Below are 56,799 nucleotides of genomic sequence, written 5' to 3'. Positions count from 1 at the left end.
ATCATCAGTGACTTCTCAATGAGTTCTTGGCCAGTGTGTATGCAGATCATCAATCACGAACGCATGGACGGGTTCGCCGGACCGATGTCCGTCCTGTAAGTGCGGGTGGTCTGGAGAAAGCTCAGGATGATCATGCAGCAAAACAGAAACATCATGCCTCGGCCAGATTATGATTGCTGTCGCCATTCCCAGGGCTGACAACAGGCCCAGTCCCTGAAATGCCGCCGCCATACCGAACACGGATCCGATCCAGCCAGCCACCGGATAGGCAATCAGCCAGCACGCATGACTGAGGGCAAACTGTGCAGAGAAGAGTTCCGCCCTGTTGTCGGAGTGCGACGATCTTTTGAGCAATCTGCCTGCGGGTGTGACACATAAGGCATACCCCGCCCCAAGCAGAAACCATGCGATCAGGATCATCCGCCATGAGATTGTCGACGTCCATTCCATCACACCGAGGCTGCAGAGCAGAACCGTCAGGCAGCACGATGCTGCCAGCAGGATTGTGCGATCATTGAAACGTTTCAACAGAGTGGGGAGACCGAATGCGACCAGCATGGAGCCGAAACCATAGGCGGCCAGAGTGATCGCGTACTCGGTCTGCGAAAGACCGAAGTTCTCACGAACTACCACGACCGTGTTGACAATCACCATCGCCCCGGCTGCCGATGCCGACACAGTGATCGCCAGCAACCCAACCAACCTCGGGGTTTTCAGATACATGATTGTTCCCCTGCTGATCCTGCGGAGGATTCCGCGTCCACCGGAAAGGCCTGACCGGGCGATGGAAAGACCGGATGACGTGACAAGGAGGGCAGACACCAGAAACCCCAGCGCGGTACCTGCAAACAGGGCAGTGAAAGACACGACCGACAACAGTGCCGCAGCGATTGCCGGGCTGGCCAGGCTTTCCATGTCATACGCCAGGCGGGACAGCGCCAAGGCGTTCGTGTAGTCCTCATCATCTGGCAGGATTTCGGGAATTGACGCCTGAAAGACCGGCGTGAACGCAGCGGAAGCCGACTGCAGGAGGAAGATCAGGACATAGATCTGCCAAATCTCCGAAACAAACGGAAGGCAAAGCGCTACCCCGCCTCGTGCCAGGTCCATGAGCACGAGAAATGCCTTGCGGGGAAAGCGAGTTGCGTAAGCCCCGACGATTGGCGCGACCGTTATATAGGCGACCATTTTGATGGCCAGGGCCATGCCGAGCACTCTTCCCGCATCGCGCCCTGCCAGGTCGAATGCCAAAAGGCCGAGCGCCACAGTTAGCAGACCCGTGCCGACGAGCGCCACGAGCTGTGCGACGAACAGGTGGCGATAGACACGGTTGAACAGAATGCTCAGCATGGGGTAACGCTTCTCCGTCAGACTTCACTCAGCGGGAACAGAATTCGCGCCAACCGGAGCCACCCCCTTCTTTCGCTCGCCGGCATGTACAATCCGATAGAGCGCCGGCAACACCAGCAATGTCAGAAGGGTTGAGGAGAATATCCCTCCGATCACAACCGTGGCCAGGGGTCGTTGCACTTCACTTCCCAATCCAACATTGAAGGCCATGGGGATGAAGCCGAGGCTGGCAACAAGTGCTGTCATCAGCACGGGTCGCAGTCGCTGCAACGCACCTTGGAAAATGGCCTCATCGAGCGACTCCCCTCGCTCCCGGCGCTGGCGGATGAAGCTCAGCATCACCACGCCGTTCAGGACCGCGACCCCAGACAGGGCGATGAATCCCACGCCAGCCGAGATCGAGAAAGGCATCCCCCTAAGGGCCAGAGCTGCTATCCCGCCTGTCAAGGCCAACGGCACTCCCGAAAACACGATGGCAGAATCCTTCACTGTCCCGAAAAGCATCAGCAACAGCCCAAAGATCATCAACAGCGCGATCGGAACGACAACGGACAATCTCTGACTGGCTGACACCAATTGCTCATAGGTTCCGCCATACTCGATCCAGTATCCTGAAGGCAATTCAGCTCCCCTTGACACACTGGCCTGCAAGTCGACGATGAAGGACCCTAGGTCCCGCCCCCTGACATTGGACGTCACAACCAGTTTGCGCTTGCCGTTTTCCCGGCTCACCTGATTTGGCCCAGGTGCAATCTCGACACTTGCGAGTTCAGACAGGGGAATGAACATGACGCCGTCCTCGGATCGCCGTCCCTCCGGCAACGGAATGGGCAACCGTTCGATTGCTGTTACGTCCGTGCGCAGATGCTCCGGGAATCTCACGACGATATCGAAACGACGGTCTCCTTCGAAAAACCGCCCGGCTACATCTCCGCCCAAGGCTGTTGCGGCGACACTCTGGATATCTCCGACGTTCAGACCATATCGTGCCAGGGCATTGCGATCCGGATGGATGGAGAGAATGGGCAAGCCCGTGACCTGTTCACGTTGGACATCGGCCGCTCCCGCCGTGTTCGCCACAATCTCCTGGATCCGGTCTGCCGTCTCTTCCAGAACTTCCAGATCATCTCCATAAATCTTGATTGCAACGTCAGCCCGCACACCGGAGATAAGTTCATTGAATCTCATCTCAATCGGTTGGGTGAGCTCGTACTTGCTTCCCGGAATCTGTTCGACCAGCTCCTGGAGTTCGGCAACGATTTGCGCCTTGGGCTTGCGCGGATCGGGCCAGGCCTTTCGTGGTTTCATGATCACGAACGTATCCGCTACGCTTGGCGGGACCGGGTCCGTCGCAATTTCCGGGGTGCCAATTTTGGCAAAAACACGTTCTACCTCCGGGACCTCCACGATACGCGCCTCAAGCGCTTCCTGCATTTCGATCGCTTGGGACAGGCTGGTCCCGGGAATGCGAAGGGCATGCAGCGCAATATCGCCTTCATCGAGATTGGGTATGAATTCTGACCCAAGACGGGTTGCCCCCCAACCCGCGACCAGAACCAGCCCGATCGCCGCAAACACAGCGGCATATCGCTGTTTCAGGGCCAGACTGAGCGCAGGTCTGTACAGCCACTTTGCACCCTTCATCACAAAGCTTTCCTTTTCCGTTACACGTCCGCGTACAATCAACGCGACCGCTGCCGGGACGAAGGTCAATGAAAGGATCAGAGCTGATGTCAGGGCAAGAACCACTGTAAACGCCATCGGATGGAACATCTTCCCTTCGATGCCTGTAAGCGCAAATATCGGGAAGTAGACAACCGTAATGATTATGACGCCGAAAATGGAGGGACGAATGACCTCGCTCGAGGCCTGCGCAGCGAGAGAAAACCGTTCGTCACGCGTCAACAGACGACCCAGTTTCCCCTGCTCTTCGGCGAAACGCCTCAGGCAGTTTTCCACAATGATCACGGCGCCATCGACAATCAGGCCGAAGTCCAGAGCACCGAGGCTCATCAAATTGCCGGATACGCCATTCTCCACCATGCCCGTAATGGTCATGAGCATGGCAAGTGGAATTACGGCGGCTGTAATCAGCGCCGCACGAATGTTCCCAAGCAGAAGGAACAGTACCACAATGACCAGCAACGCACCTTCCGCGAGGTTTTTCTCGACGGTCTTGATCGTGGCGTCGACAAGATTGGTCCGATTGTAAACCGGTGTAATCTCGATTCCGTCAGGCAGGCCCGGCCGAATTTCATTTACCCGGGAATCGACCGCGACCGACACGGTTCGGCTGTTCTCACCAACCAGCATGAAGGCAGTTCCCAGAACAACCTCGTTCCCATTCTGGGTGGCAGCCCCCGTACGCAACTCTTCGCCAACCGTGACTGTTGCGACGTCCGAAAGCTTCACGCCATAGGCACCCGTATCCTTGACAGTGATATCCCGAAGGTCGTCCAGGGTACTGGCCTGGCCGGGAACTCGGATCAGATTCTGTTCCCCGTGTCGCTCAATATAGCCCGCGCCGGTATTGGCATTGTTTGCCTCAACCGCCTCGATAATATCAGCCAATGTCAGATCGAAGCCAGACAATGAGGCTGGGTCAGGAAGAATGTGAATTTCCTTCTTGAAGCCACCAATTGTATTGACCTCGGTGACACCTTCCACGGTCCGCAATTGGGGGAGGACAACCCAATCATTGAAGGTCCGCAGATCCATTGGAGTATATGGCTCACCGGCGTCATTTCGGGCATCTGGCCGAGCCGAAACGATATACATGTAGATTTCGCCTAGACCGGTGGCGATAGGTCCCAATTCGGGCGACACCCCTTCCGGCAGTGTAGCACGGACAGCCTGGATCCTTTCGGACACCAGCTGCCGGGCCCGGTATATGTCCGTACCATCGTCGAAGACAACCGTGACCTGACTAAGTCCGTAGCGGGATACCGACCTTGTATAGTCCAGATCCGGAAGACCGGAAATGGCTGTTTCAATCGGGTAAGTGATCCGCTGTTCGGTTTCAAGCGGGGAATAGCCTGGGGCTTCCGTGTTGATCTGAACCTGGACATTGGTGATGTCCGGAACCGCATCAATCGACAAGCGATTGAAATTGTAGATTCCTAGCGAGGCCAACCCGAACACCAGGGCCAGCACCAACCACCGCTGACTGATCGAGAAACGAATTATACTCTCAAGCATGATGGGCTCCTAGTGATCGTGACTTGCGCCGGACTTTTCGATGTCGGCTTTTATGAGAAACGAATTTTCGGAGACATATTCCGTCCCCGCTGCCAGGCCGCCCAACACTTCCACATATGTTCCGTCGCTGGCGCCGAGGTCGAGCATCCGGACCTCATAGGTCTCTCCAACCTTTGCGTAGACAACGGTAAAGTCCCGGAAACTCTGCAGGCCGGATTCCCGCACGGCGAGCGGGACGACGGTTTCGCCCGTAACGACTTCCCCCATCACCCTCATGCCAGGCACCATACCCGCATCAACAGGTACCGGAGCCACGGCGATCCTCGTCTGCGTCGCCCCCCCTGTGACCGGGAGGAACCGGGTAATTTTGGTCTCGTACACCTCTTCAGCGCCGGCTATGCCAACGCGTACTTTCTGGCCAACCTTCACTTTTCCGGCATCGCGCGGAAAGACGTGAAGCCGTGCTTCCAGCTGGCTGAGATCTGCAAGTGTAAAGAGGGACTGATCCCCTGCTACATCGCCGACATTCGTATTGCGTTCGAGCACGGTTCCCGACACGGGCGCCGTCACCGAGTAGGTCTGCAGGCTGGATGAACTCTCGACGCGCGCAAGCGTTTGTCCTTCCCGGACGACGTCATTCACTCCAACGCTGACGGACTGGACTGGACCGGGATAGCGCGCCCGCACTTCAGCGAAAGCTGACGGGGACAATTCTGTGATTCCCGACAGCGCCAACACGTTCTGAATGGTCGCCGAACCTGCAACTTCTGTCTCAACTCCCATTTCAGCGGCAGTATCGTCGGGAATCGATGTCCGCCCCTCGAATGATTCGAAACTCCAGGAATAAGGTTTCCCTTCAAATGTCGCATCCACAAAAACCTCAAACGAGTGAGGCTCCGTCACAACACCATCCCCTCGCAAGAAGTCCTGTGACGGACTAAATGTGAAAACATCATCCTTGTCTCCAAGACGATCCAGTCGAACAGAAAGATCCACTTCAGAGGGGGGTATCGGCTGCCCATTCAGAAACGGGTAAATGCGATACTCAGGAGGGATGCCTGTTTCGAAAATGGTGACTTCAAGAGACAGGCCGCCAGCTTCAAGAAGACGGCCTCCATGCGGACCTTCCGGCGCTTCGAGCTCCATCTGCGCTTCCGCCATTGCCTCCTCTCTATCCGTTTCCGGCACAGCGTTGCTGCCGCCGCATGATGACACGGCCAGCAGGCCTGCGACCCCTGCGGCCTGCAATGGAAGGTAAATTTTAGGACTCATTGGTTCGTCTCCACCAGGGATTGCCAGTCTTCCCGTCCTGTAACCCGGGCAAGAGCGGCTTCGTTGAGAATGAACGTCTCGACATGGCCGAGCCGTTGTTCGCGCAACTCGGCAAGCGTTCGTTGCGCATCGATGATTTCAAGATAGGAGAATGCGCCGCGGCCGTATCCATCCTGGGCCAATTCCAGCGCGCGTATGGCTTCCGGCAACAGGCGCTCATCAATATCAGACATGCTTTCCAGGGCATTTTGAGCCGCGCGTTGATAACCAACCGCCTCGCGCAATAACTGCTGACGCAGGACCCGCTCCTGCGCAGCGATCAGTCCTTGTTGAGCTTGTGCCTTCGCGGCCCGGGCCGTCGCATGCGTGCGGGTGCCAAGCGGGATAGAGATCCCGCCAACAACCCCCATGTCTTCCTGATAGCCAAACTTGCGGACTCCGGCGCTCCAGGTAAGATCAGGCACGCTTTCTGCTTTTTTCAACTCGATTTCCGCCGTCAGCCGCCGGTCTTCTGCTTGCAGCTTCTCGAATTGAGGGGAATAGACCTCATTGATTTCCAGGCGTGCCGTTTCGAGTCGGCGTTTCACAAAATCTGGTTCAATTGCGAAATCTTCCGTACTCCGCCACATACCAGAAATCGCCAGGCGACGTTCTTGTGCAAGGCGTCGATAGGCGGCCGCTTCACTCTGAGCACGGGCGAGATCAGTAAGTGACCGGGCCTGCGCAAGAACCGGATCCCGAGCGGCGTCGACCCGGCGATCTACGGTTTCCTTCATTGAAGACGAAATCTCGACACGATCACATGCGAGCTGTGCCCGCTGTTCGAGCAGGGCGGCCTCTATGTAAAGCGTTTCGATGACGTGCACGATATCATGACGGATGATGTCATGCTCGGTCTCGGCCAAGGCAACTCCCGCGCGCGCCAGCGCCTGCCTGGCCTCTCGCTTTCCTCCCCGTTCCCAGACACGGGAGAAACGACCGGTTATTTCAAGATTGTCAATATTGCCTGCAAGACCAATCCCTGGAAAGTTCTCGATCTCGAGACTGAGCGAGTCCAATGGGCGAAGATCCGCGATCGCTTTGTCAGTGCGAGCGACGGCGACGGCCTGATCCGCAAGAGCCGGGCGCAGATCCGCTTCAAGCGCGGACTGAACGACCTCCTTGAACGTTCGTATCTCGCCTTGCTTACCTGCATTGCAGGCGGATTCCTGTGCACTGACAGGGAGGAGAGGCAACGCCACCGCAAGGGCGCAGCCGAAATATTTGATTGCCATGAAAACCTACTCCAGGCTGAACAAAAAAGCTCCGGCATCACAATCGATGCCAGTGCACGACAGAATGTTCAGGCTGGAAGCCGGTCAGGATCGGGCTCTTTAGCGCGAATGGGCCCCTGATAAATCGAAGAATTGGCTGATAGTCTCACGAACGCAGGAACGATTGCTTTCACGCCGTCGACTGGTTGCAACGCCAGAGCAACGAAATGGAGCTCTGCCGGATGGTCTGTATAGTCCAGATCCGAAGGCTCACTCTCCGAGTGTGACCGGTCAAATTCTTCCAGGTCATGGTCGTCAATATGATGATCAACGGTCTGATAATGGACCAGTTCATCAACATGCGCGTGCGAATGCGCCGCCCCCGACAGAAATGTCGAAGTCGCCAGAATCGCGCACAGAAAGACCGCCAGTAAACGCATGCACTCTCTACAAAGCCCGTCCCGATACAAATGTAAAGCAAAAAAACCGATCAATGATCGGCGATCCTTGGTCGCTGGTCTGCCCCCACAAGGCTGGTCCATTATTTGAGTTGGTTCCGGCTTCAGATATGCAACTGAGACATGGGCAAGAAATCTACGCCTGAAGAGATTATTGCGAAGCTGCGGGAGGTGGAGGTTCGCCTCGCGCGGAGAGAGACGGCGGGTCAGGCTGTGCGTTGGATCAGGGTGACGGAGCAGACATACTATTGGTGGCGCATGGAGTATGGCGGGCTGTAGGTTGGCAAGGCCAAACGGATGAAGGAGATCGAGAAGGAGAATGAACGGCTTCACCGGGCGATCTCTGATCTGACTCTCGACACCCAGATCCTGCCGGAAGTCATCAAGGGAAAGTTCTGAGCCCTTCATGCAAGCGCGAAGCGGTCGATCATGTGGTGGAGACACTCGGCGCAACCGAGTGTCGGGCCGTTTCGCGGGAAATCGCGATGCGATTTCTGATCCGCTTCACCGTGATCGGCCAGCATCGTTCCTCTCAGCGCAAGCCGCGTGTGCCACGCCAGGACGAGGATGTGCTGACAGCAGCCATCATTCACCTGGCTGAACGGTTCGGCCGGTATGGCTACCGCCGGACTAACTATTCCGATGGACCACTTCAATGGGGCAGAGCACCGCCCGCAGAACGTTCCCGGCGCACCGTGCGCTGACCTTTCAGATCACCCTGAGATCGTCCACCAGCTCTCGACGTCGCGCAGGCCTTGAAGCTATCGGTGAATGACGTCCTGGAGCCTCTCCTTGTCCAGCATCAAATCGGAGACTTGTCGCCTTCACTTCCAGATCCCGGACCTGGATCATCGGGGCGTACCCGGTCTCGGCCTATTCCCGGCGTGATACGAGTTGCTGCTCGACCGGGGGCAGTGTTGCGTTCACTTTCTCCAGTTGGGTTTCCGCCTGCCTTCGCGCAAAATCGACCCCAATGATCTTCTCCCTCAAACTGGCGATTGCAACAGTAAGAGAAAACGGTCCTACTCCGTTGACCGATCTTCACCGACCTGGGACAGAATGATCCGGCCAGCCTCGTGACGTGTTTCTGCCTCCAGATAGAGAGCAAGGGCATTTGCGAACGCTTCGGGCTTGCCTGTTTCAAAGACGCCGCTTATGCGCTCGGCGGCGAGATCCGTGTCTTCGATGAGGATTTGCGTGGTGGAGTAGCGGTTCATTTCCGCAATCGCCTTAGCCAAGGGGACATTGTCGAAGTAGAGCTTTCCGGTCTGCCATTGGCTGATCGCATCAAGATCGGCCTTTGAGACAGTGAGTGGTGTGTCCGGCGCGACGAGGGCCTGCTGGCCGGGAGAGAGGTCGACCGGGTCTGTGTTTTCTGAGCTTATGGTGACGCGCCCTTCAATCAGGGCGATGCGGACCTCATCCTCATCGAGCCTTATGTCAAATGCGGTACCATGGGCGCGTGTGCCGGTCGGGCCGGCTCTCACCTCGAATGGGCGCGGTTCCGGCGCCACATCGAACCTTGCCTGGCCGCGCAGGAGGTGGAGCTGTCTTGCATCTTTTGTGAAGCGGAGCTCGAGCGCGCTGTTCGTGTTCAGATGAATTTCGCTGCCATCGGCGAGCCGGATCTCGCGCCGTTCCCCGATCTCGGTAACATATGTCTCCTCAAATGGCGGGACGCCGGGCTGCGCCATGCCGGACACGAACAGGGTGAGCAGGAGCGCGGCGGCGAGCGCGGCCCCTGCGAGAAGGAGAATGGAGGTGCGCCCCCGCGCAGGCCTCTCGCCTGCCCCGGCCAGTGAGGTCTGGTCCAGCAGCTCTACCGCCCGCTCGATTTCGGCATAGGCGGCTGCATTGGCCGGATCTGCCGCCTCCCAGGCCAGGAAGGCGTCCCAGATGTCCTTGTCGACATCCGGGGCCTGCAATTCGGCATGCCATCTGGCTGCCGCAAGCCGGCGCGCGCTGTCGCTTCCTGGATCCTCTGTCATCGGCCCGGCCCCGTTCAGCGGGAGACGCCGCCTGCCCGCTCCGTGCGGGCGAGTGCTTCGGCCATCTCCGCCACCGCCATGGCAATATCAGATTTGACCGTGCTTGGGGAGACGCCGAGCCGGGCGGCAATCTGCTTGTGGGAGAGATGTTCGAACCGGTGCAGGCGGAGCGCTTCACGCCGGCGCGCCGGCAGGCTGGCCAGCGCCGCCTCGACCAAAGCGAGTTGCTGGCGGGAGGACAGGATTTGTTCCGGCGCCTGGGTCGCCTCGCAGGCTAGCCGGCCGGCCACATCCTCGACCGTCTCGGAAGCCTTGCGGCGTTTGGTGTCCCCGGATTTGAGATAATTGATCGAGAGATTGCGCACCATGGTGAAGAGAAGCGGTTTGAGCTCCCTTGCCTCCCGGTCCGGATAGGCGCGGGCGGCAGCCAGGAAGGCCTCCTGGACGATGTCCTCAGCATCGCTGGCATGGCGGATGCGGATCCGGGCGAACCGGATCAGTTCGGCGCGATGCGTGCGATAGAGCTCCGTCAGTGCGGCGCTGGGCACGGGAGATTGCGGGCGCAAGGGCGCGCGGATCTCGAGGCTGGCATGCGGCGACGGCCCAGCCTGACGGAGGAGCGGGGTGAGGTTCGAGGTCAGGGCGCGGTGGGTCATGGGCGTCTCTGCCCCGCAGACACCGCCAACTGCTTAAATGTCGGCATCAGGCAGAAACTAATGCGCTCATACAATGTGTGTGCACCTAGGGTAGACAAAACGCACCCTCGTCCAATGATTGCGAATGATTCCGAGTATACTCCGTGGCTGTATACTCTGCAATCGATTCATGTCGCAAAATGCGACTACGCCAAATCTTTGCTGCCAACCTAAGGGCGATACGCAACGCAAGAGGCCTCTCCCAAGAAGACTTGGCCGATCTCGCGGAAATTGATCGAACTTATGTCAGTCTGCTGGAGCGGTGCGAGTACAGCGCTTCGCTGGATGTAGTTGAACGAATAGCAATCGCTCTCAATGTCGAAGCGAGCGCATTGCTTGATTCCAAAGAAGATTAGACCTGTGAGTTGGTAGCTGGAGATAACGTCTCCAATGCTCCAAGACTGACATCGTATCTACTTAAACAATAACCACACGAACAGACACTCGGCCAGATCCGATGGAATGGTCGCCTTCTAGGTCGGACATGAGCCCACCAACGTTTTTTATAAGGCAGTCCGGATCGTAGACAACGCACCAAAGATATTTGCAATCGGGATGGGCTGCGTAGTGAGCTATATCAATAATCAACTCGTCTCCTATCCTCTTGGCGTGTGCACCGTTTCGAACGAATTTCGTTTCGATCACGGTGCTATGACCCGGGAGCAGGAAATCCATCCGAGTACTGGCCCCGGCATAGCTAGGCGTGAACTCTTCGGCACGTACATCGGCAACCCACGGTCTTAACATCGCGTGCAGAAGGTCTTGCACATCGTACTCGTTGCTAAAAGTAAGTGATTCCGCGCCCTTTCTACGGTGCGACAACGGATACATTGCACGCGGTAAACCGCGCACCAGAATTGCCAGCAAATCCTCCACCGAATTTGGCCCAATACTGCAATCCGTACTCATCGGTGTGCTGGACTTGTTCTCGCTAGTCTGTGGCTGGATCGCTCCGCCGTTCGGAATAACCCGCCCCCCCTGATAGTATTCTAACCCATTGTCGGAGAGCGCCTTTTCTACGCGTTCGCGGTTCTGCTTCCATTGTTCAAGCGAGTCCTCGTCAACTGGCTCAACATCCATGAACTCTTCCAGAATATTGCCTAGCACTCGCAGGCTATCCACGTCAGGATCTTGCCCTGCTCGAAATAGCCACTCTTTCCATTTCGAATGGTGAGCCAGGTCCGGCGGATCGCCCGGCGCACCGCTAGATATAAAGAGTGCGTCCAGAGTGGCGTGCGAGCCTGAAAGACTATCGCCTACAATGGCACAGAGACCGCGAGATAACCTGAATTCCGTCATGGAGAACATGATGAAGCACATCCCAGACGCTACACAATACCGAAAATCTTTTCGTGCACTTTAGCGTCCACTGCGCTCGCCAGAAGCTTCCGGAAGCCGTCAGAGGTGAACTACATCTCATTTTACACGACTAGATTCAGTTGCTTCGTTTCCGAGCTGGTAGGAATGGAGTGATCCGAGCAAAGAAAAAGGAATAAAGCGAATCTGTCGCCCAAACTTTGGATAAGACCTCGCCGTTGTCGGCAAACTTAATGTCCGATTGATCATCATAGCGGCTGATTGAGGCGATCATTCGGCGCAGTGCCAGACTACGTCGTTGACAGAGACGAAACGGGCCAGGCGGTCGAGTTCGGCCTGGAGCTTTGTCATTCTCTTGGGGGTCCATGTGATACCGGGTTCGGGCCAGATATTCTGGACTGTCAGTGTACCGGCCTTGCGATCTGCCTTGAGGTCTATGCGTCCGACGAACCTGTCACCTTCCAGCAGGGGGTAGACATAATAGCCCCATATGCGCTTTGCGGCCGGGACGAACATCTCGACGCGATAGTCGAAGCCGAAAAGGCGCGCGAGCCTGGTCCGGTCGCGGATGACAGGATCGAACGGGTTGAGAATGCGCAAGCGGCTGGTCGGGGCGGGTGCCGTATCGAGACGGCATTCGATATCACTGGGCGCGATGGCCGGGCGGAGGGTCCCGTCGGCGCCCTCGATCTCGACCGGGACAAGGTCCTGGGCAGTGCGTGTGGCCCATTGTCTTGCCTCTGCTCTGTCGACCGCCTCCCAGAAGCGCTGGATGTCGCCTTCTGTGCCGAAGGCCATCCGGTCCAGCGCGCCGCGACACAGCCAGTCGATCTGGTCTGTGTCCGGTATGTCCTGCTCGCGCAGGTCTGTTGGAATGACTCGCTCGGTGAGGTCGTAGAATTTGGTGAAATTCTCCCTGTGCGCGGTCGACAGCTCACCGGCATACCACATGTAATCAAGCGCCAGCTTGTGAGGCGGGCGTGACCACATTGCCGTCTCGCCCCTGGTCTTTGTATCGAATGCCTTGGTGCTGAGCGGCCCTTCGGCTTCTATTCTGGCCTTTATCGCCTGGCGCCCCCCCTCCTCTGGCATGCCGCGATGCCATTGCCAGCCGCGCACCTTTTTCTCGAGCCGCTCAAACTGCCGGGCCCAATAGGGATAGAAATCCATCGGGATAAGCGACGCATCATGAGTGAAATGCTCAAAGACCCGGCGATGCTCGCTCATATGCCGGCCCAGCATGGGTTCGCGATAATTCTGGTTACGGCTCCAGAGAATATGATGGTGGGCCCGCGACACGACCCGGATGGAATCGATCTGCACGAAACCGAGCCCCTTGATCAGGGCATCCAGATCGAGCGGTCCGGTCGGGGTAGCCGCCAGCCACTGGGCCGAGAGCCAGAGCCTGCGGGCATCGCGATTGGATATGCGCAGTCTTGCGCTCATGGGCGCTCCCGTTCCGGCCTGGCGCCTGATTGCATCCCTTGAGGCCTTCGCTCAGAAGCGCGCATCGAGGCGAAGATAATACTGGCCGCCATCGGTATCATAGGGTGCGTTTCGCGAATAGATCAGCCCCTTGCTGGCTTCCAGCCTTGCTTCGTCCGGATATTCATCGAACATATTCTCAGCCCCGAGGCGCAAGGTCAGATGCTCTGTCAGATCGACGGATACACTTGCATCGAGGAACAGTTCAGAGCCGAACTCCTGGATGAGCGCGCTGTCCTGGCCTGTATAATCGACCCATGGGCCGATCCATCTGAGACGCGTATCCAGCGAGAGTCTCCCCCGGCGATAACGCGCCGATGCGTGGCTCGAAAACCGGGGATAGAGCCGTTCAAACCGGGCAAGCCGGGACGGCGTGTCGTCGAAGGCTGCATCGATCACTTCGGTCCTGTTGTAATTGGCAGACAGGCCGAGGGAGAGGTCGCCGCCGGCAAGGCGGCGCTCATGATCGAGGACGAAATCGATGCCATAGGTGCGCGTGTCATAACTGTTCTGAAAGAAGCTGACCTCAGTAATGCTTTCTCCGCCCGGCACGCCCAGCCCGGCAAGGCGGGCGCGCTCGCCGGGATCGAGGGTGTAGTTGTCGGATATGAAGATCCGGTCACGGATTTCCGTATGATAGACATCCGCGCTGGCAATCAGCCCCCTGGCTGGCCGGGCGACCAGCCCGGCGGACAGGTTCACCGATGTTTCCGGGGCAAGCGGCAGGATGTCGGCATCCTGCCTCATGCCGACAATTTCTGCGACCGGACCGGTCGGGCTGAACCGGCCATTTGTGAAAACATCCAGCGTGTCGGGGGCAACGCCCTGCGATGTGCGTTCGGAATAGAGTTGGGCCGGAGTCGGTGCCTTGAACCCGGACGAGACCGTCGCCCGCAAGGCAAGGCCGGCTGTCATATCCCGGCGAAAGGAAAGTTTGCCGTTCAACTGGCTGCCAAATGAGTCAAACGCCTCCAGCCGCAGGGCAAGCCCGATCTGGCTGCGCCCATCCGGATACATCTCGGCATCGGCATAGCCGGCCCAGCTGGACTGGTCATGCGTCCGCGCCTGGTCCGGTGTGTATCCCGGAAACCCGTTTGACCCGGATGTCAGCCCATCCACCGCCCCCGGCCCGATCTCGAATGAGGCCGCCTCTCCGGCCTCAATTCCGTAGCGTTCAAGCCTGTGCTCAACGCCAAAGGCGAGATGGCCGGGCCGGCCTGAACCGGAGAGCGCCGCAAGCGGCGCCCGGAAATCGGCATTCAGGTTCAATTCCTGTTGCCGGAGGCCGCCTGCCTCGAACCGGGTCGGACTGTCCGGGCCGAGCGAGGCATTGATCGTGTCATACAGGAAGTAATCGATCCGGTTCTCCCCGAAGCTGACACTGACCTCATGGGACACGCCATTGCCCAGTGCGCCTTCGATCCCGAGCACGACAGACAGGTCGCGCTCATCCTGCCCGAATTGCGGCGTGAACCCATTGGGATAGACCTGCTTGAGAGACCAGTCGCCAAAGGCCATGCCGGGCGCATAGACGCTCGGCGTTTCGGGGCTGCGCCAGTTGAAATCGCTCACGCCCTGCCCCTGGCTCGCATTGATGAGCGCACGTATGTCCCCGGCCCGGCTCGCCAGCCTGGCCGTCAGGAGCGCGCGGATATCCTCGCGTTCCGGCTGCCCCCATTTCTGGACAGGATCGTCAATCTCGGCCTCCGGATGGGCTTCGAGATATTGCAGGGCATCGAGGCGCTGGCGTGCACGCGAGGTCGGCGCCGCATCACTATAGTCGAGGCTGAACCGGAAATGGCCCCTTGCGCCGGTTGCCCCGCCGCCGAGGCCAAGCCGCTTCTGGCGGCCATCGCCCTCATAGTACCGGCTATGCTGCGCAAAGCCTTCCAGGCGGGCATCCTCACGGGGAATGATGTTGATGACCCCGGCAATGGCATCGGATCCGTATTGGGCCGAGGCGCCATCACGCAGGATTTCGACCCGCGCGATGGCATGCGCCGGTATCTTGGACAGGTCGGGAGATTGCGCCCCGCCGGCATTCAGCATGGCCGATCGATGGCGCCGCTTGCCATTGACCAGGATCAGCGTGTGGTCGGCCGACAAATTGCGCAGGCTGTAAGGCCTGACAAAGACCGCGCCATCACTGAGGGGACGGCGCTGAACGAAAAAGCCGGGCAGCGTGCCGGCCAGTATGTCGGCAAGATCATCCGAAACCGGCGCAGCCAGATCCGCCCGGTCCAATATGTCCACCGGCGACAGGCTTTGGACGGCCTCGGCGCCTCTGCGGGAACCGGTCACGATGATTGTGTCATAGATGCGCGGCAGGTCGGCGACCGGCGCAGACAGCCGGACGCGCTGGAGCTCGGCGGCACTGGCCGCGCGCTGCTCAGGGCTCCTGCGCCGTATGATCCAGACGCCGCCGGCATCTTCCTGACCGGTCAGCGACGTACCCGACAGCAGGACGGCAAGTGCCTCGCCCACCGGCATGTCAGCGTCTGGAGGAGCAGCCTCGAGCCCAGCCAGATCCGCTGATTGCGCAATGATGATCGTACCGGTCTGTTCAGCCAGACGCGTTATGGCTTCGGCCAGGCTGATATCGGCCATATGCTGCCTGTGGGCCTGCGCTGCCGCCGGCAAAGCCGCGACAGCGCATGTCAGCAGGAACAGGCAGACCGATCGCATTTGTCCCACAGGGAGGCCCTCGCATGCCGCTTTGGCGTCGCCCCTTACAAACCGATAGCCATGACAGGCGCATGACACGCCCTAGCCCGAATGCGCATTCCTGGCGGGGTGACGCCGAAATGCCGCACTCGGCCCGATAGCCGGCGCTCATCCCTCCGCGAGGAGGCTGCGCAACGCCTGGACCAGTCTCAGGCACTGATCCGGCGTATTGTAGAGCGCAGGCGTCACCCGCACACAGGCCCCCCGGGCCACACCGCCGCGATGGACGGTGAAAATCCCATACGTGTCGGCCAACGCTTTCACGATTGCCTGATTGTCCTCGACCGAGATCCGGTTCCTGAAACGAAACGAGGTGATCGCCGCGTGCAGGCGCGGATCGGGCGGCGTCAGGATTTCGATACGCGTATCATTGCGCATCTCCTCGGCCCAGAGATCGCGCAAATAGACCAGCCGGGCGGCCTTGCGTTGAGGACCAACCCGTTCATGGAAGTCAAGCGCATCTGCGAGTGTCAGAAACGTCGCGAAATTCGTGGTCCCTGTATGGATCCGGTGCTGGATCCGGCCAACACCGTCCGGTCGCTCGGAGATATCCGGCGAGATATCTGCCAGCCGGTCCCGCCGGATATATATCAGGCCTGCGCCAATCGGTGCGCCGATCCATTTGTGAAGGTTGAAGCCGATGAAATCGGCGCCGAGATCGTCAATGTTGAAATCGATCTGCCCCCATGAATGGGCGGCGTCGACAATACAATCCACGCCGTATTCCCGCGCCATCGCAACGATCTCGCGCACGGGAATCATCAGGCCGGTCCGGTGGCTGATATGGGTCAGCAGCAGCAGGCGAACGTCGGGATGGGAAGCGAGCGCCTCACGGTAGGTCTCGATCAGCTGATCATGGGTGACCGGCTCGGGAATATCGATCCGGACGATCCCGGCGCCTTCGCGCTCGGCCTTGCTGGCCATCGCGGCCTGGATCGAATCGTAGTCGAGATCGCAATACATGACGGCATCGCCCGGTTTCAGCCGGTTGTAGCCTTCAATCAGCGTCTGCAGGGATTCGGTGGCATTGCGGGTGAAGAGGATCTCATCGCGGCCTGCTCCAAGGAAGGCGGCAAGGCGCGCATGGACCGGCTCGAGTTCGGCATGATAGTCGCGCCGGGCATACCAGGAATTGTTCCGGTTTATCCTGTCCGTGTTGCGCACAAACGCCTCAAGCACCGGTTTTGCCATCAAGCCCCAATAGCCATTCTCGAAATTCACAATGTCCGGTGTCACCTCATATTGCGCCGCGATCGGACGCCAATAGGATTCATCCCGTGCAATCTCCTGCACCGAACGCGCTTCTGCCCCGGCCTCGGTCGGCAAAGCGGCCCGGGCGGGGTGTGAGGCAAAGGACGCCGCTGCAGCAGCGGCGCCCTTCATGACCAGTCGTCTGGTGACGTCCATGTTTTGTCCCGTATCAGAAGCTGACATCGAAGCGGAGATAATACTGGCCGCCATCGGTGTCATAGGGGGCGTTGCGGGAATAGATCAGTCCCCGGCTGGCCTGGTAGGTCGCCTCGTCCGGATACTGGTCGAACACATTCTCCGCGCCGAGGCGGACCGACAGGGCCTCATTGACCTGATAGGTTGCGCCGAGGTCGAACAGGACCATGGCTCCAAAGTCCTGGAAAATGTCGCCGGTGGAATTGCCGGAGAAATCGCGCCATTCCCCATAATACCGCATACGCCCGAACATGTCCCATTTGCCGAGTGTATAGCTCGCCTGCAGGTTTGCCGTATGCTCCGGGATACCCTTTTCGAACCGGTCCGCCGAACTTGTATTGGCCGCAAAATCCCCGCCGGTGACGTCAGTCTTGTTGTAATTGTAGGCACCGGTCAGGCTCATCTCCCCGGGCCCGAACCCGAAATCATAAGCCATGACGAGATCCAGCCCCTTGGTCCGCGTGTCGAAATCATTCTGGAAGAAATTGACCCGAGTGATGCCTTCTGCGCCGGCAACGCCGAGCGCTGCAAGTTCGGCGCGTTCGGCATCGGTCACCGCGAATGTCGTCGACGTGCTGAGACGGTTGGAAACGTCGATCTGATAGAGATCGAGTGTCGCCGTCAGGCCGAACCCGCTATTCCAGGCGAGACCTGCGGTGATGTTTTCCGATTCTTCCGGTTCGAGCGGCAGGATGCTGGCATCGTCCCGCTGGCTGATCAGTTCGGCGACGGCACCCTGCGGGCTGAACCGGCCGCTGGTGAAGATGTTCAGCGTCGTCGTGTCGAGGCCCTGATAGGTTCGCTCGGAGAAGAGCTGGCCGGGCGTCGGCGCGCGGAAGCCTGTCGAGGCCGTCGCGCGCAGGGCCAGGCCCGAGGTCAGTTCGAACCGGGTCGAGACCTTGCCCGTCGTGCTGGTTCCGAACTCCGAGAAGTCTTCGTATCGCACCGCGCCGCCAAGAGTCCAGCGATCCGTAAGCGGAGCTTCAAGGTCGATATAGGCAGCATAGCTGGACTGGTCGGAGGCGCCGGACTGGTCCGGCGAGAATCCCGGAAAGCCGTTCGAACCGGACGGGAACCCTTCCACTGCCAGGGGCCCGACAGCAAAGGAGGCATATTCGCCCTGACCGATGGAGTATTCTTCCTTGCGGCTTTCTGCGCCAAACGCAAAACTCAGATCATCGGCGAGCATGTCGAGGCTTGCCAGATAGACGAAGTCGGCATTCAGATTGTATTCGGTCTGGGTCAGCGTCCCGATGTTGAACGAGGTCGGGCTGGCAGATCCGAGCGATGCATTGATCGAATCATACATGAAATATTCGATCTGGTTGCGGCCATATCCGGCGCTGAAATCATAGGAAAATACGCCCTCATCATCGCTGCGCAGGCCGCCGGTCAGCGAGAAATCATTGTCGTCCTGACCAAAGCGCGGCGTGAAGCCGGCCGGATAGATGGCCGAAAGATCATAATCCGGATCAATTGCGCTGTCCCCGAACGCGCTGGTCGACAACGGATTGCGCCAATTGAAGTCCGTGACGCCGGACCCGAACCCGTACGTGCTGAAGACATAGGCTTCAGCGCCTTCCAGTTCATACGCCCCATTGAGCGCGAACCGGTAGGCCTGGCGTTCCGGCTGGCCCCAATTCTGGACAGGATCAGCCACGTCGAGATCCGGAAAAGCCTCCTGAAGCGCGATCGCATCTGCGCGCTGGCGCGAGCGGGAGGTAGGCTGGGCATCCGTGTATTCGCCGGAAAGGTTGAGGAATCCATTTGCGAACCGGTAGCCCTGTTGGACGCCGAGCCGGTATTGTTCGCCATCCCCTTCATAATACTGGCCAGCCTGGGCGAAGGCATTGGTGCCGGCTTCGTCATCGAGAATGATGTTGATCACGCCGGCAATGGCATCGGAACCATATTGGGCCGAGGCGCCATCCCGCAAGACCTCGATCTGCTTGATGGCATAGGACGGGATCTGGGCAAGGTCGGGTGCCTGGGCGCCATTCGAGCCGAGCAGCGCCGACCGGTGCATGCGCTTGCCATTGACGAGGACCAGGGTGTGATCGGCCGAAAGCGAACGCAGGCTCGCCGGACGCACGAAGACCTGACCATCCGCCATGGGCAGGCGTTTGACATTGAAGGACGGCACCAGCTGGGAGAGCGTGTCCATCACTTCATCGGAAGCGGTAAGGTCAATAGCCTCCTGCGAAATGACATCCACCGGGGCCAGGCTGTCAAACGCGGTGCGCGGAGCCCCGCGCGTGCCTGTGATGATGACCGTTTCCTGGATGCTGGCATCATCCGGGCCGGTCGCAGATTGTGCAAGCGCGACATGGCAGGAACACAAAGCGGCGCCCGACGCCGTCAGGACGAGCGCCTTGCGCAGGTTGATCGAAGTTTTCATGACTTTCCCCTCATGATGAACCAAGCGGGGTGAAACCTCACACCCGCCGCCACGCATCTGCGTGGTCGGGGAGAAGACAGATCAGGGGGCGGAGCCTTTCAGCGATCTTGCGAACTTCATAAAAACTTCACCGCAGCCCGGCTCAGCGGCTCGCAAAGATCACGATTTCTGTATCGCTCTCGCGCACATCGAGAGGATAGGCCGCATCCAGACCCGCGAGGACCTGGCCAATCTGCCCGACCGGGAAAGACAGTGTCAGCCGCATCTCTGCCGGCGCGCCCGGGGCCAGTCTGACCGGCAGGTCGCTATACTGGTTCATGTCCGCCACAATGTCGCGCAGCGGGGCGTCGACAAAAGAAAGGCGGCCCGTTCTCCAGGAAAAAACCCTGTCGGCGTCAAAGGTCCCGACCTCGCCGAGCGGCAACGCAGCATCGGACACGATCCGCTCGCCGGCGCGCAAATCCCGCGCCGCGGCATCGGCCATGACACGGACATGTCCATGCTCGACTGCGACAGATACCTGCCCGGTCCGCTTCCTGATGTCGAACCGGGTGCCAAGCACGCGGACCCGGACCCGCCCGGCATTGACGCTGAGCGGACGGCGCTCATCACGCGCAATGTCGAAATAGGCATTCCCATTGACAAGCCGAAGGTCGCGGGCCGCATCTGAAAAAAGCCCCTCGACCCGGCTCGCGCCACCGAGCGTGATTTTGCTGCCATCGGTCAGGGTGAAGGTCCTGATCTCTCCCCGCGCAGTAGAGAAAGAGACCGGATCTGAAGCAGATGGTCCAAGAAGCAGCAGGCCGGTGCCCGCCGCACAGGCAAGGCTTGCCGCAAGCCCCCCAAGCAGCAGACCGCGCCGGGACGGGGTTCGCTGCTGCCGGGGAATGCGGACAGTATCCTGCCCGGCCAGCATGTGTTCGATACCGTCAATTTCGGCAATGCCGTCCCATAATTGGGACGCCCTGCGGAATGCGGCGCGATGATCGGGAGATGCGTCGAGCCATGCGGCGAAGGCCTGCTCCTTAGCCGGATCATGCCGTCCGGAAGCAAAATGGACCAGCCAGGCACTTGCCTCGGCGTCTGGCGCCGTGATGTCGGGTAATCCGGTCGGTACAGGCGTGCCGCGTGTCTTCATGGCAGCCACCTATTCATCCAGCCCGGCCTGGAGCAGCGCCATGATATTGTGGAGTTGGCGCGAAATATCTGCCTCGCTCCAGCCTGTCTCTTTCCGGATCTCCGCATAGGTCTGTCCCCTGAACCTGGTTCGCAACAGGATCTCTCTCTGCTTCGGCGTCAGACGCCTGATCGCGCGCGCGACCCGCTCGAGGTCCTGCTTTCCCATTAAGACAGTTTCCGGCGAGATTTCTTCCACATTCGGGGAAATATTTCCATTCAACGAGTTTCTGACGAAGTTTCGTCCACGTCGGACCTTGTCATTGGAATTGAGCGCCAGATTGATCGCCGTCCGGAACAGAAACGCACGGGGCGAGCGGATCCGGCGGACCTCTTCAAGGCCCGCAAGCTTCGAGAATGCCGCTTGGGCAATATCCTCCGGTTCTGGCGGACCCGCCCCATATATCTTCCGGAGCCGGCCGACGAGTTCACCATAATGCTGGCGAAAGAGATGGTTCAGGAACCTGACACGGTCGGCCAGGTCCTCCGGTTCGCCATCAGACGGCGTCATGCTGACCGGATCTGACACGATGTTCGGCGGACCTGCATGATCGGAACGGGAAGGTTTTGCCTGCATGATGCGCCTTGAACTCTCTGCTCGCGCTATTGGCGGACCAACGCGACGAATTCATGAAGGAGGATTGAAACAAATATTACAAACCGCCCCGCCTCTTCGCGCTCGGCAACTTCGCAATTCCTGTTCAACTCGTCCCCTATCACCCGATCAGAACAGGCTGCCTTGTCGCGGATCTGCAAGGGGAGCTGACCGCTGGTCTTCGGGCTCCATCTGCCAGCTGCCATTGTCTTCGAACGGGATCAGGACGGACTGGATCTGGTCGAGGCTCGCCCCTGCTTCGCCAAGCCAGGTCGGCAGGTTTTCGGGATGCAGGACCGCCGCCATACGCTTGTCGGGATCGCCGGTGACGAATTGGGAAATGCCTTCATTGGCCCCGGTCGTGCACATGACGAATTCCGGTCCGGTGTCCTCTCTCTCGCGATAGAGGACGGCAATGGCGAGACGCTGGCCGTCTTTCGGCCGGATGGTCCATTGCCGCGTGCGTGTCTTGCCGGTCGGGGTGATGCGGTCCGGGCGAAAGGTCGGGATTTCCTCGCCCTCATTGAAGCTTGTCACGATGAGAAGCCCGCGTCTTGCCTCGAAATGCGGCCGCCAGAGCTGTGAGGCCTGCAGCCGGTCATTGCGCGCATGGATGTGTTCGGGAAAGCGCCGGCCCTGGCGCAGTCCGGTAAAGCCCCAGCGCATTGGCCGGGCCCGGCGCTGCCCATCCGGCCCGAGATGCAGGACCGGCGCAGTCGCCATGGGCATGGCGATGTCTTCGGGCAGATTGCTCGCACGCGCCGTCAGCGGCTGCGAGAAATCATGGATCTCTGCCCAATTCGCAAAATACCTGAATTTTCCGCACATGAGCGCCAGTCTGGCACGCCTGGCAGGCAGGGAAAAGACGCAGGGGCCGGCACGAAATTTTCTCGTTTAAGTTTATTTTGGATTCCATCTTGCAAGGCCCTGGCCCCAAGGAGGCTTTGTCATGGCCGAAGAACATGAACCCTATCCGGTCCGGGCCGAGGATTATGCCTATACCCGTACCCTGTCGCGCAGCCGCTGGGCCTGGGAATTCCTGCGCCGCAACCGGCTGTTTCTTGCCGATGCCGCCCGCGAACCCGCCGGCACGCTGTCGGTGCGCAAGGCATGTCCGAACACATTGCTGATCCGGCCCCGGACCGACCAGACCGCCGCCGATCGCTGGGGGCTCGCCTTTTTTCCCGATCCGGCAGCCAATGGCTATGACGCCCAGGCTTTCTGGTCGGGATCGCAATTTCCCCGTCAGGTCCAGCTGCATGTCTCGCCCGCCATGCCCGGAGAGACGTGCGAAATCCGGCAACGGGCCGAAAGCTGCTGCAATCTCGTCCACCTTGTCGATTCTGCCGGACGTGAACACCTTCTGGTGCGCGGCTGGCCCCATATCGTGCAGGTCAGGTGTACGGGATGCTCGCTGCTGACCTCAGATCCGGTAAGGCTCGGCTTCATGATCAGCGGCGTCGACTCCCTTACCCAGCGCGTGCGCCTGCTGGAAGATGCATTCCGGGTCTTCTCGGACCAGCAGGAACCGGATCTGCCTGCCTGGACCAGGACCCAGCTTGCCCTGCGCAACGCGCTCATCGCCTGGGACTGCCAGCTGGCAGGCCTCTCCCTGCGCCAGACTGCGCATGTCATCTATGGCCACGCGCGGGCCGAAGCGGCCTGGGCCGGGCCCGACCGCGCGATGAAGGATTCGGTGCGCCGTTCGCGCAAACGCGCCGCCTCTCTCATCCAGGGCCGCTACAGGGAATTGCTCGCGCCGTCTGCCTCCGGTCGCAGGCGACTGTGATCGGGCCGCTCACGGGCCCCAAACAGCCTCCAGGGGCAACATCCCGCCCCGGGCCCGCTGACGCGGGGCGCATCGGATCTCCCCGGCCGACTGATCGGTATCAGGCATCCGGCTTGCCCGGCTTCGTCTCCGGTCCCATGCCGCCCCGGCCGGGGCAGCAAGGGCTGCGGGGGCTCGCCGGCCCGGGGCCGCGCGGCGTGCTTCCCACTGGCCTCGCGGCCAGAGGGGTCACGGGCGCGTGGCCCTCTCAGTATTCATCGGGGGCCGTCCCGCCAGCCGGCTCGACCAGCCATTTGCCATAGACATCGACGGCCTGGCGCTCGAAGCCGAGCTTCGCATAGAAGGCTCGTGCATCCAAATTCCCCTCTCGCACCATCAATTCCATCTTCGGCGCGCCCCGCGCAGCAAGCCAGAGGCCGGCCTCTTCCATGATTTCCCGCCCATGGCCCCGGCTGCGCCGGTCTGGCGCCACAGCGAAATAGTAGGCCCAGCCCCGATGGCCGTCATATCCGGTCATGACGCTGGCAATGAGTTCGCCCGCCTCATGTCCAACCAGAAGGGTCGCGTCCTTCGCGGCAATTGCGCGGGCGATGTCAGCGGCTGGATCATTCCACGGCCGCAGCAGGTCGCAGGCCTGCCACAACCCGATCAGCGCGTCCTTATCGGAGGCGCGATAATCTCTCACATAGAGCGTCATGCCAGAATCCGGTGGGATGATTCCCCGGTCCCGGCTAGACGCGTTCGAAAACGCTGGGGGTTGATGGGAGATCATGTACACCCGCTCCAAACGACGTCCAGCTTGAATTCAGAAAGGTGCCTTCCAACCAGAATTAAATCGATCAAGGCTTGAGTTTGCGAAAAGCTCAGCCCTACCTTAAGGATCCGTCTTTCTCGTGGGGGTGGGAAATGTTTCCGAATGGTTTGATCGGTTCCATCGAAGTCGACGAGACGCTTGTTGACGCGATCGCGGCTTTGGTCTGCACATTTGCTTTCGGCATGGTCGTCATCGTCGTCTATCGCCTTTTTAGCTCCAGATTCACGGGAAACATGCTGATCACATTTTTCCGGGTCACGGACAGGTTTCTGATTGAACGAGTTGCACCTGTTACAGGAATCCGGAAGCCGTCAGCCATGCAACGTTGGGCTCTGCTTCTGGCCTGGTTTCTTCTTTGGACTCTCATCGCCGTGTTCGCCCCCTACTGGTATGGAATGTGGGCTACGATACTGGGAGTGTTGTCTGTACTGGCCATCTATCGCGCATGGAAAAAGGACGAAACGGGCCGCCGATTGAGGGAAACTCAAAACAAGGCAACGTCTGACAAAAGCGATCTCAGCAATGAGTTGTTGCTCGGACTAATCTTTTTGATGGCATTCTTCACAATTGGTTTCTCGAGATTGGGAGAGGTGGAGGCAAGTCTCAAGGGCGACGCAATCATTCCATATGCTCAATCCACTGCTTTCGTGGGAGGAGAATTGCTGATGGCCCTGCCAATCATCGACGTATCTGAAGTCTTCGATTGGAACAATCCAAGCGGATTGGCACCTGGTGGCCCGATTGGCAAGCTTCTCCAACTTGCGTTACGAGTCTTTTTGGACCTCGTCATACTAACTACGCTGTTTCAAATTCTAGACATCATACGGCGCCAAAGGACTGGTGAGGACCTTCGTGAAATTCGGCGCATCATACGCGATGGTGAGCCTTCTCGCCGAGTTGACGAGGCGCTCACTCAACTGACCTGTTTTGCCCGCCATGGCAGCTTGAACGCTCAGCGGGAAATAGAATTTCTAATCCAGGATGCCGCGACTGGCAGCTCAGTATATACTTTCCCTCGGCTTTCCGAATTAAGCTTTGAACTCTCCGGTCTCGCCAACAAGTTTGGTGTGTCAAGATTCCGGCTTTCCGCAATAATTGCATTGGAAAAAGCAGATCGAGCAAGGACGACCTCATCAAGTCCTCACCAACGAGCTGAGACATTGGCGAAGCTCTCGGCGTTGATGCAACAATTCGCGGATTCCTTCGACGTTCCCGAATTAATTCGTCAAGCTTATACCAAAGAAGCTGCCAAAATTGCAGACGAGAGCAATGCGCTCTATGGAGGAATGGCTCCGGTTCATGCTCAGCTTATATTCCTGTCCTCGAAAGCCCAGCACGCGCGCCTGCAACAGAATACTGAACTTCTGCAGAAAACCGAAAAATGTTTGTTCAATCTAATCAAAGAGATGAGAAGATTGAAATCAAGTACCAGCCTCGTTCTGGAGGCAACGAATTTGCTTGCGGTTGTAAATGAAGCCCTGTTCTCCATGACCGGAGACGCTAAATCACTGGAAAGAGCAACAGATATTCTGAACATTTGCAGATCCACATGCGATCCAAAGACATTCCCTGACGATTACTTTGTATTTGGCCTGAATTACGCAAAGTTGGTCATAAAGAAGTGGGAGAGCGCAGATACCTGGCCCGATCGACAGGAAATAGACAAGTTAGAGGCTAATCTCAAAATGATCATGAGACATGCCCAACTATCCCATAGATCCCATGTTCGTCACGAATGTTTACTTTATCAGGTTCGACTAGACGTTTTCGTTGCCTCGAAAGCAGAAAACTACAACGAGATATTTGAAACTGCGGCACAAAGGCTATCTCGTGCCATCAAGAAACTTGATGGAACAACAAATGAATTCTGGCATCAAGAGAGTTTGCTTAGACTGGCTCAATTGAACCTGCGATGGGGAATTCGACTCAGCGAGCACAATGATGACCATCAGCTCACTAATGAAATTTTGGTGCGATTCCGGAGATCAGCTGCCGGTTATGGAGACGCCTTGAGGATAGACCGACGGCATTCGTTTGATCCCGGACTTCTATATGACTACCAGCATGCAGCGGAAGCACATCGACGGCTGGGAGAGGCCACAAGAGATGTCGAAGCGCTCGCAACGGCCGAGCTTTTGTTCACTGGGCTGCTAGAGCATTATAAAATGCGCGGCAGACCGGAAGACATCGTCGGCGCAAAACTGAAATTGGCACGGTGCTATCGCAACAAGGCTGAAGCAGGTCGATCTGAGTTACGAGCCGATCACTATGAAAAGGCATTTCTGCTCCTGGGGGATGCAGTAGTTTCGTCCCTCGCTGAAGATCTGGACAGCCCATTTGGAGAGCATGGTCCAGACATGATGAAGGAGTTGAGGGCAGTTGTCGACGCTATGCCGCCGCGAGCCCACGGAAACGACTACCAGATCCTGAAAATCAATTTGGACCGCCGTCGGTATTCGAAGGACAAAGCTGTCCGAAAACAACTGGCTGAAAGCTTGTCGCCTATGATCGGTAACCTTCGCCAATCCCGCTCAAATTCTCCGCAATGATCAAGCTGTGAACTCATAGGGCATTCTGGAACGCACGGCCATTGCTTGGCTCGACTACGGCAATTCCATGCGCAGGCAGACGGGGGTGGGCGGACGACCGGACTGCCCGGACCCGCCGCTTGCGCAAGGCGCCGGGACGAGCAGCGTCCGAATGGATGGGAAACACCCTACCTTGCCGCCTTGCCCAACCGGCTATGGGTCCGGCCTGCCGGCAGTCTCGCCGCCCACCCCCGCCTGATGCGGGAGGGAATTTGGGCGGGCAGACGAGGCTTGACCCATGACCAGACCAGACCCGGCAGTTCCTCTTGCGGTGACCCCCGTGCCCCCGGCTGAAAATTCCCCGCGCATCTATGTCGCCTGTCTGGCGGCCTACAATCACGGCCATTTGCATGGGTGCTGGATACCGGCCACGAAGCCGCGCGAGATCATGCAGGCGGTCCGCGCCATGCTGGCGTCGAGCCCGGTGCCGGATGCCGAGGAATGGGCGATCCATGATCATGAAGGCTTTGAAGGCGCCGAGATTGCCGAATATGCAGGGTTTCAGACCGTCTGTGATCTGGCGGAATTCATCCGGGCGCATGGCCGTCTTGGCGCGTGCCTGCACCGGCATTTTGCCGGCGATCTCGCTGCGGCGCGTGCGGCCTTCGAGGATCATGCGGGCCAGTATGGCTCGCTCGGCGAGTTTGCCGAAAGCCTCCATCGCGAGACCGGCACCAACATCCCGCAAGCGCTTCAGCCCTATATTGACTGGCAGGCGCTCGGCCGGGACATGGAACTATCCGGCGACATCATGACACTCCGGACCGGGATCGACGCCTTGCACGTCTTCTGGTCGCAATGAGCATCCTGCCCCGCCCCTGCCTGATCCTGACCGTGATCGAGGGCCGGATCACCGATATCCGTATCGGTGCATGCGAGCCGGACATCATCCTGCACGATTATGATTGGGGCGAGAGCGACCCGCATCCCTCGCGCGACCGGGACGGTCACGCATTCACGAAAATCAGATGGAGACAGTCCGTATGGAAGCTGGGCCTGTCCCTCTACCCGCCAGAGACGGAGACCTGACATGGCCGAGACAGAACTGAAACACATCCCGCTGGACGCGCTGCGCATTTCGAAACTGAACATGCGTCATGGACGCCGCAAGCCTGACGTGTCCGACCTCCTGCCCTCCATTCGCGAGAGCGGCGTGCGCCAGACCCTGCTGGTGCGGCGCGAGGGGCAGGCCTATGGCATCATTGCCGGACGCCGCCGCTTCTTCGCCCTCAAGGAAATCGCCAGGGAGACCGGCACGAACCCGCGCGTGCCCTGCGCCATCATGCCGGAAAGCGATGCCGCCAGCGCGATATCTGCCTCCCTGATCGAGAATGTGGCGCGCCTGCCCGCCACGGAAATGGAGCAATACATCGCCTTCAAACGCCTGCATGAAGCCGGTCAGCCGCTGGAAGAGATAGCCGATTTCTTCGGAGTGACCCTGCTTCTGGTCCGGCGTGTGCTTGCTCTGGCCTCGCTTGCTGCGCCGATCCGGGACCTCTATGCAAAGGACGAGATCGACCGGGAAACGATCCGCGCGCTGACGCTTGCGACGCCCGGCCAGCAGGCTGAATGGCTTCGTCTTTTCGAGAGCGAGACCGAACGCGCGCCAATGGGCAGGTCCTGCAAGGCTTGGATCACCGGTGGGACGACCATAACGAGCGACAAGGCGCTGTTCGATCTCGACACCTATCCCGGACAGGTCACCGCCGACCTGTTCGGCGAACATGGCGTATTCGCTGACGCAGACCAGTTCTGGCAAGCCCAATCAGTGGCGATTTCCGAGCGGATCGATGCCTACAGGTCAGACGGCTGGAGCGATGTCATCTGCCTGGACCGCGGCGCCTACTTCCATCGCTGGGACCATGTCCAGTGCGCCATGGAAGATGGCGGGAAGGTCTTTGTGGAAATCCGCCATGACGGCACGGTACAGTTCCACGAGGGACAGCTGACCTCCGCTGAGGCTCGCAAACGGCAGCAGTCTGCGAAGGGCGATATCGACGCCGCGCCCGCAGCGATCCGCCCGGAAATGTCCGGCCCGCTTGCCGAATACATCCTGCTCCATCGCCATGCAGCCGCGCAGGCGAGCCTTGCCGCATCGCCTGAGATTGCGCTCCGCCTGATGGCCGCGCATGCGATGGCCGGAAGCACGCTCTGGGATGTCCGGCCGTTCGAGCTCCGAGCCCGCAAGGATGAAACACAGGCAAGCGTGGAAGGCTCGCTGTCTGTCGCAGCACTTGCCGGGACGACGCAGGAGACCGACGCGCTGTTCAGATCCCTGAACGTCAATCCCGCCTTTCGCCGGAACGGGGATGACTATCGCCTGTGCGAGCTTTTTTCGGCGCTGCTGGCCATGTCGGACGAGGATGTGTTGAAGGTGCTGGCCAATGTCATTGCCCGCACACTGGAAGCCGGGAATGGCATTGTCGAAGCCGTGCTGCATGTCTGTGGCACCGATTTGTCAGCAGCGTGGTCGCCTGACGAGGCCTTCTTCGATCTCACCAAGGACAAACGCGCCATCAATGCGATGATTGGCGATATTGCCACTCCATCGCTCGCAGAATCCTGCCGCACCGACACGGGCAAGGCGCAGAAGCAATTGCTGGCGAACCGGATCAGCGGGGAGGGTTGCAAGGCCAATCCTGACTGGCGGCCGGGCTGGATGCAGGTACCGCCGACGCGCCTTGTCGAGGGGGCCGGGTCCCCACCTGCCGATGCGTGGACACGGGTCGCGGGACTGTTCGAAGCGGAGACGGTCGCCACGCCCGATGAGACGCCTGAACCGCAACAGGGTGGTGCCTGAGCATTCGTCTCCTGTTCAGCAGCATTATGGGGCCGTCCGGTGTGTGGCACCGTGCGGCTTCGCGCATTTTCGGTTTAGCGATGCGGCATTGATGCCTGGGCCTTTGCCAAATGCTTTCAGAATAATCGCGCGTCTTGAGGTCTCGAATGACACTGACGGGATGCAGGCAGTGAGATCTGATTTCTTGTCCGGCAGGCATGTCTCGGCCCCCTTGCTCCCGTCTTTGCCTTCATGACCTGGACGAACTGACCCGGCCCTGAAACCGGACAGACGAAGAATTTTCCCCGGCGTGTTCCACGCCTTCCTCGCGCACCAAAATTCTCCGCCCGTCCGGTGCTCCGCTTCGCTGCGCCCGCAAGGCGGTTCAGGACCAGACCAGCCCGTCCGGGCGGTCCGGCGTCGACGGGGACAAGGGGTCCCCGGAGACTTAGCCAAGGAACGAAAAGGAGACCCCCATGGCAAACGCACTCGGCTATGTCAGCGAGACCAAATCCGGCTTTGAAGGCCATCTCGCAATGATGAACCTGTCAGCAGCGATCCGCATCGAGAAGAATGCGGAAAAGACCGAAGACGGCCAGCCGGACTACCGCATCTATGCCGGAGAAACCTCGACCGAGATTGGCGGAGGCTGGATGCGCAAGGCGAAAGCATCGGGACGCGATTATGTCTCGCTCACCCTCGCCGACCCGCAGATCGGTCCCCGCCGCATCTTCGCGAACCTCGCCCCGGTCAAGGGCCGCAAGGGCCGGCACGTGATCCTCTGGAACCCGCGCGACTAGGCCCGGCCAGACCTCCCTCCAGCCGCTCCGGACATTTGTGCCGGAGCGGCTTTTTCCATGTTGGAGGTGCGGCCCGGGCCAGGCAGGACGGACGCGAAACCGTACCGGATGAGCCGCAGGCGCAGCGGTGTCGCGCGCGCCGGCGGCGACTTCGACACTCACGCAGCAAGATGGAACCGGCACTCTGTGCAGGCGCAGAATGGCGCCAGCAAGAGGAGATCCGGCACGATGACGAACTCGTTTGATGATGGTAACGGCCTGCGGCCGCGCCGGGACCTTCCGGTCCCCACGCAATGGCTGAATACGGATGAAACCGCCGGCCATCTTGGCCTCAAACCGAAGACCCTGGTCAACATGCGCTCTCTCGGCACCGGTCCAGTGTATCACAAGATCGGCGCCAAGGTCTGGTATCGCGGCAAGGACATCATCGCCTACACGAATGGCCGCCGGTTCATGGGAACCGGTTTGCGGGATGACTCCTAGAGGCCCGCTTCTTGCCATGGGTTGCGGCCTCAGCCTGATGCTTGCGGCAAGCTTCATCGACCGAACGAATCTTGTCTGGAACCGAACGAAGAGCGTGCCCAGGGGGCTCTATTTTGTCGATCGGTCAGCGCCTGTTTCGAAGGGGGATCTGGTCGTCTTCCAGCCGCCAGACGAGGTCCGGAGATGGCTCGATAATGAGAGACTTGTTGGCTCGGACTGGCCGCTCCTCAAGCATGTTGCAGGTGTTGACGGAAATGAGATTTGCCGGTGCGGGCCGGAGATATTTGTCAACGGTTCGCACGTCGCCGACGCCCTTGAAACACTGCGAACCGGCAGCGCCCTGCCCGCCTGGCAGGGCTGCCGGGCACTTCAGACCGGAGATGTCTTTCTGCTGAATGACCATCCCCGTTCGGTGGATGGACGATACTTTGGTGCGCAGCATCGCGCGCACATTCTGGGGGTCGCAAGGCCCATCTGGACCTATGGCAAACGGACGGCTGAGCATCAGGCGGACGTCGAAACGGTGGAAAGCGGGTCAGGAATGGCATCAGGGTCCCGGAGGGCAAGATTAAGGGAGTGTCACCCGGCGACACTTACCCCATTGTCTGCACATCCTTTTCTATGTGACCCGGCTCCGGAGGACGGGTGCACGGATTTGCAATCCGCTGCGCGCCTGGAGCAATGAGCGACGATTTCGACTTCGTTCCGCGCCTTGGAAAGATCAGGTCGCAGGGCAAGACAAAGCCCCAGCTGAAGCGGCTGAAACGTGTCGTCGCGAAGGGGCGGCTTAGGACACGCGGACGCAAATCCCTGGCACCGGGCGCGGTGCGTTACGCAGGACGCGGCAAGGTGCAGGCGGGCCTTGCCCGGCACTGGTCCAACCAGCGGGCCCGGCGCGTCATTGTGAAGGTGCATATTGCGCGGGCGGGTCCAAGCGGCGCGGCGGGCTTTGCAAAGCATGTCGCCTACATCCGCCGGGAAGGTGCCGGGCGCGACGGCGAGCGCGGAAAGCTCTATGACCGGAGTGTCGATGAGGCCGATGCGAAAGCGTTCAACAAACGCGCGTCCGGAGACGGGCGGCAGTTCCGGCTGATCGTCTCGCCGGAAGATGCCGACCAGATGAAGGATCTGACACGGTTCACGCGGGAGTTCATGAGCCAGGTCGAGAAGAATCTCGGCTGCCGGCTCGATTGGGTGGCCGCCAATCATCACGACACTGCGCAGCCGCATGTTCATATCGTGATCCGCGGCGGCAATACCCGGAATGGCGAGCTGCTGATCGACCGCAAGTATATCACGGAGGGATTTCGGGCGCGGGCGCAGGAGCTGGTGACGATTGAGCTTGGTCAGAGGCGGCTCAGGGAAATGGCGGCGGCGAGGTCGAAGGAGGCCGAGCAAGAAGCATTGACGGCAATTGATCATGACATTGCCTGTTCGCTGACCGATGGACGTTACACGCCGGAGACTGAACGGGGCGGATTGGTGAGGTTTGACAGCGCGGTCGTTAAACGGCGATTGCGGTTCCTGGAGACGCTCGATCTTGCGAAGCGACAGGATGACGGCCGTTGGACGTTGAAAGAGGGCTGGCAGGATACGCTGCGGGCGCTGGGCAGACGTGGGGACATAATCCGAACGCTGGCCAACCTTGAAGGCTGGAAAATCGATGCGTCGCGTCTGTATGCCCTGCCCCGTGATTTGAACTCCGCTGGCGATATCCTGGGACGGCTCGCAGCCACCTTGCCGGGTGATGAACTGCGGAACGGAACGACGGCACTGATCGAAGGGCTCGATGGGCGAGTCTGGTCAATAGAAATGACCGAGCAGGAAGCGGTTCAATTGCCGAAACCGGGAGGGATTGTTTCGGTGGGGCGAAAGGCAGTGGAGCCGAAGCCTGCGGACCGGACGATTGCAGCGATCGCTGAGCGAAATGGCGGGGTGTATTCGGAGGAGCTGCATCAACAGTCCGATCCATCGAGTTCGCCGACATTCCGTCTCGCGCATAAGCGTCGGCTAGAGGCGCTGAGAAGGCTAGGTGTTGTTGATAGAAATACCGATGGCACCTGGGCCATTCCAAACGACTTCGACGAGCGTGTGTTGCAGGCCGATGCGAGAAAGCAAGGTCTGGCTGTCGATGTTCGCTCCTGGCTGCCGATCAGAGCGCTTACTGAACGACATGCAGAGACTTGGCTTGATCGGATGGACACCGAAGTACTGGATCGCGCAACGGGTCCATTCGCGGACGAAATTCGAATGTCCCTCGGTATTCGAAAGGTTTGGTTGCGAAGCGAGGGCTATGCGCTGGATCAAAACAGTGGGCTTACCGCTAACGATGCTGAGCGTCTCAAGCGAGCTGAACTTGAGAAGGCGATGAAGACAGAAGGCGCTCGCATAGGACTATCTTTTGCGTATCCGGAAAGCTGGAGTGAATTTTCAGGGACCTATTCGCGGCACGTCGATCTGGCTCAAGGCCGATTTGCTGTGATTGAAGGAAAAGACGGCTTTGTGCTCGTTCCGGCATCCGGCCAGAAATTGAATTGGGTCGGCAGATGGGTCGAGCTCAACCGTTCGCGTGCTTCAATTCAATGGTCGTTAAGTAGGTCTAGGATACGTGAATCATGATGGCGCAAAAAGAAAACCTAGACTTGAGTGAAGACTCTCCCTCTTGGTATGAAGCTAACGACCCTAAATTGATAAACTCCATAGGCGTTTGCAGCGCTAGGCGCTTAAATTTAAGCTCGCACTGTTCCCCGTCAGCGACCATGAGACAGATCGGCCAAATTGCTTAAGGAGGATTTCTGGCACATCGTAGCCCGCCAAGGGAGCGAAGATGAGACAGAAATCCGGGCCGGAAGGATCGGCCGAAAAACATGTGAAAGAGATACGCCGTAAGACCCGGCGCAAATTCTCTGCCGAAGAGAAGATCCGCATTGTTCTGGAAGGCCTGCGCGGAGAATATTCGATTGCCGAACTGTGTCGGCGTGAGGGGATCGCCCAGGGCCTTTATTACACCTGGTCGAAGGAATTCCTCGAAGCGGGAAAGAGGCGGCTCTCCGGCGATACCGAGCGCCAGGCGACGTCCGGTGAGGTGAGCGGCTTGAAGCGCGAGATGCGGGATCTGAAGGAAGTCGTGGCCGACCTGACGCTGGAAAACCGCATTCTGAAAAAAAGCGTGATCGGGGATGGGGAGGATACCGAATGAGATACCCTGCCTCTGAGAAGCTGGAGATCATCCGGCTGGTCGAACAATCACACCAGCCGGTGAAGAAGACACTGGAACAGATCGGCGTGTCACGTCCGACCTTCTATCGCTGGTATGACCTTTACCGGCGGTTCGGTGAAGCCGGGCTTGAGGATCGGCGCAGCGGCTCCGGCCGGGTCTGGAACCGCATCCCGAACGAGGTGCGTCAGCAGGTACTGGAAATGGCCCTGGATCAACCGGAACTATCTCCCCGGGAATTGGCGGTGACGTTCACCGATGAGAAGCACTACTTCGTCTCCGAGGCCAGTGTTTACAGGCTTTTGAGGGCGCACAACCTGATCACGAGCCCGGCTTTCATCGTGATGAAAGCGGCTGATGAGTTCAGGGAGAAGACCACCGGGCCGAACCAGCTCTGGCAGACCGACTTCACCTATCTGAAAGTGATCGGCTGGGGATGGTTCTATCTCTCCACCGTGCTTGACGACTTCTCCCGCTACATCATTGCCTGGAAGCTCTGTACCGGCATGGCGACGAGCGATGTGCAGGATACGCTGAACCTGGCGCTTGAGGCTTCCGGACTCGATGAAGTAAACGTGATCCATCGCCCAAGACTACTCTCAGACAACGGACCTTCCTACATCTCTGGCGATCTGGCTGAGTATCTTGCCGACAAGGGAATGAAGCATACGCGCGGCGCGCCGTATCATCCCCAGACCCAGGGCAAGATCGAGCGCTGGCATCAGACCCTGAAAAACCGCATCCTGCTGGAAAACTACTTCCTGCCGGGAGACCTCGAAGCGCAGATCGACGCGTTCGTTGGCTACTACAACCACCAGCGCTATCACGAGAGCCTGAACAATCTCACTCCGGCAGATGTCTATACGGGCCGCGGCCAGACCATTCTGCTGGAACGTGAGAAAATCAAAAGGAGGACCATGAAACTACGGCGCTTGCAGCACGCCCAATCCGCTGCTTAACTCAACCCAGATGCGCCAGACCCTCCTTAAGTCAGGCAGCCTGAAGTCTCAAATACCTGACGACGGACACTCGAAACCTTCATTGCCTATGTGGATTCAGGCTTCGGCCTGCTGGCCGGCGATGTCGCCTATCTGACAAGCACGCTGATCGTGATCGACATCACTCTGGCGGGGCTCTTCTGGGCCCTCTCGCAGAATGCCGATGTGATCTCGGGGCTCCTGAAGAAAGTGCTCTATGTCGGCTTCTTCGCCTTCATTCTTGGTAATTTTTCGATCCTCGCGAACATCCTCTTTGCAAGCTTTGCCGATCTTGGGGTGAAGGCCGGCTCCTCGACGCTGACAGCCGAGGATCTCATGCGGCCCGGCTATATTGCAGGGGTCGGGTTCGAGGCGGCGCAGCCCTTGCTCGAAGAGATCGGCGACATGCTGGGTCCGATCGGTTTCTTCCATAATTTCATCCTGATCGCCGTCATGCTGATTGCCTGGGCGATTATCCTCGTCGCCTTCTTCGTTCTGGCGGTCCAGCTCTTTGTCGCGATCCTGGAGTTCAAGCTGACGACGCTGGCGGGCTTTGTGCTCGTGCCTTTCGCGCTCTGGAACAAGACGTCGTTCCTTGCCGAGCGGGTGCTCGGCAATGTCGTCACCTCCGGCATCAAATTGATGGTGCTCGCCATCGTCATCGGGATCGGCTCGACGCTGTTTACCTCCATCACCGAGGCCTTTGGCGGGCCGGGCGACGTGACGCTGGCGGAAGTCATGGGCACGGTCCTTGCCTCCATCGTTTTCCTCTGGATGGGCGTGTTCGCGCCCGGCATTGCCTCCGGCCTTGTCACTGGCGCGCCGCAGCTTGGCGCGGGCTCTGTGGTCGGCACGACGGCTGCCGTTGGTGCGGGCGCTGTGCTGGCGACGACGGGAACGGTTGCGGCCGGACGTGCAGCGCTTGGCGGCGTATCCGGCGCGGTGAAGGCTGGGGCTTCCATGACGGGCGGCGCTCGCACCTCCTACGACCTCGGCCACATGGCATCCGGTCAGTCCGGCTGGCGCGGCGCGGCGGCGGGTGTTGTCGGCGTCGCGCAGGCTGGCGGCGATACGCTCCGCCGGATGGCAGGACGGCCGTTTGCCTCTGTCGGCAATGCCTATCGGCGTGGCAGCGAGACGGCCTTTGCGGCGACGGGCGGTACGATGGCGGCGGCGTCCGGCGACGGGCCGTCTACTGGCTCCGCCAGCCCGGCCTGGGCGCGGCGCCTTCGCACAGACCAACGCCTGCAGCATGCCGGCGCGATCACGGTCCATGCCCTGAAGGACGGCGATAGCGGCATGGCGGGCGACAATCCGAAACTCCGAAGCGAAGAGGACTGACCCACATGGCCTTCCGGCGTACTTCCACGCATTACGGGCTAAGCCCGCATCCCGAAACGCCCTACCAGAAAGCCGGCCAGGTCTGGGACGAACGGATCGGATCGACCCGCGTCCAGGCGAAGAACTGGCGGCTCATGGCGCTGGGCCTGCTCGGACTTCTGACCGCGTCCTCTGCGGCACTTGTCTGGCGCAGCCTGCAATCGACCGTCATGCCCTATGTGGTCGAGGTTGACGATACAGGCGCCGTGAAGGCGGTCGGGCCGGCGCTTGCGAGATATGAGCCGACGGACGCGCAGATCGCGCATCACCTCGCAAACTTCATCTCCGATGTCCGCAGCTTGTCGATCGATCCGGTCATCGTCCGGCAAAACTGGCTCGCCGCCTATGACTATGTGACCGACAAGGCCGCGATCACGCTCAGCGATTATGCGCGCGACAATGATCCCTTCGCCGAGATCGGCCGGCGATCGCGCAGCGTCGATGTCGTGAGCGTCGTGCGCGTGTCGGACGAATCCTTCCAGGCCCGCTGGCTCGAGAAGACCTATGAGAATGGCTCGCTCACCGGCGTCAAACGGTTCACCGGGCTCTTCACCATTGTAAACTCCCCGCCGCGCGATGCGGAAACGCTCCGCGCCAATCCCCTCGGCCTCTACATCCATAGCCTCAATTGGGGCGAAGACCTTGTCACAGGAGACAACCAATGATCCGTATCGTGAGCCTTGTATCCACCCTCGCTTTGGCGACCGCCTGCGCAAGCGTTCCGCCTGAGCGCGTCCTCGAGGATACGGCCTTTGTCGAAGCGGCGCTCGTCGAGGAGGTACCAGAGCGGCCTGTCGAGATTGTCGAGACGCCGACCGTGCTGCCGTTGCCCGGCCAGATGAAACCGGTCGAAGCGACCAAGCGCACAGTCACGCGCGTCTACACCTCGCCGACCGAGACAATCCGCAAAGGCACGACCGAGGCCCGAATCGAGCCTTCCGTCGATGGCTATGTGAATGCGATCCAAATATATCCGTATACCGAAGGGGCACTGTACCGGCTCTATGCCGCGCCGGGCCAGGTCTCCGACATAGCGCTGCAACCGGGAGAGACACTGGTCTCGGTCTCGGCGGGAGACACGGTCCGCTGGATTGTTGGGGATACGTCTTCCGGGTCTGGCGGCTCTGCCCGCGCGCACGTGCTGGTCAAGCCGATCGCGGCAGGTCTTTCGACCAATCTCATGATCGCGACGGATCGGCGAACCTATCATCTCGAATTGGAAAGCGTTGACGGCACCTATATGGCGGCCCTCTCCTGGCGCTATCCGGCAGACGAACTGGCAGAGCTTGTGGCGCACAACAAGATCGCGTCCATCCGCGAGAATGCGTCCATCGCACCGGGCATTTCGGTCGACCGGCTGGACTTCGATTATGTGATCGAGGGCGACAAGCCGGCCTGGCGGCCTGTGCGCGTCTTCGATGATGGCCGGCAGGTCTTTATCCAGATGCCGGCCGGGCTTGCCACCATGGATGCTCCGCCGCTCTTCATCCTTGGGGCCTCCGGCGATGCCGAACTCGTCAATTACCGCTTGCGCGGCAATTACTACATCGTCGACCATCTCTTCCGGGCCGCCGAACTCCGCATAGGCGAGAAGGACCAGACTGTCGTGCGGATCCGCAAGCGGGTCCAGCGCTCGGGCCTTGCCAGCCTGTTCGGAGCCGAAGGATGAGCGAGCCGGCCCCTTTCCCCAAACAGGCCGACGAGCTGAAGCTGCGCGCGCGGCCACGGCCCGTCACGCGGATCAACCGGAAGGTGCTGATGGCAGGCGCCTGCCTTGGCGTGCTGGGCCTGTTTGCCGCTGCCTCCATCGCGCTTGATCCGCCAAAAGCCGTCGATCCGGCAGAACGGCAGGAACTTTACAACACGGCGGCCAAGCGCGCGCCTGACGGGCTCGCGGACCTGCCCGGCTCCTATCTGGGCTGGCAACCGGCTGCCGGCACGCCAAGACTCGGCGCGCCCATGGCGGGTGATTTAGGCGGCACAGTCGTGGCGGAGGAGGAAGAATGGGGCCTTGAGCCTGACTGGAATGTCGCGCCGTCAGACGACTTCCGCCCATCGGCGGAAGATGAGGCCATCCGGGCGCAAAGACTGGCGGACGCGAAGCTCGCCGATGCGGCCGGCAAAGCGGGCGTCTTCTTCGATGTCGGCAATCGGCAATCTCTGATGGGCTCAGTGTCTTCGGCTGGAGGGCGTCCGGACAGTCTCGGCTCCGAACTCCTGGCGCTTGCAGCCCAAGGCGCAGGCACGCCGGGTTTTGCCGGCGCGCCAGACCAGAACCTCCAGGCAGAGAAGATCGCGTTCGCAGCGGAGACGCGGGACGGCGACACCTACAACCCTCATGATGTCGAGACCCCGGTCTCACCCTATCAGGTGATGGCGGGCACGCTGATTCCGGCCTCACTTGTGACGGGGCTCAATTCTGATCTGCCGGGCAATGTCATCGCGCAGGTGACCCAGCCGGTCTATGACACGGTGAGCGGCGCGCACCTGCTGATCCCGCAAGGCGCACGCCTGATCGGGCGCTACCAGTCGGAAGTCTCGTTCGGCCAGGAGCGCGCGCTCCTGATCTGGGACCGGGTCATCCTGCCGGATGGCAGCTCGCTGCAGATTTCCGAGCCAGCTACGGATGCGCGGGGCTATGCGGGCGTTTCCGACCGGACCGACCATCATTGGGACCGCGTCTTTGCGGCCGCAGGGCTCGCGACTCTGCTCGGCATCGGATCTGAACTTGGCTCTGACGATGATGATGTCGAGCGCGCGATCCGGCGGGGATTCGGAGACAGTGTCTCTGAAGCCGGTCAGCGCGTCGTCGACCGCAATCTCGGCATTCAGCCGACAATCCGTATCCGCCCGGGCTGGCCTGTGCGGGTGATCGTGACACGCGATCTTGTGCTGCGGCCCTATTCTGAGGGAGGCCGGTGATGAGTCTCCGCATCGGACAACTCCCAGACCGGACACCGGTGAAACTTACCGTGTCGGTCGATCCTGATCTTGCTTCCGCACTTGCCGACTATGCGGCGATCTATGCCGAAACCTATGGCGCGGAAGAGAAACCTGAAACCCTGGTGCCTGCCATGCTGGACATGTTCCTCAGCTCGGATGCCGGGTTCAAGCGGGCCCGAAAAGCCCTTCACGCCAGAGCCAGCAAAGGAGAATAGCAATGGCAACAATCGGCACCTTCAGCCAGAAGGATGGCAAATGGACCGGGACGATCCGGACCATGACAATCAATGTGAAAGCCCAGATGGTCCCCGTGACCGAGAAAGCCGAAGGTGGCCCGGATTTTCGGATCTTTGCCGGCGGCGCAGAACTCGGTGCCGCCTGGCGCGAGGAGAGCAAGGATGGCGAGACGCCATACCTGGCCGTCAAGCTCGATGATCCGGGGTTCGAGAAGCCGCTGCGGGCCGCTTTCTTCGAGAAGGAAGAGGATGGCAGCGGCGTGCTGGTCTGGAACCGGCAGAAGCTGAACTAGCAGGAGGCGTGTCATCGTGGGCTATGGATTGCGGACAGGCGGTTTGGACTCTCTCAAGGACCTCGCAGAGGACATCTACGCCTTTGGATCCAAGTCTGGTTCAGACGCGCAAACATTCCATGACGACACGCTTCGCCAGCTTATCGCGAACAACAGGACCGTCCGGCGGCCCGAATTGCGCAAACTGGTGCCCTTGTCGGACACGACGATATACGAGCTTGAACGGCGCGGAGAGTTTCCAAAGCGGTTCTACTTGACCCCAAAATGCGTGGTATGGCCGCTAAAAGACGTTCTGGATTGGATTGAGGAGCGGCGCCGGGCGAGTGAGGATGAACGGCCGGAAAATACGCCGGTACCCGATGTCCGGCAGCGCACCAGTCGGCCCGTCCGACACTGATCCTTAGAATTGAAGCCGGTGGGCTTTGCCGATCTGATCGATCCGTTGGTCTGGCACGCCAACTTCAGACGCAACGTCAGGCCAGACCTTCATCGCGGAAATGACCTGATCGAGAATGGCATTAGCCTTGGCGCGCTTCAGTCCGCTCGTTTCACCGAACGCGATAAGGTCATCACGTGAAAATCCGTCCCGCTTGCCATTGAGGCTCATCTGGTGACGACTGGTCCAGTCCCCGCTCGGATTCCAGGCATAAGAGAGGTCAAAGGCGGGCGAGAGGCTCCAGCTGCCAGACCGGTCCATCAAGAAGGCGATGTTCTTGACGTGATCATCCTGATTGCGCGCGACGATATTGAACATGGCGCGGCGGACTTGCTCTTCGACCACATCCTGACCCATGCCGAGGCGGCGGATTGCCTGGACCGCCTGCTCATAGGCATAGGCCCCCGGCAGATTGAAATCATAGTGCGCCATAGCGCAAAGCGATTGCATATGGAGTTTGCGTCCCTTGCCATCGCGGTCGAAGCGGCGGGTCATGAAATGATGACGCCCGCCTTCGGCATGCACACGGCACTCTGCCATAGCTATCCCGGCAAGGCCTGCCAGCTTCGAATAGGCAAACTCGATCAGCCCAAACCCCATGGGGTCGGCAAGTTCGTGGTCTCGATTGTTGGACACACCATCGAACTTGATCAGCCAGGGCTCGAAGCCTTCACCACTTTCGAGCTGACCTGAGCGAAATTCGCCGGTTCTTGGGCTCCAGGCCAGAATGGCTTTCGCGCGCGCGCCGCCGGCGGAGGTTCCGACGCGGAGAATGTCTTCGATCGTTTCGCGGTCATCCTCACCCGAGAAGACACCGCCGAGGCTTGCGCGCTCGTCAAGGATACGGTTGGCGAGATCGACCAAGGCGGCGACTTCAACTTTTCTGGCACTTGTCGGATTGCCGATAATGGCCGGCTCAAACTCAAGCGCGCCCATGCCACGGCGCCCGACATAGCAAAGCCGCTCGACAGGGTTAAAGCTGTCAGCCGTGCGCCCCTGGGCCGCCAGCCATCCATCGATGAGCGCATTACCAAACTTGTCTGGCAGGCTGTCGGCAAGGAGACCCGGCAGTCCCTTGAACGTGTTGCGGGCAAGCGCGGGGAATTCATATGGATATGCGCTGAGGGGCATCGTCATGGGGGCGAGCTCAATGCCCGACCGAACAAATTCGGGCCGGTATTGAAAGACCCCGATTTCCCGGTCTGCCAGCCAGCTGACAGCCCCAATGTCGCGGCCCCACAGGATCACCCGCGCATCAGTCATCGCCCCACTCCCATTCGCCCTCATCATCAGGGCTCAGGTCTGGTCGGGCCCTTTGGCGTTCTTGGCCGCCACGCTCAATGCGCTCGACGGGCCTGACCGATGGATCTGGTAGGATGGCGAACAGATTTTGCACAATGTTGAGCGCCTGAAGGATACGGATAAAGGTATCAAGGGATGTGCCCTCACCCTTGGCAAAGCGCTCTATGGTACGCTTCGACAATCCCGTCTGTTCTGCAAGCTGCTTTTGTGTCACGTTGCGGGCAAGCCGGATCTGGTCGACGCGCTCGCAAAGTTCACGCTCGATCTCGATGCTCGAAGCCACACCCTCTTTCATATAAGTCGCCATATTTGTCGCCTTAAAGCTAATTTTTGTACTTAAATCGCAATATATTGCGATTTAATGAAGGTTGGACAAGAGGCCTAATTCCCAAACTTCGGATCCAGTTCAAGGTCAAACCCAAGATCCGCAGAAGCCGGAGGCGTCAGAACCGGTTGCCGCTGAAGCCCTGCCGACCAGGCATCAATCGTGTCGGCCCATTCCTGCATCATGTGGCGCCGGCCATCGGCATACTCAGCCTTGTTATAAACACCGCGGGAGGTTCGCCGGTCCTCATGCGCGAGGCATTTCTCGACCCAGTCACGATTGAAGCCGAGCTCATTAAGCAGGGTGGATCCAGTGCGTCTGAGATCATGGACCGTGAAACGTTCCAGCGGCAAGCCCGCTTCCTGCGCCGTTTCCCAGGCGGCCGTTGTCAGCCGGTTGAGCGTCGCATTCGAGATCGGCTTGTAACAGTCATAGCGTGAAGGAAAGACATAGCGTGATCCTCCCGCGCAGGTCTTCAACGCCACGAGGATATCGAGCGCCTGACGCGACAGGTAGACATTGTGAGGCAGGCCCGTTTTCATCCGCTCCTTCGGAATGGACCAGACTGCATTCTCAAAACTGATTTCGTCCCAGGTCGCGAGGCTGACTTCCGCTTTACGTTTCATCGTAAGCAGGATGAATTTGAGCCCCAGTTTGAGCGTCGGTGTCGCGATGAGTTCTTCCAGCACGCTGTAGAAGATTCTGATTTCGAGTGGAGACAACGCGCGGTCGCGTGGGCGCACCTTGGCAATCGAGACAGGCGCGACTTCATCGGCAGGATTGTCGACCTTCACGCCATGAAGCTTGGCATACTTGTAGATGAGATGAACAAATTCCCGGACATGAAGCGCCGTAGACGGAGCACCACGTTTTTTTACCTTCTCGCAAAGCGCGCGAAGATCCTCGGGAGTAACCTCACTCAGCAGGTAGCTGCCAAACGCTGGCAGTATATCTCTGTTGAGAATATGCCGGCGCATGTCGCGCGTGCTCTCGGCCATGTCATCACTTTCGATCCAGCGATTGGCCATTTCGGAAAACGAGCCGGATTCCATTAGCCGCGTTTTCGAACGCTTCTTTTCCTTCGCCGGAGAAACACCAGCATCTATCAACCGCTTGGCATCCATACATCTGTGGCGGGCCTCGGAGAGGCTGATGCCGCCATGTCCGTAGCGTCCAATTGTGAGCGTCTCCCGCCTGCCATGGATGCGGTAGTCCATACGAAACGTCACCGTTCCGACAGTGGAAACCGTGACATACATTCCGTCCCGATCTCCCACTTTGTAGAGTTTTTCCTTTGGTTTCAGCGCTCTAATGGCGACATCGGTCAGCACGGCGGCATCCTTTCCGGGCATTTTTACCGTCAATCCTAAATGCGACGGTAAATTTCCCTTTTTCTTTGTATATTCAGTGTTCTACGGCTCTATTTTTACCGTCACCCCGCATTTCTGCATGACGGTAAATGCGAATTTAGAGGGAAGTGCCGGGAACGCATACCGTCAGCCTTACCGTCACCGGCTCGCATTTGACGGTAAAAATTGGCGATAGGAGTCGAAAGAAAAACGCCATTAAGTCGTTGAACTTAATGGCGTTTTTGAAATATTTCGAAAGGTCGCGAGAGAAATGAAATCATTCCCACTCGATCGTGCCGGGGGGTTTGCTCGTGACGTCATAGACGACACGGTTGACGCCCTTGACTTCATTGATGATGCGCGTGGCCACGCGGCCGAGGAAATCATGCTCGAAGGGGTAATAGTCCGCCGTCATCCCGTCGGTTGAGGTCACCGCGCGCAACGCCAGAACGGCTTCATAAGTCCGCTCGTCCCCCATCACGCCGACCGTATTGACGGGCAGCAGCACGCTGAAGGCCTGCCAGATCTCGTCATAGAGGCCCGCCTTGCGGATCTCATCGATATAGATCGCATCGGCCTTGCGCAGCGTGTCGGCCTTCTCACGCGTGATCTCGCCCGGGATACGGATGGCCAGGCCCGGCCCGGGGAATGGATGCCGCCCGATAAAGCTCTCCGGCAGGCCCAATTCCCGGCCCAGCGCGCGCACCTCGTCCTTGAACAGTTCACGCAGCGGCTCGACCAGCTTCATGTTCATGCGTTCCGGCAGGCCGCCAACATTGTGGTGGCTCTTGATCGTGACGCTCGGTCCGCCCAGCGCCGACACGCTCTCGATCACGTCCGGATACAGAGTGCCCTGCGCCAGGAAATCTGCTCCGCCGATCTTCTTCGCTTCTTCCTCGAACACGTCGATGAACAGGCCGCCAATGATCTTGCGCTTGCGTTCGGGGTCGGACACGCCATCCAGCTTGCCAAGGAACAGGTCGGATGCGTCCACATGCACCAGCGGAATGTTGTAATGCTCGCGGAACAGATTGACGACCTGCTCGCTCTCGCCCTGACGCATCAGGCCGTGATCGACATAGACACAGGTCAGCTGGTCCCCGATGGCCTCATGAATCAGCACGGCCGCAACCGAGGAATCCACACCGCCTGACAGGCCGCAGATCACCCGGCCCTTGCCGACCTGGTCGCGGATCTTCTCGATGGCCTCGGCGCGATAGGCCGCCATGGTCCAGTCACCCTTCAGGCCGGCCACACCATGCGTGAAATTGCGCAGCAATTCGCGGCCATGCACCGTATGCACGACTTCCGGGTGGAATTGCGTGCCATAGAATTTGCGTTCCGGATCGGAGATGATCGCATAGGGCGCGCCCGGCGACTTCGCGATCACGCCAAAGCCCGGCGCCATGTCGGCGACATGGTCGCCATGGCTCATCCAGACCTGCTCGCTGTCGCCGGCATGGAACAGGTCTGACAGGATCGGATCATCGACGACCTTCTCGATGAAGGCGCGGCCAAACTCGCGGCTGGTACCGCTTTCCACCCGGCCGCCCAATTGCTGCATCATCACCTGCTGGCCGTAGCAGATGCCAAGGACCGGCACGCCAAGCTCGAAAATCGCGTCATCGGCGCGCGGGCTGTCCTCCCAGGTCACGCTGGACGGGCCACCGGACAGGATCACCGCCTGCGGGCCATAGGCTTCCAGGAACGCCTTGTCGACCTTGTTGAACGGGTGAATTTCGCAATAGACGCCGCTCTCGCGCAGGCGCCGTGCAATCAGCTGCGTCACCTGGCTGCCGAAATCGACAATGAGGGCGCGTTCATGTCTCTGCTCAGTCATGGCGCCCGATAGCCGAGACAGACAGATTCGTCCACATCTGAAGGGCTGTTCCGGCGCGCCTATTGACGGTCTGGCCCAAAACGTCCGACCTTCCGGCCATGACTGATGCGCTTTCACTCACCGAACTCAGACAGACCGCCCTGGCCAGGGCCCGCTCCGGCGACTGGTCCGGCGCGGCTGCGGCCCTGCGCACCGTGCTGGCCGACACGCCGACCGATCTGGGCAGCCTGCTCCTGCTCGGCGATGTCAGCCATTCCGGCGGCGATACGCCTTCTGCGTCGGACGCCTATCGCGCGGCCCTGTCCCTTGCGGCGCAGGCGCCGAATTTGCCCGCGCCGGTTCAGGCCGGTCTGCAGCGCGCTCAGGCCCGGCTTGCGGACTATGCCTCGGACTATGCCGCGCGCCTGGACGGCCTGATCCCGCCGCAGCAACGCACTGCCCGCTTTGACCAGTCCCTCGACATCCTGCTCGGCCGTCAGCCCGTCTATCTTCAGGAACCCCGCCGATACTATTTCCCCGGCCTACCCCAGATCCAGTTCTACGATCCGGCCGCCTTTGACTGGGTGCCGGAACTGGAAGCCAGGACCCCGGACATCCAGAGCGAACTCCGCGCCGTCCTCTCCGAGGACCAGGCAAGCTTCCGGCCCTATATCGAACGCACCAGCGGCCATCTGGGAGGACAGGACCATCATTTGCTCGACAATACCGACTGGAGCGCCTTCTATCTCTGGAAGGATGGCGCGAAGGTCGAGGCCAACTGCGCCCGCTGTCCCGTCACCACCGCGGCGCTGGAACGGGTCCCGCTGGACTTTGCAGAGGGCAAATGCCCGTCCGTCCTGTTCTCTGTTCTGAAGCCCGGCGCGCATATCCCCCCGCACAATGGCATGGTGAACACGCGCCTGATCTGCCATCTGCCGCTGATCGTGCCCGGCCCGGCCTGGCTGCGCGTCGGCAGCGAAACGCATCACTGGCAGGAAGGGAAAATCGTCATCTTCGATGACACGATCGAACATGAGGCAAAGAACGAAGCCGACCAGACGCGCATTGTGCTCCTGTTCGACATATGGCGGCCAGAACTGACCGAACAGGAACGAAACGAAGTCGCCACCCTGCTCGGCGCCATCGACACTTTCAGCGAAAGCTAGGCTCAGCCCGCCTTGCTCAACACTGCGAAGAAGAAGCCGTCCGTACCGGCCCGGCGCGGGGTCAGGCGTACGCTGCCTGTGGGTGCACGGAACTTGCGGACCATTGCCGCGCCGTCTTCGGTCAGCAGGCCGGACGCGATTGCCGCCTCTGCGGCGTCTTCCTCGGTGAAGTCCGGATGTCCGGACAGGAAGTTTGCCACGCGGTCCTCGTCTTCCTCGATCAGGAAGGAACAGGTCGCATAGACCAGCCGGCCACCCGGCTTCACGAACTGGCTGGCCGCCGCAAGGATTTCGTCCTGTTCGCCCATGCGCTTTTCCAGCTGCTTCTCTTTCAGCCGCCACTTGGCATCCGGGCGGCGGCGCCAGGTGCCGGTGCCGGTGCAGGGCGCATCAACGAACACGCAATCCATCTGCCCCGTCAGGTCTTCCAGCTGCGTCGGCTCGCTCGGATGCACCAACTGCACATTGTGCGCGCCGGACCGCTTCAGGCGCGGGATCAGCGCCGAAAGGCGCCGCCCGTCAATGTCATAGGCGAAGATCTGCCCCTTGCCCTGCATCTGCGCCGCCATGGCCAGCGTCTTGCCGCCGCCGCCCGCGCAATAGTCCAGCACCTGTTCGCCCGGCTGGGCGTTGGCTGCCGCGGCCGCGATCTGGCTGCCGGCATCCTGCACCTCGACCCAGCCCTTGGAATAGGCCGGAATGCTTTCCAGGGACGCTTCGCGCTCGCTCGGGTCGCGCGCCGGAATGTTGAAGGCATTGACCAGAAGCGGAGAGGCTTCCGCCTTCGCGCTGCGCAGCGGCTGTGCGGCTTTTTCGGCGTCCACTTTCAGCGTGTTCACGCGCAGGTCGACATCCGCTCGCACGGCCATGGCCTGCGCTTCGACGGCGGCCTCCTCGCCGAACACGCGTGCCATCATCGGCGCCATCCATTCCGGATAATCGCCCTGCACATGCGGCGGGGCCACCGGGTCCGGCGCCATTACCAGCCGTTCGCGTTCATCCAGCGTCAGCTTGCTGGGCGCATGGTCTTCATCCATTGCATCATCGATCTGGCGGATGTTCCAGCCCCAGGCATGCGCCAGCGCGCCAAGGATCAGCGCGCGCGGGCTGTCATCGCCCATCGCATGCGCAATCGAATTCCTCTTGCGCAGCGCGTCCAGCACCAGTCCGCTAACCCAGGCCCGGTCCTTCGATCCGGCATAGCGCGCGCGCTTGCCCCAGTCCCGCGCAGCCGATTTCACCGGCTGGTGCCGGGTCAGCACGTCATTCAGCACGTCGATTGCCGCTGCGATGCGTCCGCCATTGCGCATGGAAATAGCCTCTCGGGTCTCTGCAAACCGCCCTGTTACCGCGCAAATCCGGTCAGGGAAACCGGCAAAGGCTTAACCCGCTGCCTCCACCACATGTGCGGCCATCGCCCGCCCGCTTTCCACGGCGTGGCTGGCAAGGGCGCCCAGCGCCCAGTCTCCCCCGGCGATCAGGCTCGCGTCGGCAGTCGCGACAAAGGGCTTGCCCAGCGGCGTGCGCACCCGCGCATATCGCCAGCGATGGGCCGCGAGATAGTCCGGCCCCGCCGGCACATCCGCCTGCTCGCGGAACGCGTCGAACAGCGCCTGCGCGGCATCCTCCTTCTCCAGCTCCAGATTGGCCGCGCTCCAGGCCTCGCTGGCATGCACCGTCCAGCGCTCGAAACCGGTCTGGCCCGGCTTGGCCAGCATCGGGATGGCAGTCGCCAGCGCCCCCTGCAGCGGCTTGACCTCCTGCTCCAGCCCGGTCGGATCGGCAAAGGCCAGCAGCAACGTCCAGAGCGGTGACATCTCCGCCGCCGCGATCTCTTTCGCCAGTGCGTCATCTGCGGCCGTCAGCGCGGCGGCCTGCACCGGCGGCGCCGTGACGATCACCCGGTCGAACACACCGAGACTTGTGCCGGTCTGGTCCCGCAGCGCCCAGCCGGATTCGGTCCGGACCAGCGGCTGCACCTCGATCTGCGTCTGAACCTCCAGACCGCCGGACACGTGCCGCGCCAGCGCGCTCATGCCAGGCAGGCCGGTCTGCCGCATGCCCGGTTCGGCCCGCGACCAGACCTCGCCCGCCACGGGCACGCTTTCCGGCACGCCCGGCGCGCCATGGTCAATCGGCCCGAACTCGGTTCGCCGCGTGGCCAGCCGCCCGCCCAGCCCCCGGCTCTTCTCGAACACGACCGTCGCCCGGCCGGCGGCCCGCAGGCCCTGCGCTGCCGTCAGCCCGGCCAGGCCCGCCCCGATGATCGCAATCCGCTCCATCCTGCACACTCCCTGTCTGTCACAGGGCTGACCTAGGGCGCGGTCTGGCCAAGTCCCGTCAAAAATGCCGTAATGCCCGTGTGGGAGAATACATATGTTGCAACTGGACCTGCCTGCGGGGATCAAGCCCGCCAATCCGCTGGACTGGCGCCAGCTCGGCAACATCACGGCCGAGGCCTTTTCGGAAGATCCGATCAATCGCTGGATCTTCGGCACCGACGCGGCCATGCAGGCGACCTTCAGACAGCTCGCCCGGGACGTCTACCTGCCGCATGGCATCTGCCACATGATCGGGGATGAGGCGGCCACGATGTGGAGCCTGTCGGATGCCCGCCAGGGCCTGTCGCCGGTCCAGACCCTGCGGCTCGCCTGGTCGCTGATGAGCAAGGGCTCCAAAGGCGCCATGAAGCGCGCGATGGGCGCAGGCGAGATCATGGCACGGCACCACCCCTCCGACCCGCACCTCTACCTCTTCACCATCGGCACACGGAAGGCTGCGCGCGGCACCGGGCTCGGCAAGGCGATCCTGCGCCCCATGCTGGACGCCGCCGACCGCGAAGGCCTGCCCTGCTATCTGGAAAACACCAACCCGGCCAATTCCGGCTTCTATATGAGCCACGGTTTCGAACGGATGGAGGTGTTTGAATTGGGCGAAGGCTCGCCGCCCATGGAAGCGATGTGGCGCGAGCCCGTTCAGGCTTCGCCCACATAAAATTCCCCGTAGGGCGGGTTAGCCAAAGGCGTAACCCGCCTTCCCGATCTACCGCGTCAGCGAATAATTCGGGCTTTCCCGCGTCATCTGCACGTCGTGCACGTGGCTTTCCTGAAGGCCCGCGCCGGTGATCTGGACGAACTCGGCCTTCTCGTGCAGCTCGGTGATCGTCTTGGCACCGACATACCCCATGGCCGCGCGCAGGCCACCGACCATCTGGTGGATGATCGGGCCGAGCGGGCCCTTGAACGGCACCTGGCCCTCAATGCCTTCCGGCACCAGCTTCTCCTGTGCGGCGTCCTTCTGGAAATAGCGGTCGGCCGAGCCGCGCGCCATTGCACCCAGGCTGCCCATGCCGCGATAGGCCTTGTACGAACGGCCCTGATACAGGAACACCTCGCCCGGCGCCTCTTCCGTGCCGGCAAACATGGAGCCCATCATCGCGGTCGAGGCTCCGGCGGCCAGCGCCTTGGCAAAATCGCCCGAGAATTTGATCCCGCCATCGGCAATCACCGGCACGCCGCTCGCCTGCGCCGCATTCGCGCACGCCTCGATGGCGGTCAACTGGGGCACGCCCACCCCGGCGACGATCCGCGTCGTGCAGATGGAACCCGGCCCGATGCCGACCTTCACCGCGTCCGCGCCCGCATCGATCAGCGCCTTGGTTGCTTCCGCCGTCGCCACATTACCGGCAATGATCTGGACCGAATTGGAAATCTTCTTCGCCCGCTCAACGGCCTGCGCCACGGAGATGGAGTGTCCGTGCGCGGTGTCGATGATCACACAGTCCACGCCCGCATCGATCAGCGCTTCCGTGCGCTCAAAGCCCGCATCGCCGACGGTCGACGCCGCCGCCACACGCAGGCGCCCGGCCGCATCCTTGGCGGCGTTCGGGTTCACGGCCGCCTTGTCCATGTCCTTCACGGTCAGCAGGCCGACACAGCGATTGTCATCATCCACGATGACCAGCCGCTCGATCCGGTGCTTGTGCAGCAGGCGCCGGGCCTCTTCATTCGATGTATCCATCTTCACCGTGACGACTTCCTTCGTCATCAGATTGGCGACAGATTCCGACACATCTTCGGCAAAGCGCGTGTCACGATTGGTGATGATGCCCACCACCTTGCCTGCGCCATCGACCACCGGAATGCCGGAGAAACCGGTGCGCTGCTTCAACTCGTTGAGATCGCCCAGGCTCGCCGAGGGCGAGATCGTCACCGGGTTCATCACCACGCCGCTCTCATACTTCTTCACCATGGCCACTTCACCGGCCTGCTGCTCGATGGAGAGGTTGCGGTGGATCACGCCAATGCCGCCGGCCTGCGCCATGGCAATCGCCAGGCGCGCCTCGGTCACCGTGTCCATCGCCGCAGAGATCAGCGGGATGTTCAGCGGAATGGCCTTGGTCAGGAAGGTGGAGACATCGACGTCAGCGGGCATGACCTCGCTGGCCCCGGGCTGGAGCAGCACGTCGTCGAAGGTAATGGCTTGTCGGATTTTCATGTGGGGAGCTCCCTTTTTGGCCCCATAAGGGAGTCGCGGGGCTTTGTGAAGTCCCTCCCTGAAAATCCCTGCGCAAGGCTGCAATTCCCGCAACTTCCCTATGGTCATGAGCCGCGAAGTGTCGTTAGTTTCATTTGTAATCAATTGCTCTGGGAGGAAGCGTGCGATGCAATTGTCAGATTATGGTCTCAGCCGCGAGCGCGGTTTCCTGTCATCCTTCGACCCGGCCGGCATCACCCTGCCACAGGCCCTGCAGCCAATCCGCGAAACCGCGCTGGCCCTGCCGCGCATCCTGCCAACCGGTCGCGTCCGCGCCCATCTGGAGGCGCTGCCCACGCTCGACCTGACGGATTTCCTCGCCACGGCCAGCGAGGCCGAACAGCGCATCGCCATGCTGCACTACAGTTTCATGGTCCAGTCCTATGTCTGGGGCGAGGCGGAACCGCCCCGGGCCCTGCCGGCCTGCCTCGCCGTGCCGATCTGGCAGATTGGCCAGGCCATCGGACAGCCGCCGCTGCTGCCCTATTCCAGCTACACGCTGGAGAATTGGGGCCGGTTCGATCCGGACGGCCCGATCGACCTGTCGAACATCTACACGATCCAGCATTTCGATGGCGGCCTCGACGAAGCCTGGTTCATCCTCGTCCATGTCGCCATCGAGGCCCGGGCTGGCGAATTGCTGGAAGAAGCCACCCGCCTCGTCTCGCATCTCTCACAGGCAGACCCGGACGCGTCCGCCATCGAGACCAGCCTCGCGGCCATGTCCGGTGCCTGGGATGACATCAACGCCATTTTTGACCGCATGCCCGACCAGTGTGACCCCTATGTCTATTTCCACCGGGTGCGCCCCTGGATTCATGGCTGGAAGGACAATCCGGCCCTCGGCGACGGCCTGATCTATGAAGGCGTCACTGAAACCGGCGGCAAGCCGCAGGCCTTCCGAGGCCAGACCGGCTCGCAATCTTCCATCGTCCCCGCCATGGACGCCCTGCTCAGCGTCGGTCACGCGGCCGACCCTCTGCGCACCTTCCTCGACGAGCTGCACGCCTATCGCCCGCCGCAGCATCGCCGGTTCATCGAGGATCTGCGTGCCCGCAGCACCCTGCGCGACTATGTCGGGACGGCGGGCCACACGGCCCTCACCACGCTCTACAATGACAATGTCCGCAAGCTCGCCCGCTTTCGCACGCGTCACCTCGAATACGCGGCCAGCTACATCAACAAGCAGTCAAAAGGCGGCGCGGGCAACGATCCCGATGTCGGCACTGGCGGCACGCCCTTCATGAAATATTTGAAAAAGCATCGCGACGAGGCCGAAGCGCACCTTCTGCCGGTCTGACCGGTCTCAGTCGACGCACAGGGTCGGCGTCGGCCGGCCGTTCTCGACGGTTGCGTAACATCCAAACGGGCTGTCCGTGACCTGGCATGTGCCGGTCACGTTCGCCTGCCGGTCCTCGATGCCGTCAAACGAATTCAGGCGGCACTGCCCAAGGCAATCGGAATTGTCCGTGCACGCCTGACCGGCGTCTGCAAACGTTTGTATACATTGTTCCCAGCCCAGCATCCCATCGCGTGCCACAATGCCCCCCGCCGCCTCGCAGGCCGCCCGCTCACTGGCAGATGCTGTCTCTCCGGCAAACTGGATCTTCTCATACGGGTCCGCCCCGGATTCGAATCCGCGCCCGTCGGCATAGACATCCTGCAAATAGGCGCATCCAGCCAGCACCAGGCTGGCAGCGAACAGGGTAAACACGCGAATCATCAGGCAAAACTCCTTTTATTTTAGGGCATTGGCGCTAGCGCGGACATACTTCCCGTCACGGTTTCAATACCAGTGTGGCGCCCCATCACACACCCCTTCTGTCGCCCATGAAGACCGTGCCGTGCAAGGTTAATCGATGCAAGCCCCGGTTATTTTGGAACGATATCCGCCCTCTTGCATAATACTTGCAACAGATCACGCAGTCAGAGGCAAACAGGCGCACTTTCATGGGATCCTCCCGTCCGCCCCTTCAACAGATTGTCGGAACGTCCCCCGTCTCCGTGGATGACGCGATTGACCGTGCGCTGGTCCTCGCGCGCGAAACCTATGGTGAACCGGACTGGTTCGAGATCGGAAATGCGCGCGGCTTCATCAAGGATGGTCGGGTTACGCATTATCAGGTCACGGTCGAACTGGGGTTTGAACCGGACAGCGCCAATCCCGGACGCTCGCATGATCACTACCTGAATTCGGTTATTGACCGCCGCCGCAACCGGCGCGCTCCGAACACGGTGGACCGCCGCTTCTAGCGGCCCCTGAATCCCTTCGCCACAACAAAGATTTCCGGGCTGCCCGCACGGCTCGATGGCGGCTTGATGTGTTTCACCGTCTTGAAATGAGCCTTCAGCGTTTCCAGCACCTCCCTGGTCGCGCCGCCCTGGAACACTTTCGAACAGAAACTGCCCCCGGGCGCCAGGTGCTCGATCGCGAAGGCCACGGCCATTTCCACCAGGGCCACGGTCCGAAGATGGTCTGTCTGCTTGTGGCCGGTCGTATTGGCCGCCATGTCGGACAGGACGAGGTCCACCGGACCGCTCAGCCCCTCCAGCAAGGCCTCGACATCTTCCGGATGGGTCACGTCTCCCTGAACGATGTGCGCCCCTTCCATCGGCTCCACCGGCAGCAGGTCGATCCCGGCCACTTCCAGCGCGCCTTTCTTCAGGGCCACCTGCATCCAGCCGCCCGGCGCGCAGCCCAGATCCACCACGCGCTGCCCCTTGCGCAGCAGGTCCATCTTCTCGTCTATTTCCAGCAGCTTGTAGGCCGCTCGCGCACGGTAGCCCTCATCGCGTGCCTTGCGCACATAGGGGTCCTGCAACTGGCGCTCGATCCAGCGTTTCGAGCTTTCATTCTTGGCCCGATGGGCGATCACCTTGCGTTCGCCCATTTGACGGCCGGACGTGTTCTTGTTGTCCTTGCCGGGGCCTTTCCAGCGGCGCTTGTTGTCATCCGTCATGCCCGGCCTCCGATGCCGATGGTGTGTCCCTGCCGTCGCGATTGCGGCGCTTGCCGCCCCCGCCCCGGCGGTTCCGGCGGGACGGTTTCTTGCCATACATCATGCTCAACAGGAGGCCTTCACGCAGCCCCCGGTCGCCCACACGCAACCGTCCGGCCGGATAGGCCCGCCACAGCGCATCCAGGATCGCGCAGCCGGCCAGCATCAGGCCGGCGCGTTCCTCGCCAATGGTCGGCAGGGCAGCCCGGCCTTCCGGCCCCGCAGCCCGCAACATGTCCAGCACCTTCTCGCCAGCCGTCCGGTTCATCCAGGTTCCGTCCACCCGGTCGCGCCGATAGCGGTCCAGTTTCAGGTGCACTCCCGCCAGGCAGGTCACCGTGCCGGACGTGCCGATCAGGTGCGCCCCTCTCAGTTTCATGGCGGACCGGATTGCGGCCGTGCCCTGCCAGGTCTCGATCACGTCACCGCAATGATCGAGCATTGCCTGATAGGCATCGGCGTCCGGCAGGTGCGCATAGGCCTCGGTCAGCGTCACCACGCCCAGCGGCAGGCTGGTCCAGTTCTGGATCGGCGCGCGCTGGATCAGTCCATGCAGGCCATTGGCGCGCGCCAGTTCGGCATTCAGCCAGGACAATTCGGTAGACCCGCCACCAATATCCACGACCAGCACAGACGGCGCATCATCGCCGATCAGATCATGACAGCCGATGCTGGCCAACCGCGCCTCTTCCTTGGCGCCAATGATCTTGAAGGTCAGTCCGGTCTCTTCATGCACGCGCTGGATGAACTCGGCGCCATTCTCTGCCTTTCGGCAGGCTTCCGTCGCAATGCACCGCACCTTGCCGACCCCATGCGATTTCAGCTTCCGGCGAATCGCCTTCAGCGCGTCCAGGGCCCGTTCGATGGAGGCATCGGACAGCCGTCCGGTCTCGTGCAGCCCCTCGCCCAGCCGGGCAATCTGGGAATGCGAATCAACCACACGGAACGTCTTCCCGTGCGGCGTGGCCACCAGAAGGCGGCAATTATTTGTGCCCAAATCCACGGCCGCATACAGGTCCGCAGGCTTGGCCGGGCGCGGCCGGCCGCGTTTTCCGCGCCGGGCCGCCGTTTTTTTATCAGCCATAGTGTGGCCCAAATTTCTCAGTTGATGCATGGTGTACCACAGGAGTGCGAAATGGCCAGACGCGCATCACTCTTGGGAAGGCTGCTTGGCAGTGTCGGGCTCGGTCGCCGCAAGGCGTCCGAGGCGCCGCTATTGCTGGACAGGCCACTGGACCGGTCCGCGCGCTACAATGACATCACACCTCTGGTTGCGAAGTTTCAGATCGGCCAGGTCGTGCGCCATCGTCACTTCCCGTTCCGGGGCATCATTTTCGATGTGGATCCGGTCTTCGCAAACACTGATGAATGGTATGATTCCATTCCGGAAGAGGTGCGCCCGCGCAAGGATCAGCCCTTCTATCACCTGTTCGCGGAAAACGACCGGACGCATTACGTCGCCTATGTCTCGGAACAGAACCTCGTCATCGACGATTCCGAAACGCCGCTCAGCCATCCCGACATCCAGGACTGGTTCGACGAGACCGGCCGGGGCCGGTATGAGTTGAAAAAGGGCGTCGCCAACTGACCGCGTCAGCTGGGCAGGCCGTCCGGCGCCTCTCCTGACAGGCAGGCAATCACGTTATCCCAATGCGCCAGCGCCTCGGCATCGCCCATGGCGGCAATTTCCGCTGCCCGCAGCGTGGCGATGACTTCGGCATCCTCGCCATACTGGCGCAGCAATTGCGCCGCGACCTGTGCCGCCGCGCTCATTCCGCCTTGGCCTTGGCCCGCGCGATCGCGGCTGTGGTCGATTGGCCGTCCACCAGCGGGACGATATGCACCGTGCCGCCACGTGCCTGCACCGTGTCTGCGCCGACAATCGTGTCGATCGTGTAGTCGCCGCCCTTGACCAGCAGGTCCGGCTGCAACGCCTCGATCAGGTCCTGCGGCGTGTCCGCGTCGAACACGACCACCGCATCGACCGCCATCAGGCCGGACAGGACCCGCGCGCGGGAATCCGCGTCATTCACTGGCCGGGTTGGCCCTTTCAGACGCCGCACCGACGCATCGGAATTCAGGCCGACAACCAGCCGTCCGCACCGCGCCTTGGCCTCTTCCAGCACACGCAGATGACCCGGATGCAGGATATCGAAACAGCCATTGGTGAACCCGACCGTCAGGCCGGCCTCGCGCCAAGTGGCCACTTGGGCCATCGCCGTATCGAGGGACAGATAGCTGACCCCGCCATTGCGCAGGCCCATCTGCAGGGCGCTCAGCACTTCCTCGGCGGAAACGGTGGCGGTCCCGGCCTTGCCCACCGCGATGCCGGATGCGGTGATCGCCAGGCTGACCGCATCGGCCAGCGTGCCGCCTCCGGCCAGGCCCAGGGCCAGGGCCGCAATGCTCGTATCGCCGGCGCCGGACACATCATACACTTCCCGCGCCTGACCGCTCAGATGCACGGCCGGTGCGCCATCGGCAGCAAAGGACATGCCCTTGGCGGCCCGGGTCACGACAATCGCCTTTGCCGGCAGCACGCTCTGCGCCGCCACAAGGGCCGCCTCGACATCCTGGTCGGTCTCCACCGGCAGGCCCATGGCAACCGCCAGTTCGCTCGCATTCGGCTTGATCAGGTCCACGCCGCCATAGCGCGCAAAATCGCGCCCTTTCGGATCGGCGATCACCGGAATGCCGTGCCGCGCGCCCGCCTCCAGCGCCGCTGCAATAACGCCATCGGTCACCGCGCCCTTGGCATAATCCGACAGGATGATCACGCCGGCGGACTCCGCCTCGTCGGCAATCGACGCGATCAGTTCCGCTTCCGGTCCGGCCTCGATCGGGCTTGTATCCTCGGCATCGACGCGCAGCAGCTGCTGGCCACCGGCAACAAAGCGCGTCTTCAGCGTGGTGGACCGGTCGCGCATCGCGATCAGATCGGCATCCACTCCGTCGATACTGCCCAGAAGCGCGGCCAGTTCGCGGCCTTCGCCATCATCGCCCACCACACCGATCAGTGACACCGAAAGGCCCAGCGACGCCAGATTGCGCGCCACATTGCCCGCTCCGCCCGGCATGGCGGCCTCGCGGGTCCGCCGCATGATCGGCACCGGCGCCTCGGGCGAAATCCGCGTCACGCCGCCATAGATGAACCGGTCGAGCATGACATCGCCGACACAGACCACGCGTTTGCCCTTTGCAGCCCGGACCAGA

General features: G+C 60.7%; 52 protein-coding genes and 1 pseudogene (1 of these 53 cut by a window edge). 25 read left to right on the top strand and 28 right to left on the bottom strand.

Features of this window, described 5'->3' with window-relative positions:
• Positions 1-15: 15 nt before the first annotated feature.
• The 5 genes from HF955_RS14630 to HF955_RS14610 all read right to left on the bottom strand — a co-directional run bounded on the left by HF955_RS14630 (position 16) and on the right by HF955_RS14610 (position 7,513).
• Positions 16-1,350: an MFS transporter gene (locus tag HF955_RS14630; RefSeq protein ID WP_291076085.1), complete on the bottom strand. Its 1,335-nt coding sequence runs from the start codon at positions 1,348-1,350 to the stop codon at positions 16-18.
• Positions 1,351-1,374: 24 nt separating this feature from the next.
• Positions 1,375-4,548 (bottom strand): CusA/CzcA family heavy metal efflux RND transporter, encoded by a 3,174-nt coding sequence (locus tag HF955_RS14625; RefSeq protein WP_291076083.1) that lies wholly within the window; start codon positions 4,546-4,548, stop codon positions 1,375-1,377.
• Between the two features lie 9 nt (positions 4,549-4,557).
• Positions 4,558-5,709, bottom strand: a complete 1,152-nt coding sequence (locus tag HF955_RS14620; protein WP_291076081.1) for an HlyD family efflux transporter periplasmic adaptor subunit — start codon at positions 5,707-5,709, stop codon at positions 4,558-4,560.
• Between the two features lie 107 nt (positions 5,710-5,816).
• Positions 5,817-7,094 carry a TolC family protein gene (locus HF955_RS14615; protein WP_291076079.1) on the bottom strand — a complete coding sequence of 426 codons (1,278 nt, stop codon included), beginning with the start codon at positions 7,092-7,094 and terminating at the stop codon, positions 5,817-5,819.
• Between the two features lie 68 nt (positions 7,095-7,162).
• Positions 7,163-7,513: a hypothetical protein gene (locus HF955_RS14610; protein ID WP_291076077.1), complete on the bottom strand. Its 351-nt coding sequence runs from the start codon at positions 7,511-7,513 to the stop codon at positions 7,163-7,165.
• Positions 7,514-7,654: 141 nt separating this feature from the next.
• Here HF955_RS14610 and HF955_RS14605 point away from each other — a divergent pair, with 141 nt between their 5' ends.
• Together HF955_RS14605 and HF955_RS14600 are read left to right on the top strand one after the other, a co-directional pair.
• Positions 7,655-7,810: a hypothetical protein gene (locus HF955_RS14605; protein ID WP_291076075.1), complete on the top strand. Its 156-nt coding sequence runs from the start codon at positions 7,655-7,657 to the stop codon at positions 7,808-7,810.
• A 206-nt stretch (positions 7,811-8,016) separates the two neighbouring features.
• Entirely contained in the window at positions 8,017-8,235 is a 219-nt protein-coding gene (locus HF955_RS14600; RefSeq protein ID WP_291076074.1) for a hypothetical protein, read from the top strand.
• A gap of 318 nt (positions 8,236-8,553) precedes the next feature.
• On the opposite strand, the gene HF955_RS14595 is transcribed toward HF955_RS14600, so the two are convergent.
• The gene (locus HF955_RS14595; protein WP_291076073.1) at positions 8,554-9,519 is read right to left on the bottom strand and encodes a FecR family protein; all 966 of its coding nucleotides are present in this window, start codon (positions 9,517-9,519) and stop codon (positions 8,554-8,556) included.
• Positions 9,520-9,533: 14 nt separating this feature from the next.
• Positions 9,534-10,175: a sigma-70 family RNA polymerase sigma factor gene (locus tag HF955_RS14590; protein ID WP_291076072.1), complete on the bottom strand. Its 642-nt coding sequence runs from the start codon at positions 10,173-10,175 to the stop codon at positions 9,534-9,536.
• Positions 10,176-10,354: 179 nt separating this feature from the next.
• Between HF955_RS14590 and HF955_RS14585 the strand changes: the two genes are divergently transcribed.
• Positions 10,355-10,570 carry a helix-turn-helix transcriptional regulator gene (locus HF955_RS14585; RefSeq protein ID WP_291076070.1) on the top strand — a complete coding sequence of 72 codons (216 nt, stop codon included), beginning with the start codon at positions 10,355-10,357 and terminating at the stop codon, positions 10,568-10,570.
• A 61-nt stretch (positions 10,571-10,631) separates the two neighbouring features.
• Here the strand turns inward: HF955_RS14585 and HF955_RS14580 are convergent, their stop codons facing one another.
• The 8 genes from HF955_RS14580 to HF955_RS14545 form a co-directional block, all read right to left on the bottom strand.
• Positions 10,632-11,522 (bottom strand): hypothetical protein, encoded by an 891-nt coding sequence (locus tag HF955_RS14580; protein ID WP_291076068.1) that lies wholly within the window; start codon positions 11,520-11,522, stop codon positions 10,632-10,634.
• 279 nt (positions 11,523-11,801) lie between these two features.
• A complete protein-coding gene (locus HF955_RS14575) occupies positions 11,802-12,977 on the bottom strand; it encodes a crosslink repair DNA glycosylase YcaQ family protein (RefSeq protein WP_291076066.1) in 1,176 nt (391 codons plus the stop codon).
• A 51-nt stretch (positions 12,978-13,028) separates the two neighbouring features.
• A complete protein-coding gene (locus HF955_RS14570) occupies positions 13,029-15,623 on the bottom strand; it encodes a TonB-dependent receptor (protein ID WP_291076064.1) in 2,595 nt (864 codons plus the stop codon).
• A gap of 225 nt (positions 15,624-15,848) precedes the next feature.
• Positions 15,849-17,147 (bottom strand): aminotransferase class V-fold PLP-dependent enzyme, encoded by a 1,299-nt coding sequence (locus HF955_RS14565; protein ID WP_291076062.1) that lies wholly within the window; start codon positions 17,145-17,147, stop codon positions 15,849-15,851.
• 13 nt (positions 17,148-17,160) lie between these two features.
• A complete protein-coding gene (locus tag HF955_RS14560; RefSeq protein ID WP_291076060.1) occupies positions 17,161-19,584 on the bottom strand; it encodes a TonB-dependent receptor in 2,424 nt (807 codons plus the stop codon).
• A 142-nt stretch (positions 19,585-19,726) separates the two neighbouring features.
• A complete protein-coding gene (locus HF955_RS14555; protein ID WP_291076058.1) occupies positions 19,727-20,722 on the bottom strand; it encodes a FecR domain-containing protein in 996 nt (331 codons plus the stop codon).
• 9 nt (positions 20,723-20,731) lie between these two features.
• On the bottom strand, positions 20,732-21,337 hold the full coding sequence (locus tag HF955_RS14550; protein ID WP_291076057.1) for an RNA polymerase sigma factor: 606 nt from the start codon (positions 21,335-21,337) through the stop codon (positions 20,732-20,734).
• Between the two features lie 147 nt (positions 21,338-21,484).
• A complete protein-coding gene (locus HF955_RS14545) occupies positions 21,485-22,183 on the bottom strand; it encodes an SOS response-associated peptidase family protein (RefSeq protein WP_291076056.1) in 699 nt (232 codons plus the stop codon).
• Positions 22,184-22,304: 121 nt separating this feature from the next.
• Here HF955_RS14545 and HF955_RS14540 point away from each other — a divergent pair, with 121 nt between their 5' ends.
• Positions 22,305-23,144, top strand: coding sequence for a DUF2285 domain-containing protein (locus tag HF955_RS14540; RefSeq protein WP_291076053.1), 840 nt, complete (start codon positions 22,305-22,307; stop codon positions 23,142-23,144).
• A gap of 247 nt (positions 23,145-23,391) precedes the next feature.
• Here HF955_RS14540 and HF955_RS14535 read toward each other — a convergent pair whose 3' ends face one another.
• Positions 23,392-23,841 (bottom strand): GNAT family acetyltransferase, encoded by a 450-nt coding sequence (locus HF955_RS14535; protein WP_291076051.1) that lies wholly within the window; start codon positions 23,839-23,841, stop codon positions 23,392-23,394.
• Positions 23,842-24,050: 209 nt separating this feature from the next.
• Between HF955_RS14535 and HF955_RS14530 the strand changes: the two genes are divergently transcribed.
• The 16 genes and pseudogenes from HF955_RS14530 (at position 24,051) to HF955_RS14455 (ending at position 40,051) form a co-directional block, all read left to right on the top strand.
• Positions 24,051-26,507 carry a hypothetical protein gene (locus HF955_RS14530; RefSeq protein WP_291076049.1) on the top strand — a complete coding sequence of 819 codons (2,457 nt, stop codon included), beginning with the start codon at positions 24,051-24,053 and terminating at the stop codon, positions 26,505-26,507.
• 277 nt (positions 26,508-26,784) lie between these two features.
• The gene (locus tag HF955_RS14525; protein ID WP_291076047.1) at positions 26,785-27,348 is read left to right on the top strand and encodes an antirestriction protein ArdA; all 564 of its coding nucleotides are present in this window, start codon (positions 26,785-26,787) and stop codon (positions 27,346-27,348) included.
• The gene (locus HF955_RS14520; RefSeq protein WP_291076046.1) at positions 27,345-27,575 is read left to right on the top strand and encodes a hypothetical protein; all 231 of its coding nucleotides are present in this window, start codon (positions 27,345-27,347) and stop codon (positions 27,573-27,575) included. Before HF955_RS14525 ends, HF955_RS14520 begins: the two co-directional genes overlap by 4 nt.
• Position 27,576: 1 nt before the next feature.
• Entirely contained in the window at positions 27,577-29,346 is a 1,770-nt protein-coding gene (locus HF955_RS14515) for a ParB N-terminal domain-containing protein (protein WP_291076044.1), read from the top strand.
• A gap of 455 nt (positions 29,347-29,801) precedes the next feature.
• Complete coding sequence (locus HF955_RS14510) at positions 29,802-30,125, top strand: DUF736 domain-containing protein (protein WP_291076042.1); 324 nt, start codon at positions 29,802-29,804, stop codon at positions 30,123-30,125.
• Positions 30,126-30,353: 228 nt separating this feature from the next.
• On the top strand, positions 30,354-30,608 hold the full coding sequence (locus tag HF955_RS14505; RefSeq protein WP_291076040.1) for a helix-turn-helix domain-containing protein: 255 nt from the start codon (positions 30,354-30,356) through the stop codon (positions 30,606-30,608).
• Complete coding sequence (locus HF955_RS18470) at positions 30,565-31,293, top strand: S26 family signal peptidase (RefSeq protein WP_367279741.1); 729 nt, start codon at positions 30,565-30,567, stop codon at positions 31,291-31,293. The genes HF955_RS14505 and HF955_RS18470 overlap by 44 nt, the downstream gene beginning before the upstream one ends.
• Positions 31,290-33,227 (top strand): DUF3363 domain-containing protein, encoded by a 1,938-nt coding sequence (locus tag HF955_RS14495; protein WP_291076037.1) that lies wholly within the window; start codon positions 31,290-31,292, stop codon positions 33,225-33,227. Before HF955_RS18470 ends, HF955_RS14495 begins: the two co-directional genes overlap by 4 nt.
• Before the next feature lie 208 nt (positions 33,228-33,435).
• Positions 33,436-34,784, top strand: a protein-coding gene (locus HF955_RS14490; RefSeq protein WP_095380815.1) for an IS3 family transposase whose coding sequence is annotated in 2 segments (ribosomal slippage) — positions 33,436-33,769 and positions 33,769-34,784 — 1,350 coding nt in all. Because the reading frame shifts where the segments join, the coding sequence is not laid out codon by codon here.
• Positions 34,785-34,853: 69 nt separating this feature from the next.
• A pseudogene (gene trbL, locus HF955_RS14485) lies at positions 34,854-36,143 on the top strand (P-type conjugative transfer protein TrbL); the annotation flags it as partial.
• 5 nt (positions 36,144-36,148) lie between these two features.
• The gene (gene trbF, locus HF955_RS14480) at positions 36,149-36,847 is read left to right on the top strand and encodes a conjugal transfer protein TrbF (RefSeq protein ID WP_291076035.1); all 699 of its coding nucleotides are present in this window, start codon (positions 36,149-36,151) and stop codon (positions 36,845-36,847) included.
• Entirely contained in the window at positions 36,844-37,851 is a 1,008-nt protein-coding gene (gene trbG, locus HF955_RS14475; protein ID WP_291076034.1) for a P-type conjugative transfer protein TrbG, read from the top strand. The genes trbF and trbG overlap by 4 nt, the downstream gene beginning before the upstream one ends.
• Complete coding sequence (locus tag HF955_RS14470; RefSeq protein ID WP_291076033.1) at positions 37,848-39,104, top strand: TrbI/VirB10 family protein; 1,257 nt, start codon at positions 37,848-37,850, stop codon at positions 39,102-39,104. The genes trbG and HF955_RS14470 overlap by 4 nt, the downstream gene beginning before the upstream one ends.
• Positions 39,104-39,340 carry a DUF2274 domain-containing protein gene (locus HF955_RS14465; RefSeq protein WP_034768653.1) on the top strand — a complete coding sequence of 79 codons (237 nt, stop codon included), beginning with the start codon at positions 39,104-39,106 and terminating at the stop codon, positions 39,338-39,340. The genes HF955_RS14470 and HF955_RS14465 overlap by 1 nt, the downstream gene beginning before the upstream one ends.
• Positions 39,341-39,342: 2 nt before the next feature.
• Positions 39,343-39,654, top strand: a complete 312-nt coding sequence (locus tag HF955_RS14460) for a DUF736 domain-containing protein (protein WP_291076032.1) — start codon at positions 39,343-39,345, stop codon at positions 39,652-39,654.
• Between the two features lie 16 nt (positions 39,655-39,670).
• Positions 39,671-40,051 carry an AlpA family transcriptional regulator gene (locus HF955_RS14455; RefSeq protein ID WP_291076031.1) on the top strand — a complete coding sequence of 127 codons (381 nt, stop codon included), beginning with the start codon at positions 39,671-39,673 and terminating at the stop codon, positions 40,049-40,051.
• 3 nt (positions 40,052-40,054) lie between these two features.
• Here HF955_RS14455 and HF955_RS14450 read toward each other — a convergent pair whose 3' ends face one another.
• The 4 genes from HF955_RS14450 to guaA form a co-directional block, all read right to left on the bottom strand.
• Positions 40,055-41,353 (bottom strand): type II toxin-antitoxin system HipA family toxin, encoded by a 1,299-nt coding sequence (locus HF955_RS14450; RefSeq protein WP_291076030.1) that lies wholly within the window; start codon positions 41,351-41,353, stop codon positions 40,055-40,057.
• Positions 41,346-41,699, bottom strand: coding sequence for a helix-turn-helix domain-containing protein (locus HF955_RS14445; protein ID WP_291076029.1), 354 nt, complete (start codon positions 41,697-41,699; stop codon positions 41,346-41,348). The genes HF955_RS14450 and HF955_RS14445 overlap by 8 nt, the downstream gene beginning before the upstream one ends.
• A 74-nt stretch (positions 41,700-41,773) precedes the next feature.
• Positions 41,774-43,048 carry an integrase arm-type DNA-binding domain-containing protein gene (locus HF955_RS14440; RefSeq protein ID WP_291076027.1) on the bottom strand — a complete coding sequence of 425 codons (1,275 nt, stop codon included), beginning with the start codon at positions 43,046-43,048 and terminating at the stop codon, positions 41,774-41,776.
• 295 nt (positions 43,049-43,343) lie between these two features.
• A complete protein-coding gene (gene guaA, locus HF955_RS14435) occupies positions 43,344-44,906 on the bottom strand; it encodes a glutamine-hydrolyzing GMP synthase (protein WP_291076025.1) in 1,563 nt (520 codons plus the stop codon).
• A 98-nt stretch (positions 44,907-45,004) separates the two neighbouring features.
• On the opposite strand from guaA, the gene HF955_RS14430 reads away from it, so the two are divergent.
• On the top strand, positions 45,005-46,051 hold the full coding sequence (locus HF955_RS14430; RefSeq protein ID WP_291076023.1) for an aspartyl/asparaginyl beta-hydroxylase domain-containing protein: 1,047 nt from the start codon (positions 45,005-45,007) through the stop codon (positions 46,049-46,051).
• Positions 46,052-46,053: 2 nt separating this feature from the next.
• Here the strand turns inward: HF955_RS14430 and HF955_RS14425 are convergent, their stop codons facing one another.
• Together HF955_RS14425 and HF955_RS14420 are read right to left on the bottom strand one after the other, a co-directional pair.
• A complete protein-coding gene (locus HF955_RS14425) occupies positions 46,054-47,361 on the bottom strand; it encodes an RsmB/NOP family class I SAM-dependent RNA methyltransferase (protein WP_291076021.1) in 1,308 nt (435 codons plus the stop codon).
• 72 nt (positions 47,362-47,433) lie between these two features.
• Positions 47,434-48,333 (bottom strand): FAD-dependent oxidoreductase, encoded by a 900-nt coding sequence (locus tag HF955_RS14420; RefSeq protein ID WP_291076020.1) that lies wholly within the window; start codon positions 48,331-48,333, stop codon positions 47,434-47,436.
• Positions 48,334-48,427: 94 nt separating this feature from the next.
• Between HF955_RS14420 and HF955_RS14415 the strand changes: the two genes are divergently transcribed.
• Entirely contained in the window at positions 48,428-49,045 is a 618-nt protein-coding gene (locus HF955_RS14415) for an N-acetyltransferase (RefSeq protein ID WP_291076019.1), read from the top strand.
• Positions 49,046-49,093: 48 nt separating this feature from the next.
• Here the strand turns inward: HF955_RS14415 and guaB are convergent, their stop codons facing one another.
• A complete protein-coding gene (gene guaB, locus HF955_RS14410; RefSeq protein ID WP_291076017.1) occupies positions 49,094-50,548 on the bottom strand; it encodes an IMP dehydrogenase in 1,455 nt (484 codons plus the stop codon).
• A 166-nt stretch (positions 50,549-50,714) separates the two neighbouring features.
• On the opposite strand from guaB, the gene HF955_RS14405 reads away from it, so the two are divergent.
• Positions 50,715-51,887 (top strand): indoleamine 2,3-dioxygenase, encoded by a 1,173-nt coding sequence (locus tag HF955_RS14405; protein WP_291076015.1) that lies wholly within the window; start codon positions 50,715-50,717, stop codon positions 51,885-51,887.
• A 6-nt stretch (positions 51,888-51,893) separates the two neighbouring features.
• On the opposite strand, the gene HF955_RS14400 is transcribed toward HF955_RS14405, so the two are convergent.
• Positions 51,894-52,310 (bottom strand): hypothetical protein, encoded by a 417-nt coding sequence (locus HF955_RS14400; RefSeq protein ID WP_291076013.1) that lies wholly within the window; start codon positions 52,308-52,310, stop codon positions 51,894-51,896.
• 227 nt (positions 52,311-52,537) lie between these two features.
• Here HF955_RS14400 and HF955_RS14395 point away from each other — a divergent pair, with 227 nt between their 5' ends.
• Positions 52,538-52,840: a dodecin family protein gene (locus HF955_RS14395; protein WP_291076011.1), complete on the top strand. Its 303-nt coding sequence runs from the start codon at positions 52,538-52,540 to the stop codon at positions 52,838-52,840.
• Here the strand turns inward: HF955_RS14395 and HF955_RS14390 are convergent.
• Entirely contained in the window at positions 52,837-53,547 is a 711-nt protein-coding gene (locus HF955_RS14390; protein ID WP_291076009.1) for an RlmE family RNA methyltransferase, read from the bottom strand. The genes HF955_RS14395 and HF955_RS14390 overlap by 4 nt on opposite strands.
• Positions 53,537-54,670, bottom strand: a complete 1,134-nt coding sequence (locus HF955_RS14385; protein WP_291076007.1) for a Ppx/GppA phosphatase family protein — start codon at positions 54,668-54,670, stop codon at positions 53,537-53,539. Before HF955_RS14385 ends, HF955_RS14390 begins: the two co-directional genes overlap by 11 nt.
• Before the next feature lie 174 nt (positions 54,671-54,844).
• On the opposite strand from HF955_RS14385, the gene hspQ reads away from it, so the two are divergent.
• Positions 54,845-55,174 carry a heat shock protein HspQ gene (hspQ, locus tag HF955_RS14380; protein ID WP_027839664.1) on the top strand — a complete coding sequence of 110 codons (330 nt, stop codon included), beginning with the start codon at positions 54,845-54,847 and terminating at the stop codon, positions 55,172-55,174.
• Positions 55,175-55,179: 5 nt separating this feature from the next.
• Here hspQ and HF955_RS14375 read toward each other — a convergent pair whose 3' ends face one another.
• Complete coding sequence (locus HF955_RS14375) at positions 55,180-55,359, bottom strand: hypothetical protein (RefSeq protein ID WP_291076004.1); 180 nt, start codon at positions 55,357-55,359, stop codon at positions 55,180-55,182.
• Positions 55,356-56,799 carry the 3' portion of a D-glycero-beta-D-manno-heptose 1-phosphate adenylyltransferase gene (rfaE2, locus tag HF955_RS14370; protein ID WP_291076002.1) on the bottom strand. It continues 23 nt past the right edge of the window, so only the last 1,444 of its 1,467 coding nucleotides appear in the window; the start codon falls outside the window, past its right edge; it ends in the stop codon at positions 55,356-55,358. Before rfaE2 ends, HF955_RS14375 begins: the two co-directional genes overlap by 4 nt.

Origin of the sequence: Hyphomonas sp. (genome assembly GCF_017792385.1) — a bacterium.
Lineage (GTDB): Bacteria > Pseudomonadota > Alphaproteobacteria > Caulobacterales > Hyphomonadaceae > Hyphomonas.
This window is presented reverse-complemented; position numbering and strand designations above follow the sequence as displayed.

What these genes read in the sequence shown, in the direction of transcription:
- HF955_RS14630 (WP_291076085.1), bottom strand. Translation starts at nt 1,350, where the DNA reads ATGCTGAGCATTCTGTTCAACCGTGTCTATCGCCACCTGTTCGTCGCA.
- HF955_RS14625 (WP_291076083.1), bottom strand. Translation starts at nt 4,548, where the DNA reads ATGCTTGAGAGTATAATTCGTTTCTCGATCAGTCAGCGGTGGTTGGTG.
- HF955_RS14620 (WP_291076081.1), bottom strand. Translation starts at nt 5,709, where the DNA reads ATGGCGGAAGCGCAGATGGAGCTCGAAGCGCCGGAAGGTCCGCATGGA.
- HF955_RS14615 (WP_291076079.1), bottom strand. Translation starts at nt 7,094, where the DNA reads ATGGCAATCAAATATTTCGGCTGCGCCCTTGCGGTGGCGTTGCCTCTC.
- HF955_RS14610 (WP_291076077.1), bottom strand. Translation starts at nt 7,513, where the DNA reads ATGCGTTTACTGGCGGTCTTTCTGTGCGCGATTCTGGCGACTTCGACA.
- HF955_RS14605 (WP_291076075.1), top strand. Translation starts at nt 7,655, where the DNA reads ATGGGCAAGAAATCTACGCCTGAAGAGATTATTGCGAAGCTGCGGGAG.
- HF955_RS14600 (WP_291076074.1), top strand. Translation starts at nt 8,017, where the DNA reads ATGCGATTTCTGATCCGCTTCACCGTGATCGGCCAGCATCGTTCCTCT.
- HF955_RS14595 (WP_291076073.1), bottom strand. Translation starts at nt 9,519, where the DNA reads ATGACAGAGGATCCAGGAAGCGACAGCGCGCGCCGGCTTGCGGCAGCC.
- HF955_RS14590 (WP_291076072.1), bottom strand. Translation starts at nt 10,175, where the DNA reads ATGACCCACCGCGCCCTGACCTCGAACCTCACCCCGCTCCTCCGTCAG.
- HF955_RS14585 (WP_291076070.1), top strand. Translation starts at nt 10,355, where the DNA reads ATGCGACTACGCCAAATCTTTGCTGCCAACCTAAGGGCGATACGCAAC.
- HF955_RS14580 (WP_291076068.1), bottom strand. Translation starts at nt 11,522, where the DNA reads ATGTTCTCCATGACGGAATTCAGGTTATCTCGCGGTCTCTGTGCCATT.
- HF955_RS14575 (WP_291076066.1), bottom strand. Translation starts at nt 12,977, where the DNA reads ATGAGCGCAAGACTGCGCATATCCAATCGCGATGCCCGCAGGCTCTGG.
- HF955_RS14570 (WP_291076064.1), bottom strand. Translation starts at nt 15,623, where the DNA reads ATGGCCGATATCAGCCTGGCCGAAGCCATAACGCGTCTGGCTGAACAG.
- HF955_RS14565 (WP_291076062.1), bottom strand. Translation starts at nt 17,147, where the DNA reads ATGGACGTCACCAGACGACTGGTCATGAAGGGCGCCGCTGCTGCAGCG.
- HF955_RS14560 (WP_291076060.1), bottom strand. Translation starts at nt 19,584, where the DNA reads ATGAAAACTTCGATCAACCTGCGCAAGGCGCTCGTCCTGACGGCGTCG.
- HF955_RS14555 (WP_291076058.1), bottom strand. Translation starts at nt 20,722, where the DNA reads ATGAAGACACGCGGCACGCCTGTACCGACCGGATTACCCGACATCACG.
- HF955_RS14550 (WP_291076057.1), bottom strand. Translation starts at nt 21,337, where the DNA reads ATGCAGGCAAAACCTTCCCGTTCCGATCATGCAGGTCCGCCGAACATC.
- HF955_RS14545 (WP_291076056.1), bottom strand. Translation starts at nt 22,183, where the DNA reads ATGTGCGGAAAATTCAGGTATTTTGCGAATTGGGCAGAGATCCATGAT.
- HF955_RS14540 (WP_291076053.1), top strand. Translation starts at nt 22,305, where the DNA reads ATGGCCGAAGAACATGAACCCTATCCGGTCCGGGCCGAGGATTATGCC.
- HF955_RS14535 (WP_291076051.1), bottom strand. Translation starts at nt 23,841, where the DNA reads ATGACGCTCTATGTGAGAGATTATCGCGCCTCCGATAAGGACGCGCTG.
- HF955_RS14530 (WP_291076049.1), top strand. Translation starts at nt 24,051, where the DNA reads ATGTTTCCGAATGGTTTGATCGGTTCCATCGAAGTCGACGAGACGCTT.
- HF955_RS14525 (WP_291076047.1), top strand. Translation starts at nt 26,785, where the DNA reads ATGACCAGACCAGACCCGGCAGTTCCTCTTGCGGTGACCCCCGTGCCC.
- HF955_RS14520 (WP_291076046.1), top strand. Translation starts at nt 27,345, where the DNA reads ATGAGCATCCTGCCCCGCCCCTGCCTGATCCTGACCGTGATCGAGGGC.
- HF955_RS14515 (WP_291076044.1), top strand. Translation starts at nt 27,577, where the DNA reads ATGGCCGAGACAGAACTGAAACACATCCCGCTGGACGCGCTGCGCATT.
- HF955_RS14510 (WP_291076042.1), top strand. Translation starts at nt 29,802, where the DNA reads ATGGCAAACGCACTCGGCTATGTCAGCGAGACCAAATCCGGCTTTGAA.
- HF955_RS14505 (WP_291076040.1), top strand. Translation starts at nt 30,354, where the DNA reads ATGACGAACTCGTTTGATGATGGTAACGGCCTGCGGCCGCGCCGGGAC.
- HF955_RS18470 (WP_367279741.1), top strand. Translation starts at nt 30,565, where the DNA reads ATGGCCGCCGGTTCATGGGAACCGGTTTGCGGGATGACTCCTAGAGGC.
- HF955_RS14495 (WP_291076037.1), top strand. Translation starts at nt 31,290, where the DNA reads ATGAGCGACGATTTCGACTTCGTTCCGCGCCTTGGAAAGATCAGGTCG.
- trbF (WP_291076035.1), top strand. Translation starts at nt 36,149, where the DNA reads ATGGCCTTCCGGCGTACTTCCACGCATTACGGGCTAAGCCCGCATCCC.
- trbG (WP_291076034.1), top strand. Translation starts at nt 36,844, where the DNA reads ATGATCCGTATCGTGAGCCTTGTATCCACCCTCGCTTTGGCGACCGCC.
- HF955_RS14470 (WP_291076033.1), top strand. Translation starts at nt 37,848, where the DNA reads ATGAGCGAGCCGGCCCCTTTCCCCAAACAGGCCGACGAGCTGAAGCTG.
- HF955_RS14465 (WP_034768653.1), top strand. Translation starts at nt 39,104, where the DNA reads ATGAGTCTCCGCATCGGACAACTCCCAGACCGGACACCGGTGAAACTT.
- HF955_RS14460 (WP_291076032.1), top strand. Translation starts at nt 39,343, where the DNA reads ATGGCAACAATCGGCACCTTCAGCCAGAAGGATGGCAAATGGACCGGG.
- HF955_RS14450 (WP_291076030.1), bottom strand. Translation starts at nt 41,353, where the DNA reads ATGACTGATGCGCGGGTGATCCTGTGGGGCCGCGACATTGGGGCTGTC.
- HF955_RS14445 (WP_291076029.1), bottom strand. Translation starts at nt 41,699, where the DNA reads ATGGCGACTTATATGAAAGAGGGTGTGGCTTCGAGCATCGAGATCGAG.
- guaA (WP_291076025.1), bottom strand. Translation starts at nt 44,906, where the DNA reads ATGACTGAGCAGAGACATGAACGCGCCCTCATTGTCGATTTCGGCAGC.
- HF955_RS14430 (WP_291076023.1), top strand. Translation starts at nt 45,005, where the DNA reads ATGACTGATGCGCTTTCACTCACCGAACTCAGACAGACCGCCCTGGCC.
- HF955_RS14425 (WP_291076021.1), bottom strand. Translation starts at nt 47,361, where the DNA reads ATGCGCAATGGCGGACGCATCGCAGCGGCAATCGACGTGCTGAATGAC.
- HF955_RS14420 (WP_291076020.1), bottom strand. Translation starts at nt 48,333, where the DNA reads ATGGAGCGGATTGCGATCATCGGGGCGGGCCTGGCCGGGCTGACGGCA.
- HF955_RS14415 (WP_291076019.1), top strand. Translation starts at nt 48,428, where the DNA reads ATGTTGCAACTGGACCTGCCTGCGGGGATCAAGCCCGCCAATCCGCTG.
- guaB (WP_291076017.1), bottom strand. Translation starts at nt 50,548, where the DNA reads ATGAAAATCCGACAAGCCATTACCTTCGACGACGTGCTGCTCCAGCCC.
- HF955_RS14405 (WP_291076015.1), top strand. Translation starts at nt 50,715, where the DNA reads ATGCAATTGTCAGATTATGGTCTCAGCCGCGAGCGCGGTTTCCTGTCA.
- HF955_RS14400 (WP_291076013.1), bottom strand. Translation starts at nt 52,310, where the DNA reads ATGATTCGCGTGTTTACCCTGTTCGCTGCCAGCCTGGTGCTGGCTGGA.
- HF955_RS14395 (WP_291076011.1), top strand. Translation starts at nt 52,538, where the DNA reads ATGGGATCCTCCCGTCCGCCCCTTCAACAGATTGTCGGAACGTCCCCC.
- HF955_RS14390 (WP_291076009.1), bottom strand. Translation starts at nt 53,547, where the DNA reads ATGACGGATGACAACAAGCGCCGCTGGAAAGGCCCCGGCAAGGACAAC.
- HF955_RS14385 (WP_291076007.1), bottom strand. Translation starts at nt 54,670, where the DNA reads ATGGCTGATAAAAAAACGGCGGCCCGGCGCGGAAAACGCGGCCGGCCG.
- HF955_RS14375 (WP_291076004.1), bottom strand. Translation starts at nt 55,359, where the DNA reads ATGAGCGCGGCGGCACAGGTCGCGGCGCAATTGCTGCGCCAGTATGGC.